Annotated in this window: 56 protein-coding genes (1 of these 56 only partly in view); 31 read left to right on the forward strand and 25 right to left on the reverse strand. The window is 71.5% G+C overall.

The genetic code is table 11. From position 1 onward, the window contains the following. Together OUY22_RS00005 and OUY22_RS00010 are read right to left on the reverse strand one after the other, a co-directional pair. The coding region (locus OUY22_RS00005) for a zf-HC2 domain-containing protein (protein ID WP_270152444.1) at positions 1-1,861 on the reverse strand (1,861 nt) is incomplete at its 3' end. A 274-nt stretch (positions 1,862-2,135) separates the two neighbouring features. Continuing rightward, positions 2,136-3,044: an aldo/keto reductase gene (locus tag OUY22_RS00010; RefSeq protein WP_270152446.1), complete on the reverse strand. Its 909-nt coding sequence runs from the start codon at positions 3,042-3,044 to the stop codon at positions 2,136-2,138. A 136-nt stretch (positions 3,045-3,180) separates the two neighbouring features. Here OUY22_RS00010 and OUY22_RS00015 point away from each other — a divergent pair, with 136 nt between their 5' ends. Further along, positions 3,181-4,110 (forward strand): ArsR/SmtB family transcription factor, encoded by a 930-nt coding sequence (locus tag OUY22_RS00015; protein WP_270152448.1) that lies wholly within the window; start codon positions 3,181-3,183, stop codon positions 4,108-4,110. A 52-nt stretch (positions 4,111-4,162) separates the two neighbouring features. Continuing rightward, positions 4,163-4,696, forward strand: a complete 534-nt coding sequence (pyrE, locus tag OUY22_RS00020; protein WP_270152449.1) for an orotate phosphoribosyltransferase — start codon at positions 4,163-4,165, stop codon at positions 4,694-4,696. On the opposite strand, the gene OUY22_RS00025 is transcribed toward pyrE, so the two are convergent. After that, positions 4,671-5,090, reverse strand: a complete 420-nt coding sequence (locus OUY22_RS00025) for a hypothetical protein (RefSeq protein WP_270152451.1) — start codon at positions 5,088-5,090, stop codon at positions 4,671-4,673. The genes pyrE and OUY22_RS00025 overlap by 26 nt on opposite strands. Positions 5,091-5,244: 154 nt before the next feature. On the opposite strand from OUY22_RS00025, the gene fbaA reads away from it, so the two are divergent. The 3 genes from fbaA to OUY22_RS00040 all read left to right on the forward strand — a co-directional run bounded on the left by fbaA (position 5,245) and on the right by OUY22_RS00040 (position 8,094). Then, on the forward strand, positions 5,245-6,267 hold the full coding sequence (gene fbaA / locus OUY22_RS00030) for a class II fructose-bisphosphate aldolase (protein ID WP_270152453.1): 1,023 nt from the start codon (positions 5,245-5,247) through the stop codon (positions 6,265-6,267). A 34-nt stretch (positions 6,268-6,301) separates the two neighbouring features. Further along, positions 6,302-6,712 carry a DUF3151 domain-containing protein gene (locus OUY22_RS00035; protein ID WP_270152455.1) on the forward strand — a complete coding sequence of 137 codons (411 nt, stop codon included), beginning with the start codon at positions 6,302-6,304 and terminating at the stop codon, positions 6,710-6,712. Between the two features lie 98 nt (positions 6,713-6,810). Next, entirely contained in the window at positions 6,811-8,094 is a 1,284-nt protein-coding gene (locus tag OUY22_RS00040) for an adenylosuccinate synthase (protein WP_270152457.1), read from the forward strand. A 29-nt stretch (positions 8,095-8,123) separates the two neighbouring features. Here OUY22_RS00040 and OUY22_RS00045 read toward each other — a convergent pair whose 3' ends face one another. After that, a complete protein-coding gene (locus OUY22_RS00045; RefSeq protein WP_270152459.1) occupies positions 8,124-9,029 on the reverse strand; it encodes an NADP-dependent oxidoreductase in 906 nt (301 codons plus the stop codon). Between the two features lie 146 nt (positions 9,030-9,175). On the opposite strand from OUY22_RS00045, the gene OUY22_RS00050 reads away from it, so the two are divergent. Then, on the forward strand, positions 9,176-9,547 hold the full coding sequence (locus OUY22_RS00050; RefSeq protein ID WP_270152461.1) for a MerR family transcriptional regulator: 372 nt from the start codon (positions 9,176-9,178) through the stop codon (positions 9,545-9,547). A gap of 4 nt (positions 9,548-9,551) precedes the next feature. Here the strand turns inward: OUY22_RS00050 and OUY22_RS00055 are convergent, their stop codons facing one another. Further along, complete coding sequence (locus OUY22_RS00055) at positions 9,552-10,109, reverse strand: GNAT family N-acetyltransferase (RefSeq protein WP_270152462.1); 558 nt, start codon at positions 10,107-10,109, stop codon at positions 9,552-9,554. Between the two features lie 273 nt (positions 10,110-10,382). Between OUY22_RS00055 and OUY22_RS00060 the strand changes: the two genes are divergently transcribed. Beyond that, the gene (locus OUY22_RS00060) at positions 10,383-11,288 is read left to right on the forward strand and encodes a glycerophosphodiester phosphodiesterase family protein (protein WP_270152463.1); all 906 of its coding nucleotides are present in this window, start codon (positions 10,383-10,385) and stop codon (positions 11,286-11,288) included. Position 11,289: 1 nt separating this feature from the next. On the opposite strand, the gene corA is transcribed toward OUY22_RS00060, so the two are convergent. Then, entirely contained in the window at positions 11,290-12,315 is a 1,026-nt protein-coding gene (gene corA / locus OUY22_RS00065) for a magnesium/cobalt transporter CorA (RefSeq protein ID WP_270152464.1), read from the reverse strand. A 516-nt stretch (positions 12,316-12,831) separates the two neighbouring features. Here corA and purD point away from each other — a divergent pair. The 5 genes from purD (at position 12,832) to OUY22_RS00090 (ending at position 19,032) form a co-directional block, all read left to right on the forward strand. Next, positions 12,832-14,046 carry a phosphoribosylamine--glycine ligase gene (purD, locus tag OUY22_RS00070; RefSeq protein WP_270152466.1) on the forward strand — a complete coding sequence of 405 codons (1,215 nt, stop codon included), beginning with the start codon at positions 12,832-12,834 and terminating at the stop codon, positions 14,044-14,046. After that, complete coding sequence (locus OUY22_RS00075) at positions 14,043-14,879, forward strand: phosphoribosylaminoimidazolesuccinocarboxamide synthase (RefSeq protein WP_270152468.1); 837 nt, start codon at positions 14,043-14,045, stop codon at positions 14,877-14,879. The genes purD and OUY22_RS00075 overlap by 4 nt, the downstream gene beginning before the upstream one ends. 77 nt (positions 14,880-14,956) lie before the next feature. Continuing rightward, a complete protein-coding gene (gene murA, locus OUY22_RS00080; RefSeq protein ID WP_270152470.1) occupies positions 14,957-16,222 on the forward strand; it encodes a UDP-N-acetylglucosamine 1-carboxyvinyltransferase in 1,266 nt (421 codons plus the stop codon). Between the two features lie 201 nt (positions 16,223-16,423). Next, positions 16,424-17,713 (forward strand): GTP cyclohydrolase IIa, encoded by a 1,290-nt coding sequence (locus OUY22_RS00085; RefSeq protein WP_270152472.1) that lies wholly within the window; start codon positions 16,424-16,426, stop codon positions 17,711-17,713. A gap of 374 nt (positions 17,714-18,087) precedes the next feature. Further along, complete coding sequence (locus tag OUY22_RS00090) at positions 18,088-19,032, forward strand: EamA family transporter (RefSeq protein ID WP_270152475.1); 945 nt, start codon at positions 18,088-18,090, stop codon at positions 19,030-19,032. Here the strand turns inward: OUY22_RS00090 and hisC are convergent. The 3 genes from hisC to OUY22_RS00105 all read right to left on the reverse strand — a co-directional run bounded on the left by hisC (position 19,019) and on the right by OUY22_RS00105 (position 22,081). Beyond that, entirely contained in the window at positions 19,019-20,080 is a 1,062-nt protein-coding gene (hisC, locus tag OUY22_RS00095; RefSeq protein ID WP_270152477.1) for a histidinol-phosphate transaminase, read from the reverse strand. The genes OUY22_RS00090 and hisC overlap by 14 nt on opposite strands. A gap of 47 nt (positions 20,081-20,127) precedes the next feature. After that, positions 20,128-20,793, reverse strand: coding sequence for an NUDIX hydrolase (locus OUY22_RS00100; protein WP_270152479.1), 666 nt, complete (start codon positions 20,791-20,793; stop codon positions 20,128-20,130). A gap of 97 nt (positions 20,794-20,890) precedes the next feature. Beyond that, positions 20,891-22,081 carry an MFS transporter gene (locus OUY22_RS00105; RefSeq protein ID WP_270152481.1) on the reverse strand — a complete coding sequence of 397 codons (1,191 nt, stop codon included), beginning with the start codon at positions 22,079-22,081 and terminating at the stop codon, positions 20,891-20,893. 109 nt (positions 22,082-22,190) lie between these two features. Here OUY22_RS00105 and OUY22_RS00110 point away from each other — a divergent pair, with 109 nt between their 5' ends. Further along, complete coding sequence (locus OUY22_RS00110; RefSeq protein WP_270152482.1) at positions 22,191-22,787, forward strand: hypothetical protein; 597 nt, start codon at positions 22,191-22,193, stop codon at positions 22,785-22,787. An 88-nt stretch (positions 22,788-22,875) separates the two neighbouring features. Continuing rightward, the gene (locus OUY22_RS00115) at positions 22,876-23,046 is read left to right on the forward strand and encodes a hypothetical protein (RefSeq protein WP_270152484.1); all 171 of its coding nucleotides are present in this window, start codon (positions 22,876-22,878) and stop codon (positions 23,044-23,046) included. 19 nt (positions 23,047-23,065) lie between these two features. On the opposite strand, the gene OUY22_RS00120 is transcribed toward OUY22_RS00115, so the two are convergent. From OUY22_RS00120 to OUY22_RS00135, 4 genes are all read right to left on the reverse strand, one after another. Further along, complete coding sequence (locus tag OUY22_RS00120) at positions 23,066-24,868, reverse strand: DUF4434 domain-containing protein (RefSeq protein WP_270152485.1); 1,803 nt, start codon at positions 24,866-24,868, stop codon at positions 23,066-23,068. Between the two features lie 18 nt (positions 24,869-24,886). Further along, positions 24,887-25,975, reverse strand: a complete 1,089-nt coding sequence (locus OUY22_RS00125; RefSeq protein WP_270152487.1) for a glycosyltransferase — start codon at positions 25,973-25,975, stop codon at positions 24,887-24,889. A gap of 18 nt (positions 25,976-25,993) precedes the next feature. Continuing rightward, positions 25,994-27,241, reverse strand: coding sequence for a nucleotide sugar dehydrogenase (locus tag OUY22_RS00130; protein ID WP_270152489.1), 1,248 nt, complete (start codon positions 27,239-27,241; stop codon positions 25,994-25,996). A gap of 130 nt (positions 27,242-27,371) precedes the next feature. After that, the gene (locus OUY22_RS00135; protein WP_270152491.1) at positions 27,372-29,009 is read right to left on the reverse strand and encodes a glycosyltransferase family 4 protein; all 1,638 of its coding nucleotides are present in this window, start codon (positions 29,007-29,009) and stop codon (positions 27,372-27,374) included. 104 nt (positions 29,010-29,113) lie between these two features. On the opposite strand from OUY22_RS00135, the gene wecB reads away from it, so the two are divergent. The 3 genes from wecB (at position 29,114) to OUY22_RS00150 (ending at position 32,828) form a co-directional block, all read left to right on the forward strand. Beyond that, entirely contained in the window at positions 29,114-30,244 is a 1,131-nt protein-coding gene (wecB, locus tag OUY22_RS00140) for a non-hydrolyzing UDP-N-acetylglucosamine 2-epimerase (protein ID WP_270152493.1), read from the forward strand. 66 nt (positions 30,245-30,310) lie between these two features. Next, a complete protein-coding gene (locus OUY22_RS00145; RefSeq protein ID WP_270152494.1) occupies positions 30,311-32,347 on the forward strand; it encodes a glycosyltransferase family protein in 2,037 nt (678 codons plus the stop codon). A 73-nt stretch (positions 32,348-32,420) separates the two neighbouring features. After that, positions 32,421-32,828: a DUF302 domain-containing protein gene (locus tag OUY22_RS00150; RefSeq protein ID WP_270152496.1), complete on the forward strand. Its 408-nt coding sequence runs from the start codon at positions 32,421-32,423 to the stop codon at positions 32,826-32,828. 32 nt (positions 32,829-32,860) lie between these two features. Here the strand turns inward: OUY22_RS00150 and OUY22_RS00155 are convergent, their stop codons facing one another. Then, a complete protein-coding gene (locus tag OUY22_RS00155) occupies positions 32,861-33,508 on the reverse strand; it encodes a hypothetical protein (RefSeq protein ID WP_270152497.1) in 648 nt (215 codons plus the stop codon). Positions 33,509-33,813: 305 nt separating this feature from the next. On the opposite strand from OUY22_RS00155, the gene OUY22_RS00160 reads away from it, so the two are divergent. From OUY22_RS00160 to OUY22_RS00180, 5 genes are all read left to right on the forward strand, one after another. Next, complete coding sequence (locus OUY22_RS00160) at positions 33,814-35,535, forward strand: NAD(P)-binding protein (protein ID WP_270152499.1); 1,722 nt, start codon at positions 33,814-33,816, stop codon at positions 35,533-35,535. Positions 35,536-35,750: 215 nt separating this feature from the next. Continuing rightward, on the forward strand, positions 35,751-37,901 hold the full coding sequence (locus tag OUY22_RS00165) for a sensor histidine kinase (RefSeq protein ID WP_270152501.1): 2,151 nt from the start codon (positions 35,751-35,753) through the stop codon (positions 37,899-37,901). Continuing rightward, the gene (locus OUY22_RS00170) at positions 37,898-38,302 is read left to right on the forward strand and encodes a roadblock/LC7 domain-containing protein (protein WP_148036208.1); all 405 of its coding nucleotides are present in this window, start codon (positions 37,898-37,900) and stop codon (positions 38,300-38,302) included. The genes OUY22_RS00165 and OUY22_RS00170 overlap by 4 nt, the downstream gene beginning before the upstream one ends. Further along, a complete protein-coding gene (locus OUY22_RS00175) occupies positions 38,299-38,661 on the forward strand; it encodes a DUF742 domain-containing protein (RefSeq protein ID WP_270152503.1) in 363 nt (120 codons plus the stop codon). Before OUY22_RS00170 ends, OUY22_RS00175 begins: the two co-directional genes overlap by 4 nt. After that, positions 38,642-39,214, forward strand: a complete 573-nt coding sequence (locus tag OUY22_RS00180; RefSeq protein ID WP_270152505.1) for a GTP-binding protein — start codon at positions 38,642-38,644, stop codon at positions 39,212-39,214. Before OUY22_RS00175 ends, OUY22_RS00180 begins: the two co-directional genes overlap by 20 nt. On the opposite strand, the gene OUY22_RS00185 is transcribed toward OUY22_RS00180, so the two are convergent. The 4 genes from OUY22_RS00185 to OUY22_RS00200 all read right to left on the reverse strand — a co-directional run bounded on the left by OUY22_RS00185 (position 39,211) and on the right by OUY22_RS00200 (position 43,387). Beyond that, positions 39,211-39,597, reverse strand: coding sequence for a DUF742 domain-containing protein (locus tag OUY22_RS00185; RefSeq protein ID WP_270152507.1), 387 nt, complete (start codon positions 39,595-39,597; stop codon positions 39,211-39,213). The genes OUY22_RS00180 and OUY22_RS00185 overlap by 4 nt on opposite strands. Next, positions 39,594-41,849 carry a sensor histidine kinase gene (locus OUY22_RS00190; RefSeq protein ID WP_270152508.1) on the reverse strand — a complete coding sequence of 752 codons (2,256 nt, stop codon included), beginning with the start codon at positions 41,847-41,849 and terminating at the stop codon, positions 39,594-39,596. The genes OUY22_RS00185 and OUY22_RS00190 overlap by 4 nt, the downstream gene beginning before the upstream one ends. A 62-nt stretch (positions 41,850-41,911) precedes the next feature. Continuing rightward, entirely contained in the window at positions 41,912-42,625 is a 714-nt protein-coding gene (locus tag OUY22_RS00195; protein WP_270152509.1) for a DUF998 domain-containing protein, read from the reverse strand. Positions 42,626-42,679: 54 nt separating this feature from the next. Further along, the gene (locus OUY22_RS00200) at positions 42,680-43,387 is read right to left on the reverse strand and encodes a TetR/AcrR family transcriptional regulator (RefSeq protein ID WP_270152510.1); all 708 of its coding nucleotides are present in this window, start codon (positions 43,385-43,387) and stop codon (positions 42,680-42,682) included. An 85-nt stretch (positions 43,388-43,472) separates the two neighbouring features. On the opposite strand from OUY22_RS00200, the gene OUY22_RS00205 reads away from it, so the two are divergent. Continuing rightward, a complete protein-coding gene (locus OUY22_RS00205) occupies positions 43,473-44,693 on the forward strand; it encodes a saccharopine dehydrogenase family protein (protein ID WP_270152512.1) in 1,221 nt (406 codons plus the stop codon). A 51-nt stretch (positions 44,694-44,744) separates the two neighbouring features. Here the strand turns inward: OUY22_RS00205 and OUY22_RS00210 are convergent, their stop codons facing one another. Both OUY22_RS00210 and OUY22_RS00215 read right to left on the reverse strand, forming a co-directional pair. Next, positions 44,745-44,930 carry a hypothetical protein gene (locus OUY22_RS00210; protein WP_270152514.1) on the reverse strand — a complete coding sequence of 62 codons (186 nt, stop codon included), beginning with the start codon at positions 44,928-44,930 and terminating at the stop codon, positions 44,745-44,747. Between the two features lie 59 nt (positions 44,931-44,989). After that, positions 44,990-45,439, reverse strand: coding sequence for a MarR family winged helix-turn-helix transcriptional regulator (locus OUY22_RS00215; RefSeq protein ID WP_270152515.1), 450 nt, complete (start codon positions 45,437-45,439; stop codon positions 44,990-44,992). 63 nt (positions 45,440-45,502) lie between these two features. Between OUY22_RS00215 and OUY22_RS00220 the strand changes: the two genes are divergently transcribed. Then, positions 45,503-46,012 carry a VOC family protein gene (locus tag OUY22_RS00220; RefSeq protein ID WP_270152516.1) on the forward strand — a complete coding sequence of 170 codons (510 nt, stop codon included), beginning with the start codon at positions 45,503-45,505 and terminating at the stop codon, positions 46,010-46,012. 60 nt (positions 46,013-46,072) lie between these two features. Next, complete coding sequence (locus OUY22_RS00225; RefSeq protein ID WP_270152517.1) at positions 46,073-46,339, forward strand: hypothetical protein; 267 nt, start codon at positions 46,073-46,075, stop codon at positions 46,337-46,339. On the opposite strand, the gene OUY22_RS00230 is transcribed toward OUY22_RS00225, so the two are convergent. Both OUY22_RS00230 and pip read right to left on the reverse strand, forming a co-directional pair. Continuing rightward, entirely contained in the window at positions 46,336-47,628 is a 1,293-nt protein-coding gene (locus OUY22_RS00230) for a TIGR04013 family B12-binding domain/radical SAM domain-containing protein (protein ID WP_270152518.1), read from the reverse strand. The genes OUY22_RS00225 and OUY22_RS00230 overlap by 4 nt on opposite strands. A gap of 106 nt (positions 47,629-47,734) precedes the next feature. After that, on the reverse strand, positions 47,735-48,649 hold the full coding sequence (gene pip, locus OUY22_RS00235; protein WP_270152519.1) for a prolyl aminopeptidase: 915 nt from the start codon (positions 48,647-48,649) through the stop codon (positions 47,735-47,737). Positions 48,650-48,695: 46 nt separating this feature from the next. Between pip and OUY22_RS00240 the strand changes: the two genes are divergently transcribed. Both OUY22_RS00240 and OUY22_RS00245 read left to right on the forward strand, forming a co-directional pair. Then, on the forward strand, positions 48,696-49,163 hold the full coding sequence (locus tag OUY22_RS00240; protein WP_270152520.1) for a MarR family winged helix-turn-helix transcriptional regulator: 468 nt from the start codon (positions 48,696-48,698) through the stop codon (positions 49,161-49,163). A 31-nt stretch (positions 49,164-49,194) separates the two neighbouring features. Beyond that, entirely contained in the window at positions 49,195-49,386 is a 192-nt protein-coding gene (locus OUY22_RS00245; protein WP_270152521.1) for a hypothetical protein, read from the forward strand. Here OUY22_RS00245 and OUY22_RS00250 read toward each other — a convergent pair. Both OUY22_RS00250 and OUY22_RS00255 read right to left on the reverse strand, forming a co-directional pair. After that, positions 49,383-51,398: a CehA/McbA family metallohydrolase gene (locus tag OUY22_RS00250; RefSeq protein WP_270152522.1), complete on the reverse strand. Its 2,016-nt coding sequence runs from the start codon at positions 51,396-51,398 to the stop codon at positions 49,383-49,385. The genes OUY22_RS00245 and OUY22_RS00250 overlap by 4 nt on opposite strands. Positions 51,399-51,567: 169 nt before the next feature. Then, positions 51,568-52,284, reverse strand: coding sequence for a CPBP family intramembrane glutamic endopeptidase (locus OUY22_RS00255; protein ID WP_270152523.1), 717 nt, complete (start codon positions 52,282-52,284; stop codon positions 51,568-51,570). A gap of 52 nt (positions 52,285-52,336) precedes the next feature. Between OUY22_RS00255 and OUY22_RS00260 the strand changes: the two genes are divergently transcribed. Beyond that, positions 52,337-52,921, forward strand: coding sequence for a TetR/AcrR family transcriptional regulator (locus OUY22_RS00260; protein ID WP_270152524.1), 585 nt, complete (start codon positions 52,337-52,339; stop codon positions 52,919-52,921). A gap of 54 nt (positions 52,922-52,975) precedes the next feature. Continuing rightward, positions 52,976-53,965 carry an LLM class flavin-dependent oxidoreductase gene (locus OUY22_RS00265; RefSeq protein ID WP_270152525.1) on the forward strand — a complete coding sequence of 330 codons (990 nt, stop codon included), beginning with the start codon at positions 52,976-52,978 and terminating at the stop codon, positions 53,963-53,965. Here OUY22_RS00265 and OUY22_RS00270 read toward each other — a convergent pair. Beyond that, a complete protein-coding gene (locus OUY22_RS00270) occupies positions 53,915-54,391 on the reverse strand; it encodes a nitroreductase family deazaflavin-dependent oxidoreductase (RefSeq protein WP_270152526.1) in 477 nt (158 codons plus the stop codon). The genes OUY22_RS00265 and OUY22_RS00270 overlap by 51 nt on opposite strands. A gap of 119 nt (positions 54,392-54,510) precedes the next feature. On the opposite strand from OUY22_RS00270, the gene OUY22_RS00275 reads away from it, so the two are divergent. Together OUY22_RS00275 and OUY22_RS00280 are read left to right on the forward strand one after the other, a co-directional pair. Continuing rightward, on the forward strand, positions 54,511-54,954 hold the full coding sequence (locus OUY22_RS00275; protein WP_270152613.1) for an RNA polymerase sigma factor: 444 nt from the start codon (positions 54,511-54,513) through the stop codon (positions 54,952-54,954). Further along, a protein-coding gene (locus OUY22_RS00280) for a hypothetical protein (RefSeq protein ID WP_270152527.1) crosses the window boundary here: on the forward strand, positions 54,951-55,776 show its 5' portion. The gene runs 104 nt beyond the window's last position; 826 of the gene's 930 nt are visible here — the first part of the coding sequence; its start codon is at positions 54,951-54,953; the stop codon falls past the right edge of the window. The genes OUY22_RS00275 and OUY22_RS00280 overlap by 4 nt, the downstream gene beginning before the upstream one ends.

Raw genomic sequence — 55,776 nt, forward strand, 5'->3', positions numbered from 1 at the left:
GCGTTCCGGGCGCTCGCGTTCCGGGCGTCCGCGTTCCGGGCGTCCGCGTTCCGGGCGCTCGCGTTCGGGGCGCTCGCGGCCGATCCGCGGCTGCGGCGTGCCGGGTTTCGGTGAGGTCCGTGGTCGCCGTGGCCCACCGGATCGGGCCTCGTCTCCTGGGCCAGGGGCTCTCCGCGACCAGGCCGGCCGAAGGGGCGAGGGTGACACCGGGAGGCAGCTCGATGGCGGCGTAGACGTCGCGGGTCGGGGCCTCGCCGGTGTTGCGGGCGCGCAGTGCCACGATGCCCTGTTCGCCCCGTACCAGCGAGCCCATCACGGCGACGGAGGCCCGCAGCCGTGCTTCACCGGCGGCCTTTCCCAGCCCGCGCTCCCTCTCCCCTTCGCCGGGCGCGGACCCGCCGGGCCTTCCCACCGAGGAACCGGCACGCTTGCGCTCGTGCCCCGGCGCATCGGCCCGTTCCCGGTCCGGTGATCCCGTGCGCTCACGCCTCGGCGCGCCGGCGCGCAGCCGGTTCGGTGGGGTGGGGCCTTTCCTCGTGTGCTGATGGTCTGGGGCGGCGGCGCGGTTGTGGGAGGGGGCGGTGTCCTCTTGGGGGGTTCGGCGGGGTGGGACGAGGGCCGGGGGGATGCGTGCCCGCTCGCTGACGGGGTCCGGCCTGCGGTCGGTTTCTGGCCTGTCGTCCGTGTCCTCCGCGGCCGGTGATTGCGGCGCGCCGGAGCGCTGGTCGCGTGGGTCGGAGCCGGGCGGGTCCGAGCCGGGGTCGCCGGACTTCGTCCCGCCCGGGCCGGTGGAGGCCGACCCCGGGGCGGTAGCGCCGCCGGGGTCGGGGACGCCGGAGTTGGGGACGCCGGAGTTGGGGACGCCGGAGTTGGGGACGCCGGAGTTGGGGACGCCGGAGTTGGGGACGCCGGAGTTGGGGACGACGTGGTCGGCGGATCGGTGGGGGTGAGGTGCCGGAGGGCGCGCTCCCAGCTCGCGGCCCGAGGCCACCGCGAAGGCCGCCGCCGCCGTCATCACGGTCAGCGCGCCGCCCGCCACCAGGACCTGCCGTACCGACCGGCGCCGCATCCAGCCGAGCACGCGGCCGGGCACCGCCGCGGGGGCGGGCCGGGACATGGCCGTCAGGTAGCCGTCGGCCGCGGCGCCGAGCACGAGCGGCCCGACGACGGCCCGCAGCCCGCGGGTGACATCGGTCAGCTCCCGCAGGACGGTGTGGCAGTTGGGGCAGTCGTTCACGTGCTCGTCCACCGCGCGGGTGTCGCGCCGGGTCAGCCCGCCCCGCACGTAGGCGCCGAGCGTGCCGATCACCGTCCTGCACTCGGACGGCGGCCCGCCCGTCAGATAGGTCCGCAGGTAGGCCTGACGCAGGCCCTCGCGCGCCCGGTAGGCCAGCGCGGCGACCCCGTTGGCCGACAGCCCGAGCAGCGGCGCCACGTCGGCGGGCCGGGCGTTCTCCACCTCGGTGTGCCAGAGCACCGCCTGCCGGCGTTCCGGCAGCGCCAGGTAGGCCTGCGCGATCAGCGACCCTTCGAGCCGCACCGTCGCCGGGTCGTCGGCCGGGTCGAGCAGGTCGATGCCGGAGGTCGCGCGGGTGCGGTCGGCGACCGTGCGCCGGACCGTGGTGAGGAGGAAGGGGCGGAAGGCCGCCGCCGGCCCGCCACCACGGGTGACCTCGTCGAGGATGCGGGCGAACGATTCGGCGACGACGTCGCCGATCTCCGCCTCGTCCGCCACGAGCTGCGCGGCGAGGGTGCGGGCGGCGGTGACGTGGCGCTCGTGGAGCTGCCCGTATGCCGTGGCATCACCCGTTCTGACGGCATGCAGGAGGTGTGCGTCGCTCTGCGGTGATTCCGCACTCATAGTGACCTCACAGTTACGAACTGTTGCCCGTGGAGTCATTCCGCACTGCCGCCCATGGCTAAACCGGGCACGCCTCTTTGCCGTCGGGTGAGGGCCCTCAGTGGTCGGCTCCGGAAGTCCTTCGGGGATTGATCAGGCTGCCGGGGCGATGGGGGATTCCTGGTGTCGTCGGCGGTTGTGCGCCGGTCGAGCCGCGCAGGCAAGCCGCCGTCGGCGAACCGGCCCCGCCAGGCCGATCAGCAGAAGTGGATCACCATGCGATGGGGGGTCTTGCTCATGTCGGCTCGTGATGGAGGGGGTCCAGGGCGACGAGTTCTTCCTCCGACAGGCGCAGGGAGCCGGCGGTGACGTTCTGGACGAGGTGGTCGAGGTCGCCAGTGCCGGGGATGGCCAGCACGTGGGAACCCTGGTGCAGCGTCCAGGCCAGACGGATCTGGGCTGCGCTCACGCCGTGGGCGCGAGCGATGGTGTGCACCTCCGGGCTGTCGGCGGTGGTCGCACCGGCAGTGCGTCCGGCGCCGGCGATCGCGTAGAACGGCACGAACGCGATGCGCTGTTGACCGCAGAGGTCCAGGACCTCCTTCTCTTCGGACGATGCGCCGATGCCGTACATGTTCTGGACGCAGACCACCGGCGCGATGGCCTGGGCCTCAGCGAGGTGGTGGGGGCGGACGTTGGACAGGCCCAAGTGACGGATGAGTCCGGCCTCGCACAGTTCGGCCAGCGCGCCGAAGCGTTCGGCGATCGAATCGGTCCCGACGATGCGCAGGTTCACCACGTCGAGGTGGTCGCGGCCGAGTTGGCGCACATTCTCCTCGACCTGGCCGCGCAGCTGCTCGGGAGTGGCGTGCGGCAGCCACTGCCCCGAGGGATCGCGGCCCGGTCCGACCTTGGTGGTGATGACGAGGTCGTCCGGGTAGGGGGCCAGCGCCTGGTTGATCAGCTCGTTGGCCGAGCGCAGCGGCGAGAAGTAGAAGGCAGCGGTGTCGATGTGGTTCACGCCGAGCTCAGCCGCGCGGCGCAGCACACGGATCGCCTGGTCACGGTCGCGTGGGACGGCATCGGGTGCGAACGCCTCGCCGTGCTGCGGCAGGCGCATCGCGCCGAAACCGACCCGGTTGACCGTCAGGTCGCCCAGCTTCCAGGTGCCCGATGCCGCTGCGGTGATCGTCTGTGAGGTCATGGCGGGATGATTTCCGCTCGGTAGGCTGGCCCGCCATTGATTCATGCATGCCTGAATCTATTGAGGAGGGGTTGTCCTGGCGGAGCTGGCGTTCTCGACGAGCGATCTGGCGCAGGTGCGGTTCGCCGTCTCACCGATGTGGGAGGTCGCGCCCAGCTTCCGATTGCTGATGTCCGGCACGACGCATTCGGTCCATCGACCCTGGGTCGACCAGGTACGGCCGCGCCTGGTGGCCGCCGGACTGGACCGGGGATGGCTGTACGAGTTGATCCCGCCCAGTGGCGGCTACGTCCCCGACTTCCTCAACCCGGCCCCCACCGGACCGGCCCCCACCCTGGCGGCAGAGCGGGACGCGATCCGGGCAGCGCCCGCCGACCGGGTACGCCATGACCTCAACCATCTGGCCCGCCACCAGGGAACCCTCGGCCCCCGGCTACGGGCCCTGCGCAACGACCCTCAGGGCCTCCTCGCCAAGGTCACAGAGGAAGTCGAAACCTACTGGGGACTGGCACTCGCGCCCTACTGGGCACGAATCAGAGCAGTCCTGGACGCGGACATCCTCTACCGGGCCCGCCTGGCGGCCGAGCACGGCACCGGCCACCTCCTCAACGACCTGCACACGTCGCTGAGCTGGGATGACAACGCGCTGCGGATGGCCCGCCGAAAGCAGCCACTGACTCGCACGACGGCAGGCACGGGACTCCTGCTGATCCCCTCGGCCTTCACCGGAGCAGGGCTGCGCACCCGAACGACGCCGCCGGATCCACCTCAACTCGCCTATCAGGCACGCGGTGTCGGCTCACTCTGGCTTGCACGGCCCGTTACACGAGCCGACACCCTCTCCGCCGTACTGGGGCGCTCACGGACCTTGCTGCTGACCGAGTTGGAGATCCCGGCCTCCACCACGCAGCTGGCCCATCGCACCGGACTCTCCCCGGCCGGGGTATCCCAATACCTCACCGCGCTACGTAACGCGGGCTTGGTCAGCGCCCACCGCGCCGGCCGGTCCGTCCTCTACGCGCGCACCGCCGCAGCCGAAGTCCTTCTCCAAGCCGCTTCCGCCTGACCTCACGTCAACCCCCGAAGGACTTCCGGCGCCGGCCAACTAGGCTGAAGCCATGGGTGACCGCGACAGCCTGCTGGCCGAGATCAAGAAGAAGGCCGTCGTGCACGGCCGGGTGGTGCTCTCCTCCGGGCGGGAGGCCGATTTCTATCTCGACCTGCGCCGCATCACCCTCGACGGCGTGGCTGCCCCGCTGGTCGGCGGCGTGATGCTCGACCTGACGGCCGATCTCGGTTACGACGCCGTGGGCGGGCTCACGCTCGGGGCCGACCCGGTGGCGGCCGCCATGCTGCACGCCGCGGCGGCGCGCGGGCGCTCGCTGGACGCGTTCGTGGTGCGCAAGGCCCAGAAGGCGCACGGGATGCAGCGCCGCATCGAGGGCCCCGACGTGAGGGGCCGCCGGGTGCTCGTGGTCGAGGACACCTCGACGACCGGCTCGTCCCCGCTGACCGCGGTGGAGGCGCTGCGCGAGGAGGGCGCCGAGGTGGTCGCGGTGGCCACGATCGTCGACCGGGGCGCCGCCGCGAGGATGACCGAGGAGGGGCTCGACTACCGCTGCGCGTTCACTCTTCAGGATCTCGGACTGTGAACGCCTCGCGCTCCCCCGGCTCGCCCTGCGGCCGGGGCCGCCCGTTCTCGGTGACGCGTACGGTGGCGGCGTCGGAGAGCACCACGTCGAGCTCGGGCTCGAAGTAGCTGACCTCCTCGCCCCGGGTCATGTCGCGGTGCTGGAGCACGTCGCCGCCGGGGACGCGGACGGTGACGAGCGGGCAGACGTCGGCCACGCACTCGATGCGCACGGTCGCGGCCGGCGCGCTGGTCGTGGGCGTGGACGACGCGCGCACGGGCGCCGCGTCGCCGGTGTCGAGCGAGTCGAACAACGCCAGCCCGCCGATGACCAGCAGCAGCACCAGGGCGCCCACCGCCAGGACGGCGAGCGCCAGGCGGGCGAGGCCCATCGGATCCGACCTGTGGCGTCCCACGCCAGGAGACTATCCAATGGTAAGCGCGCTTTCCCGATCCGATCGGCATCTTCGCGCGGCCGCGGAGCCGGTGGGGGGCGTCGCCTCTACCACCACGGGTACGAGAGCCGGGATACTGAACAGCGCGAAGCCGTTACTTCTAGGGAGATGACTCATGCCCATCGCGACTCCTGAGGTCTACGCCGAGATGCTCGATCGAGCCAAGGCAGGCGGATTCGCCTATCCGGCGATCAACGTGACCTCGTCCCAGACGCTGAACGCCGCGCTGCGCGGGTTCGCCGAAGCGGAGAGCGACGGCATCATCCAGGTCTCCACGGGTGGCGCCGAATACCTCTCCGGCTCGACGGTCAAGGACATGGTGACCGGTGCGACGGCGCTCGCCGAGTACGCCCGGGTGGTGGCCGCCAAGTATCCGGTCACGGTGGCGCTGCACACCGACCACTGCCCCAAGGACAAGCTCGACGGCTTCATGCGCCCGCTCGTCGACATCTCCCTGGAGCGCGTGTCCAGGGGCCTCGACCCGCTCTTCCAGTCCCACATGTGGGACGGCTCCGCCGTACCCCTGGAGGAGAACCTGGAGATCGCCAAGGAGCTCCTCGACAAGTGCGCCCGCGCCCGGATCATCATGGAGATGGAGATCGGCGTCGTCGGCGGCGAGGAGGACGGCGTCGTCGGCGAGATGAACGAGAAGCTCTACACCACGACCGGCGACGCGCTGGCCACCGCCGAGGCGGTCGGCGTGGGCGACCAGGGCCGCTACATGCTCGCCGCCACGTTCGGCAACGTCCACGGCGTCTACAAGCCGGGCCACGTCAAGCTGCGGCCGAGCGTGCTCAAGGAGATCCAGGAGGCGGTCGGCGCCAAGTTCGGCAAGGACAAGCCGTTCGACCTGGTCTTCCACGGCGGCTCCGGCTCGCTGCTCGAGGAGATCCACGAGGCGATCTCGTACGGGGTCGTCAAGATGAACATCGACACCGACACGCAGTACGCCTTCACCCGGCCGGTGGCCGACCACATGTTCCGCAACTACGACGGCGTGCTGAAGGTCGACGGCGACGTGGGCAACAAGAAGACGTACGACCCGCGCTCGTGGGGCAAGTCGGCCGAAGCGGGCATGGCCGCCCGCGTCACCGAGGCCTGCGAGCACCTCAAGAGCAGCGGGACGAAGCTCACCTAGCCACGACGACGGCCCGGCGGGTATGACTTGTCCTATGGATAACCTTCTCGCCGGGCCGCCCCCGATCGAACTGCCGGACACGCCCGAGGCCAGGGAGGCCCTCGAGTCCGGCGCCAAGGTCTCCGACGTCGCCGCCCGCTTTCCCGCCTACCCGGCGGCGTGGGCGGCGCTGGCGGAGGATTCCTTCGCTCAGGGTCACGCCGTCACCTCCTACGCCTTCGCCCGCACGGGCTACCATCGCGGCCTCGACCATCTCCGCCGCAGCGGCTGGAAGGGCCATGGGCCGATCCCGTGGGAGCATGAGCCCAACCGCGGCTTCCTGCGCTGCCTGTACGCGCTGAGCAGGGCCGCGCTGGCCATCGGCGAGAAGGACGAGGCGGAGCGCTGTCTGCAGTTCCTCAAGGACAGCACCGAGACCGGCTATGACGCGCTGACCAAGGGGTAGCTCTTGGGGCGATTAGCCCCACTCGGGTAGTCTCTCTACGCAAGAGCCCCTGTCGCGCTTGCGCCAGGGGTTTCGTTTTGTGTTCGGGAGACTTCACCATGCCGGCTGCCGTTCTCGTGGGTGCCCAGTGGGGCGATGAGGGCAAGGGCAAGGCCACCGACCTGCTCGGTGGCGACGTCGACTACGTCGTCCGTTATCAGGGTGGCAACAACGCGGGCCACACCGTGGTCATCGGCGACCAGAAATACGCGCTTCACCTGCTGCCCACGGGCATCCTGTCGCCACACGTGGTGCCGGTGATCGGCAACGGCGTCGTGATCGACCCGGGGGTGCTGCTGAGCGAGATCGACGGCCTGGCCGCGCGGGGGATCTCCGCCGAGCGGCTGCTCATCTCCGCCAACGCGCACCTGATCATGCCTCACCACAAGGCGCTCGACAAGGTGACCGAGCGCTATCTGGGCAAGGCCAAGATCGGTACGACCGGCCGCGGCATCGGCCCGGCCTACGGCGACAAGATCTACCGGGTCGGCGTGCGGGTGCAGGACCTGCTCGACCCGGGCATCCTGGCCAAGAAGATCGAGGTGGCGCTGGGCGAGAAGAACCAGGTGCTCACCAAGCTCTACAACCGGCGCGGCATCGATGCCGACGCGGTCGTGGAGGAGTATCTCGGCTACGCCGAGCGGCTCAAGCCGCACATCGCCGACACCTCGCTGGTGCTGAGCAAGGCGCTGGACGAGGGCAAGTTCGTGCTGCTGGAGGGCGGGCAGGGCACGCTCCTCGACATCGACCACGGCACCTACCCGTTCGTCACCTCCTCCTCGCCCACCTCGGGCGGCGCGTGCGCCGGCGCCGGCATCCCGCCGAACCGGCTCACCCGTGTGATCGGCATCCTCAAGGCCTACACCACCCGTGTCGGCTCCGGCCCGTTCCCGACGGAGCTGGAGGACGAGATGGGCGAGTGGCTGCGCCAGACGGGCGGCGAGTACGGCGTCACGACCGGCCGCAACCGGCGCTGCGGCTGGTTCGACGCGGTGATCGCCCGCTACGCGACCCGGATCAACGGCGTCACCGACTTCTTCCTCACCAAGCTGGACGTGCTGTCGGGGCTGGAGCGGATCCCGGTGTGCGTGGCGTACGACGTCGACGGGTCGCGGCACGACGAGATCCCGATGACGCAGACGGAGTTCCACCACGCCAAGCCGATCTACGAGGAGCTGCCCGGCTGGCAGGAGGACATCTCGGACGCGAAGACGTTCGAGGACCTGCCGCCGAACGCGCAGGCGTACGTGCGCGCGCTGGAGGAGATGAGCGGCGCGCCCATCTCCGCCATCGGCGTGGGCCCCGGCCGCGACCAGACCCTGGTGATCCGTTCGCTGATCTGATACGGGCTTCCCGCGGCCGGCGGGCGAGCTCAGACGCGGATCACGATCTTGCCCCGCGTGTGTCCGCGCTCGGCGTCCGCGTGCGCTTCCGCGATCTTTTCGAGCGGGTAGGTCCGCTCGACGCGCGGGGTGTAGCGGCCCTGCCGGCCGAGGTCGCCCGCTTCGGCCAGCAGGGCGGAGTCGTTCTCGGCGTTGGCCACCCGCACGCCCAGGCGCTGGGCGTTGGCGTGGTCGGCGACCGTCACCACGCGGCCGGAGTCGCCCACGATCGCGACGAGGTCGGCCAGGGAGCCGGAGGCCGCGGTGTCGAGCACGAGGTCGACACCGCCCGGAGCCAGGGCGGCGAGGCGCTCGGCGAGTCCGGCGCCGTAGGTGGTGGGGATGGCGCCGAGCGAGGCGAGGAACTCGTGGTTGCGCTCGCGGGCCGTCCCGATCACGGTGGCGCCCCGGGCCACCGCGATCTCGACCGCTGCGCTGCCCACGCCTCCGGCGGCGCCCTCGATCAGCAGGGTCCGCCCCCGCAGGGGTCCGAGCGCGTTCAGCCCGCCCGTCGCGGTCACGGACGCCAGCCCGGCGCCGGCCGCTTCCTCGTCGGTCCAGGTGTCGGGCGCGTGGGCCCAGGCCGAGAGCACGGCCAGCTCCGCCGTCGCGCCGGTCACGCCGCCCAGCCCGAAGACGCGGTCGCCGACGCGCACCCCCCGCACGCCCTCCCCGATCTCGTCCACCACGCCGGCGGCGTCGCGTCCGGGAATGGCGGGCAGGTCCACGGGGAGCACCTCGCGCACCGCACCGGAACGCACCTTCCAGTCGACGGGGTTGACGCCGGCCGCCGCGACGCGGACGCGGATCTCGCCGGGCCCGGGATGCGGGTCCGGCACCTGCTCGACCATCAGGGTCTCCACACCGCCGTACTCGTGATAGCGGACTGCGCGCATGTCGTTCATCCTTTCCGCGGGGCCTGGGGCGGCCGTACGCGGGATCTCGTGGGGTGGGTGCCCGGCGGATGCCGGCTCTCCCCACGCTAAAATCTGACGTTGACGTCAGGTGCAAGTCGGGCGGGCCGCCCGATGGAGGAGGACCGGTGCGCATCGGTGAGGTCGCCGAGAAGGCGGGAGTGAGCGTCCGGGCGCTGCGTTACTACGAGGAGCAGGGCCTGCTGCGGGCGGACCGCGGTCCCGGCGGCCAGCGGCATTACCCGGGCACCGCCGTGGACCGGGTCATGCTGATCCAGCAGTTGTACGCCGCGGGCCTCCCGAGCAGAGTGGTCCGCGAGGTGCTGCCGTGTGTGGACTCGGGCGCGGACAAGGCGCCCCCGGCTCTCCTGGACCAGATGGCGGCCGAGCGGGTCCGCATCGACCGGCGGATCACCGACCTGCTGGCCGTGCGCGACCGGCTCGACGACCTGATCGCCGCCGCGCGGGACCCTGGCTCCCCCTGCTCTCACCCGGGGTGAGGGATCACCGCAGCACGGCGGCCGTCATGGGCGAGCAGAGCCGCCAGCCGAGGCTCTCGTACAGGCTCCTGCCCTCCGGGGTGGCCAGCAGGACCCCCGTGGTGGCGCCGCGGGAGACGGCGGTCGCGGCGAGCGTCCTCATGACGACGCTGCCCAGGCCGCGGCGGCGGTGGGCGACGGCGGTCTCCACCTGGTCCACCACGGCCGCCCAGCCCGCGTTGGCGATCTGGCCGCGGGCGGCGATCTCGCCCGCGGCCGTGAGCAGGCGGGCGGCGGTGACGCCGGAACGGGTGGTGACGGCCAGCGTGTAGCCGTCCGGCACGGCCACCGGTTCGGCGGTCAGGGGGCCGGTCATCAGGTACTCGGGAGGGTCGATCGTCCAGCCGGACGGGAGCCAGGGGGCGATCAGCTCGGCCGGGGCGCAGAGCTTGAGCCAGGTGCCCGGCACGGTGATCATGGACGTCAGCCGCTGGACGAGGGCGGGCGTCGGGGCGGGGACGACGTGACGGACGACGTGGTCCGGCAGTCCCACGTCCACCCGGAGCCCCCAGGGCTCGGTCACCGGCGGTGGGGTGCCGCGGGAGACGGCCCACCCGTCCACCCAGGCCCGTACTGTGTCAGCCTGAGTGGTTTCGAGCCTACTTGTCATAGTTGCTGAGTTTATTGCACTATCGTCGCATTTATTGCCAAAGATCGATCAGATGCGGCCGTGCCGGAATAACACCGGATCGTCCACATCTGAGACTTCCATCAAGGGCAGCTTTCCTGCAATCGGTATAAAAAGGACACGGCGTGGCACCCTCTCAGGAGTGCCTGATCCCTGTAGGGTCCCCGTGTGCGCGTTGAGATACATGGTCATCGGGGAGCGCGGGGCCTCTGGCCGGAGAACACGCTGCCCGGCATGAGCCGGACGATGGAGCTCGGCGTCCACGCCCTGGAGCTCGACGTCGCGCTCACCGCCGACCGCCGGATCGTGCTGACGCACGACCTCACGGTCTCCGCCGTCACCAGCGCCGACACGCGCCCGGTCATCCCGGACGACCCGGCTTTCCCGTACGTCGGAAAACCGATCAACTCGCTCACCCTCGCGCAGCTGCGCACGCTCGACGTGGGGGTGCGCTTCCCCCGCCATCCGCAGGACCCGTTCGCGCTGACCCAGGTGGCGATGCCCGACACCCGCATGCCCACGCTCGGAGCCGTGCTGGGGCTGGTCAACGCCTACGAGGCGGGCGGCGTACGGCTGCACGTCGAGCTGAAGTCCGACCCGACCAGGCCCACGCTGTCGGCCGACCCCGGGGAGTTCGCCGAGCTGGTGCTCGACGAGCTCGACCGGCACGGCAGGCTGCACAACGCGGCGATCCTCAGCTTCGACTGGCGGATCATCGCGCGCGTGGCCGAACGCGCGCCCGAGGTCCGGCGCTTCGCGCTGATCGAGCTCGACACCCTCGACTGGAACGGCCCGCTCGGCGACGACCTGCCCGCGGCCGCCCGCGCCGCCGGCGCCACCACGCTCTCGCCCGAGCACGTGATGGTCGACGAGCGGCTCATGTCCCAGGCCGCCGCGGCGGGGCTCGACGTCGCCGTCTGGACCGTCAACGACACCGCGCTCGGCGCCCGCCTGCTCGACCTCGGCGTCTCCGGGATCGTCACCGACTATCCCGACCGGATGCGCGAGCTGTGGCGCGAGCGCGGGCTGGAGCTGCCCGAGCCCGTCGGCCCGCTCAGGCCGGTCGGCGTCTGACTCAGAGCCAGCCGTTGCGGCGGAAGCCGCGGTGCAGCAGCACGCACACCGTGACCATCACGGCCAGCACGGCCGGGTAGCCCCACGCCATCCGGGTCTCCGGCATGAAGTCGAAGTTCATGCCGTAGATCCCGGCGATCATCGTGGGCACCGCCATGATGGCGACCCAGGACGAGATCTTGCGCATGTCCTCGTTGGCCAGCGCGTTCGAGCGGGCCAACGCCGCCTGGAGGATCGAGCTGCACAGCTCGTTGGACGACTCCACCTGCTCGCACACCCGCGACAGGTGGTCGCCGACGTCGCGGAAGTACTCGCGCATCTCCGAGGGGACGACCCGCCGCTGCGGCAGCGCGGCCAGCGGCGCCTGGAGCGGGGTGACCGCCCGCTTCAGGTCGAGCATCTCGCGCTTGAGCTGGTAGATCCGGTTGATGTCGCGGGAGCTGACGTCGGCGAACACCGTGGCCTCGACGTCCTCCAGCTCCAGCTGCATGAGGTCGGCGACCTGGAGGTAACGGTCGACGACGTGGTCGGCGATCGCGTGCAGCACACCCGCCGGTCCGCGCGCCAGCAGCTCACGGCTGTCCTCGATGCGCTCGCGCACCTCCGACAGCGGGCAGTGCTCGCCGTGGCGCACGGTGACCACGAAGTCCGGGCCGAGGAAGATCATGATCTCGCCGGTGGCGATGATCTCTCCCGTCGGCTCGGCGTGGTCCAGGTACGCGATCGTCTTGAGCACCATGAACAGCGAGTCGCCGTAACGCTCCACCTTGGGGCGCTGGTGGGCCTTGACGGCGTCCTCGACGGCGAGCGGATGGAGTCCGAAGACCTCGGCCAGCCACTCGACCTCCGGCGCGGCCGGCTCGTGCAGGCCCACCCAGACGAACGCCTTCGCGCCCTCGGTGTGCCTGTTGTGCCGGCGGACCAGCTCCAGTGACTCGACGATGCCCGCGGCCCGGGTCTTCTCGCCCTCGACGTACGCGGCGTGGTCCACGAGGGAGTCGACGGGCGGCACGCGCGCCTCACTCACCGGCTGGTGACGCGGGCGCGGGTGGTGCGGCTGAACGGGGTGACGGTTGATGCGACGGAAAAGCGTGGACGAGCGCATGGCAGTCCCTTTCCGCCCGACCTCGCACGCTCCACGCGTGATGCCGCATCACCTCTGAATCAAGAAGGAATGCGTGGAGGCATGATCAGGCTGCCGGATTGGAGTGGTCAGGGGAATACGGCAGGTACGTGATCGAGCACGTACTGCTGGGATCACCAGGATTCATCCCGGACCACCTCCAATCACACGAGACGCCATAAAGCCGCCCCAATTTACCACGGGCGGGGGAACCAACCTGACTGTACTCGTCGAGCGGTCACCGGGACCGCCGGTCGTCACCAAAGAATCCAGAACCGTTCCGGCATTTCCCGGCAGCGGGCTCCTGCCCTCCCCCGCGGCTTCCAATCTCTTCTCGTCTCCTCGTCTCCTCTCGTCTCCTCACGGGCGCGGGCCGGGGTCCTGGAGGTGGACGGGAGCGGGGGCTGCGAGAATGGGCGGGTGCGCGTACTCGTTATTGGTTCCGGAGGGCGGGAGCACGCCCTCTGCCGTTCGCTCGGGCTCGATCCGCAGGTCGTCGAGGTGCACGGCGCGCCGGGCAACCCGGGGATCGGGCAAGTCGCCCAGCTGCACGCCGTCGATCCGGCCGACCCTCAGGCCGTCGCCGGGCTGGCCAAGCGGCTGGGGGTGGATCTCGTGGTCGTGGGGCCGGAGGCGCCCCTGGTCGCCGGGGTGGCCGACGCGGTGCGGGAGGCCGGCATCGCCTGCTTCGGCCCGTCCAGGCAGGCGGCGATGATCGAGGGGTCCAAGGCGTTCGCCAAGGAGATCATGCGGGCCGCCGGGGTGCCGACGGCCGAGGCGCGGGTGTGCGAGAGCGCCGAGGAGGCCGCGGCCGCGTGCGCCGAGTTCGGCGCCCCGTACGTGGTCAAGGACGACGGGCTGGCCGCCGGCAAGGGCGTCGTGGTCACCGACGACCTGGAGGAGGCGCTGCGCCACGCGCGGGCGTGCGGCCGGGTGGTGATCGAGGAGTTCCTCGACGGGCCCGAGGTGTCGCTGTTCGCGCTCTGCGACGGGAGCACGGCGGTGCCGCTCCAGCCGGCCCAGGACTTCAAGCGGGCCTACGACGGCGACGCGGGCCCCAACACCGGCGGGATGGGCGCCTACACCCCGCTCCCGTGGATCCCCGAAGGGCTGACCGAGCAGGTGATGCGCGAGGTCGTCCACCCGACGATCGCGGAGCTGGCCCGGCGCGGGCTGCCCTACCAGGGAGTGCTCTACGTGGGGCTGGCGCTGACCGCCAAGGGGCCGAAGGTGGTGGAGTTCAACGCCCGGTTCGGCGACCCGGAGACGCAGGTGCTGCTCGACCGGCTGGAGACGCCGCTGGGCGGGCTGCTGATGGCCTGCGCGACCGGCGAGCTGGGGCTGGACCCGGTGTTCCGGCCGGGGTCGGCGGTGTGCGTGGTCGTCGCGGCCGAGGGCTACCCCGCCGCCCCGGTCAAGGGCGACGCGATCACCGGGCTGGAGCCCGCCGCCGACGCGTATGTGCTCCACGCCGGGACGACGCTGCGCGACGGCGAACTGGTCTCCGCCGGCGGCCGCGTGCTGAACGTCGTCGGCGCCGGCCCCGACCAGGAGAGCGCGCGCGCTCGCGCGTACGAGCTGGCCGGGCGGATCCGGATGCGCGGCGCCCACTACCGGACGGACATCGCCCGATGAGACACCTGCACTCCGGCAAGGTCCGCGAGCTGTACGAGACGGACGAGGGGGCGCTGCTCATGGTCGCCTCCGACCGGATCTCGGCCTTCGACCACGTGCTGGAGCCCGAGATCCCCGACAAGGGGGCGGTTCTCACCCAGCTCTCGCTGTGGTGGTTCGACCAGTTGCGCGACGTGGTGCCCAACCACGTGCTGGCCCCGGGGCCCGACGCGCGCAGCGTGCTGGTGAAGCCGCTGACCATGGTGCCCATCGAGTGCGTGGCCAGGGGCTACCTGACCGGGGGCGGGCTGGCCGAGTACCGGGCGACCGGCGCGGTGTCGGGCATCGAGCTGCCGCCGGGACTCCAGGACGGGTCGCGGCTGCCCGAGCCGATTTTCACGCCGTCCACGAAGGCGCCGGCGGGCCTGCACGACGAGCCGATCCCGTACGAGCGGGTGGTCGACGAGGTGGGTGAGGAGACGGCGGCGGAGCTGCGCCGCGTCACGCTCGCCGTCTACGCGCGGGGCGCGGAGATCGCCCGAGAGCGCGGCATCATCGTCGCCGACACCAAGATCGAGCTGGGCCGGGACGCCGACGGCGTGCTGACGCTGGGGGACGAGGTGCTCACGCCCGACTCGTCGCGGTTCTGGCCGGCGGACCAGTGGCAGCCGGGCCGTTCGCAGCCGTCTTATGACAAGCAATTTGTCCGTGATTGGCTAAATTCGCCGGAATCCGGATGGGACAAAGACTCCGGCACTCCTCCGCCTGTTTTGCCCGACGCCGTGGTCGAGCGCACCCGTCAGCGATACCGGGAAGCATATGAGCGGCTCACCGGAGTCGCCTTTACCGGATGATTCGGCAGGGTCAAGTGGTGTAACCGGCTACTGTTGGCCGGGCCGAGCCTCACGTTGAACCACAAGGAGCCGCCCGAATGGTCCGTTACCGCGTGCGCGGTGGCAACCCCCTGCGTGGAACCGCCTTCATCCAGGGCGCCAAGAACGCCGTACTCCCGATGATCGGCGCGGCGCTGCTCACGGCCCAGGGCCGCACCGTCCTGCGCAACGTGCCGATCATCGAGGACGTGCGCCGCGCCGTCGAGCTGGCCACGGCCGTGGGCGCCGGCGTCGAGCTGCACGAGTCCGAGCGCACCCTCGTCATCGACGCCTCCCGGCTGCACAGCCCCGTGCTGCCCGCCCAGATCGCCCGCCGGTTCCGGGGCTCGGTGCTGTTCACCCCCGCCCTGCTCCACCGGCTGGGCGAGGCGATCGTGGAAGGGGTGGGCGGCTGCAACCTCGGCAGCCGCAACCTCGACTTCCACTATCTCGGCTACAAGCGCCTCGGCGCGGTGGTCGACGAGGGCGAGACCGTCATCCACGTCAAGGCCTCGGGCCTGACCGGCGCCACCCTCTACCTCGACACCCCCTCCCACACCGGCACCGAGAACCTCATCATGGCCGCCGCCCTGGCCAAGGGCACCACCGTCATCGAGAACGCGGCGCTGGAGCCCGAGGTCCTCGACGTCATCGACATGCTGACCAAGATGGGCGCGCGCATCAGCGGCGGCGGCACCGGCTTCATCACCGTCGAAGGCGTGGAGGAGCTGCACGCCGTCGAGCACACCGTGATGCCCGACCGGCTCGACGCGGGCGTGTTCGCCATGGCCGCCGCCATCACGCAGGGTGAGGTGAGCCTCGTCGGCACCGGCCTCGACCTCGGGGTGGTGCGCTACAAGCTGGAGCAGATGGGGGTCGACTTCGCCCGGCAGGGCGCGGTGCTGCAGGTGCGCTGCGACCGGCCGCTGCGGCCGATCAACATCATCACCGACACCTACCCCGGGTTCGCCACCGACCTGCAGTCGCCGATGATGACGGTGGCCGCGCTGGCGGACGGCACGAGCTACATCCACGAACGGATCTTCGACGGCCGCTTCGCGCTGGCCGCCGAGCTCAACAAGATGGGCGCCAACGTGGAGGTCGCGGGCAGCCGGGCCATCGTGCGCGGCGCGACGCCGCTGACCGGAGCTCACGTAACCGCTCACGATCTGCGTTCGGGTATAGCGCTGGTGCTCGCCGGACTGGCGGCCAAAGGCGAGACCGTCATCGACTCGGGATACCTCATCGATCGCGGACACGCACATCTCGCGCCGCGAATGCGCGCGCTCGGCGCGGACATTACACAGGAGATTTCTGAACCCTGAAAATCCTTGAGAATCCTGCGCTGAGCTGCTGATATACCTTCTCGGGCGGTCAACCAGAACAGCTTTCCGGAAAAGTCGGGCGTGACATTATGGCCCTCGCGAGCGATCGTTCCAAAAGAGAGCACTGCAACGGATCGCAGGATGGGACGAACATTGGCCGAGAGGGCGGAAGAAACTTCCCGGGTGTCACGGGCGGGCGCTATGACACCGGATCTCACCATTGGCGTGGTCGGACCTCATGACCTGGTCGAGCGGGTCATGTTGATGGGGCACGCAGCAGCGCCGCTTCCGTGCCGCCTGGTGGCCGCCGCCTATCGTGACGAGCAGGAGGCGCCCGACAAGGTGACACGGCTGGGGCCCGGCGTGGACGCCTGTCTGTTCGCCAGCCCGGTGCCCTACGACCTGGCCAGGCGTTCCGGCGTGCTGACCATGCCGGCCACCTATGTCCAGGTCGGCGGGGCGGCGATGATGGCGGCGCTGGCCAAGGCGGCGCTCGACCCGCGGTTCGACCCGCAACGGGTCAGCGTGGACGTGGTGAGCCGGGCCGACGTCGAGGAGGCGTACACCGACCTCGGCATCCCCGCGGCGGACGTGCACAGCCGCGACGAGCCGGGCGCGACCGGCACGATCGCCGCCTACCACGAGCGGCTCACCCGCCAGGGCACGACGACGGGGGCGCTGACCTGCCTGCCCGCCGTGGCCGAGCGCCTGCAGGCGGCCGGCGTGCCGGTCATCAGGGTCCGGCCGACGTCGGCGGCCATCCGCACGGCCCTGCACACCGCGGCGCTGCTCGGCGCGCACCACCGGCTGGAGGAGTCACAGCTCACGGTCGTGCTGGTGGAGGTGCCGACGCTGCGCGAGCCGGTGCGGCGGGCGGCGCCCCGCTACTGGCGCGACGAGCTGCGGCTGTCGCTGCACCGGCTGCTCGTCCAGGAGTCGAACCGGATCAGCGCCACGGTCTGGCCGATCGACGACCACAGCTATCTGGTGACCGCCACCAGGGGCTCGATCGCGGCGGCCACCGACGGGTTCAGGGTGCTGCCCTTCGCCGCCAGGATCCGCGACGAGCTGGGGCTGGCGGTCGAGGTGGGCGTGGGCATGGGACGCACCACGCACGACGCCGAGTCGCACGCACGGGCCGCGCTGGCGCGCACGCAGGCCGGCAAGCAGGCCCAGGGGTTCGCGGTGGACCGCGAGGGCCGGGCGCTCATCCCCGCGCCGCGGATGCCGCCGGCGGGCGCGGCCGCGCTCAAGCCGAAGGGCGTGGAGGTGCTGTCGCGGCTGGCGGCCAAGCTGGAGGGCGGCGACACGGTGGTCGACGCCGAGGGCGCGGGGAAGATGCTGGGGGTGACGCCGCGGACGGCGCGGCGGCTGCTGCGCACGCTGGTTGACGAGGGACTCGCGTGGCCGTTGCCGCCTAACCGCACACCGCAGCCGGGCCGCCCGCGCCAGCTGTACCGCCTGATCGTGGAGAAACTGGGGCCCCGCTGAGCACGCCCCCGCGCCCGCGCCACGCGCCCGGGTGGTCGCGGTTCCCCGCCGCGTTCCCCGGGTGGTCGCGGGCCGCCGCCCTCGCCGTCCTCCCCGGGCGGCGTTCGTGGGCGGGGGTTTGGGCTTCGCGGCGGGTCGTACCCCCGGTTGTGGACACGGATTTAGGGACTCTGGGTTGACTTCCGGTGAATTCACGGTTGGCGGCGTCCCGAGACGGGTATGAAGTCCGTCGCCCCCGATCGATGGTATTCGGACGGGGGCGCCAACCGTTTCAGGGCCTCTTCCCGCAGCGCCCGCTCCCCCCGCACCCCCCGCATCTCAACGTCTGATACCGGCGAGCGTTCTGTCGGTCCCGGGCACTATTGTCATGAGTCATGACAGCTGACACGCCTGACAGGCGGGTTTCCGTCCTCGTCTGGGTGGCGCTGGGCATCGTCTACGTGGTCTGGGGCTCCACCTACCTGGGCATCGCCATCGCCATCGAGACCCTGCCGCCCATGCTCAGCGGCGCCCTCCGCTTCCTCACCGCCGCGCTGCTGCTCGGCGCGTTCCTGCTGATCAGGAAGGGCCCCGAGGTCTTCCGGATGACGCGCCGCCAGTTCGTCGGCGCGGCGGTCGTCGGGCTCCTGCTGCTGACCGGCGGCAACGGCATGGTGGCCGTCGCCGAGCAGCACATCTCCACCGGCCTGGCCGCGCTGCTCGTCGCGTCCGTGCCGCTCTGGCTGGTGATGTTCAGGATCGCGGTACGGGACCGGCCCCAGGTTCTCACGCTGGCCGGGGTGCTGGTCGGGTTCGCCGGCGTGGCGGCCGTGTCGCTCAGCGGCGGCGCCGAAGGCAGCGTGACCGGGATCGTGGTCATCCTGATCGCCTCCGCGTCCTGGTCCGTCGGCTCGTTCCTGTCGAGCCGGATCGCGATGCCGGCCGACACGTTCGCCGCCAGCACCGTCGAGATGGCCGTGGGCGGCCTCGGCATGATCGCCGTCGGCGCCGTGTCGGGCGAGAGCTTCGACCCCGCGCTCGTCTCCGGCCGATCGTGGGCCGCGCTCGCGTATCTCATCCTGATCGGCTCGCTCGTCGGCTTCACCGCCTACACCTGGCTCCTGGGCAACGCGCCGATCTCGCTCGTGTCGACGTACGCGTACGTGAACCCGGTCGTGGCGGTGATCCTGGGCGTGCTCGTGCTGCAGGAGCAGGTGACCGTGCAGCTCCTGCTGGGCGGCCTGGTGATCCTGGTGGGCGTCGCCCTGGTCGTGTCGACCGAGCGGAAGCGACGCCCCAAGATCCCCGAGCCCGTCGGGACGGTGACTACGCCTTCCTGAAGTCGGCCGCGGCGGCCAGGAAGGCGTCGTTGGCCTCCGGGTCGCCGATGGAGACCCGGGCGCCCTCGCCCGCGAACGGCCGCACGGCCACGCCCTCCACCGCGCAGGCCGCGGCGAAGTCCATGGTGTCCTCACCGAGCCGCAGCCAGACGAAGTTGGCCTCCGTCGGCGGCACCTCCCAGCCCTGGGCGATCAGCGCCTCGCGGACCCGGGTGCGCTCCTTGACCACCCGCTCGACCCGCTCCAGCAGCTCGTCCTCCGCCGCCAGCGACGCCACCGCGGCCACCTGGGCGAGCTGGTTGACCGCGAATGGGATGATCGTCTTGCGTACGGCGGCGGCCACCGGCTCGTGGCCGACCAGATAGCCGACGCGCAGGCCCGCGAGCCCGTACGCCTTGGAGAACGTGCGCAGCACGCAGACGTTCGGCCGGTCGCGGTAGAGGGTGAGGCCGTCGGGCACCGACTCGTCGCGGACGTACTCGCGGTAGGCCTCGTCCAGCACCACCAGCACGTCGCGCGGCACCCGGTCCAGGAACGCCACCAGCTCCCGCTCGCGGATCGCGGTGCCCGTCGGGTTGTTCGGGTTGCACACGAACACCATGCGGGTCCTGTCGGTGATCGCCTCGGCCATGGCGTCGAGGTCGTGGTCCTCCCCCGCCAGCGGCACCCGTACGGACGTCACGCCGGCCAGGTCGGCGAGGAGAGGGTACGCCTCGAACGACCGCCACGCGTAGACCACCTCGACGCCCGGGTCGCCGACGGTCTCGAACAGCTGCTGCGCCACCGTCACCGAGCCCGCCCCGAGCGCGATGTGCTCCGCCGGCACCCCGAACCGGCCGGCGATCGCCTCGGTCAGCTCGACCGCACCCGGATCGGGGTAGCGGTTGACGAGCCGCGCACCCTCGGCGATGGCCGCCACGACGGACGGCAGCGGCTCGTAGGGCGACTCGTTGGACGACAGCTTGTACGACCGGCCGTCGGAGGTCATGACGGCCTTGCCCGGCCTGTAGGCGGGCATGGTGTCGAGGATCGGGCGGAAACGAGGCATGCCCATACGATAGGCCAGCCCTGCCGGGAACCGTCGCCAGCCCCTGGTCACTCCTTGAGCGAGCGGAGCATCGGAGGGTGCAGGAGCTCGGCCGGGCCGCGGCGGTAGAGCTTGGCGGGGCGGCCGCCGTCGCGGGTCGTGGTGGCGCCGGTCTCGACCAGGAACCCTTCCGCCTTGGTCACCTTGCGGTGGAAGTTGCGCGGGTCGAGGGCGCGGCCCCAGACGAGCTCGTACACCCTCCGCAGGTCCGCCACCGTGAACTCCGGCGGGCAGAAGGCGGCGCCCAGCGGGGTGTACTCCAGCTTGGCCCTGGCCCGCTCGACCCCGTCGAGCATGATGCGGCGGTGGTCGAAGGCCATGACGGCGAGGGATCCGACGGGCTGCCAGCTCATGTGGGCCTTCTCCGAGGCGGGCAGGTCGGGGGCCAGGCCGAGGTAGGCGACGCTGAGCACGCGCTGGCGCGGGTCGCGGTCGGGGTAGCCGTAGGTCTGGAGCTGCTCCAGGTGGACGGGCGCGCCGGGGAGTCCGGCGCGCTCGGCCAGGATGCGCTGGGCGGCCGCGGGCAGGTCCTCGTCGAGCTGGATGAACCCGCCCGACAGCGACCAGCGGCGCAGGAAGGGCGGGTTGTCGCGGCGCCACACCAGCGCGCTGAGCGCCCCGTTACGGACCGTGAGCACGACCAGGTCGACGCTGACCGGAATGCGCGGGACCATGCAGGCACGTTACACGCTGCCACACCACTGGTGGCGGGACAGGCGAGTCCGGGTCGCGTCGACCACCTGCGATCCGCTGACCGGCGGGACCTCGATGTCATGATCGAGAAAGGCCGGCCGGAGCCACCGCGCCGGCGAACGCGGCCATCGCGAACGCCAGAGCAACGGGGATCGCGAGGGCGGAAGGCAGGCCGGTCGCCGTCGCGACCGCACCGATCAGGACGGGACCGCTGAGATTGCCGACAGAGCTCAGGGCGCTGACCTTCGCGATGTTCCGCCCCGAACGTGCCGCTTGCGCGTTGCCCGCCGCGGTTATGACCTGGGGTACGAGACACGACAGCCCGGCACCGGCCGCGGCGATGCCGACGAGGGCGCCGGCCGGATGCGCGCTGACAAGGCCCAGACCCAGACCGGCGGCCGCCAGCAGACCACTGCCGCGGACCAGCCGCACGGGACCGTATCGCGCGGCCATGCGGTCACCGACCACGCGTCCCGCCGCGATGAAGACGGAGAACACCGCGAAGCCGCTCGCCGCGAAGCCCGCGGATGTGCCCAGGCTGTCCTGAAGGTAGACCCCGCTCCAGTCGGCGATCGCCCCCTCGGCCAAGGACCCGCACAGAGCGAGCAGGCCGAGCAGCGTCGTGGACCTGGAAAGTCTGGAAGGCGGCCCATGCGTGCGAGAGGTTCCCTCGTCAGCGGCCGGTGCACCGGGATCACCTATCGGGCCACGGGCGATCCCCGTGATCCCGGCGACGCAGACGGCGGCCAGGACGAAGGTCAGGCCGGGTGGCGCGCCCAAGCCTGCGCATATGCCGCCGAACGCCGCCCCGACGCCGCCACCAATGCTGTACGCGGCGTGAAAGGAGGCCATGATCGGGCGACCGTAGTCTCGCTCCACGTGCACCGCGGCGGCGTTGATCGCGATGTTGAGCACGCACAGCGACGCGCCGAACAGGAGGAGCACGGCGCAGAGAGCGGGGAGGCCGGGCGCCCATCCCGGCGGGATCAGGAGGGTGCCCGCGGCCATGACACCGATGCGCATGAGGCGTCCGCTGCCGAATCGGTCCACCAGAGCGCCGGCGAACACCATCATCGTGATGCTTCCCACCGGGATGGCGAACAGTGCGGCGCCCAGGGCCGCGTCATTCAGCGCCAGCTGATCTTTGATGGCCGGGATGCGCGCCAGCCATACGCCGCTCGTCGCCCCCATGAGCACGAAGTGCGTGAGAACGCGAATCCTGGCCATGCGCAGACGAGGATCGGGAACGTCTCGCTGCTCGCCAAGCATACGTCCTGCCTATCACGTCTCGACGCGCACCTGATTGCGGGCGAAGACGATTATGGCGGCCGACATACGCGCACGGAAGATAACTGTCAAGACGGATGAACGAGCCTTCTTGACGATTCGCCTTGAGCCTCCACAATCAGGCTACGAAGACAAAGGGGGCATGGTGGGCAATCAGATATTCACCCTCCTCGGGGTCGCATTGGGCGCGGGCACCTCGTTCCTGGTCTCTTCGCTGAACGAACGGATGCGATACCGGCGCGAGCTGAGGATTCGCTGGGACACGCACAAGTTCGAGGCGTACGGCGAATATCTGATGGCAGTCGTCGGCATGGCCCGCATCGCCGGCCAGATAGTCGGCCTGCGCGGACTGGACGACGCGGCGGCCAAGATCGCCGATGAACGGCAGGCGCTGTCGGCCCTGGACGAGGCCGAAGGCCGCCGGACAACGGCCTACGAGCGCGTCTACCTGCTGGGCGAGCAGCACTGCGTCGAGGCCGCGAATCAGCTCAACCGCAGCATCTGGAAAATGGAATGGATCGCCCGGAAGGCGCCCGGGAACGGGGATGCGACGCCGGAAAAATGGCAGGATTGCCTGGACGATTACCGGAGAGCGCTCAACTCCTTCCACCAGCAGGCCCGAAATGGCCTGCAGGTGTCCGGCGGGTCATTGACGGAGCGCGTCATCGCCAAGCCGATAGAGCGTTGATCATCCCGCCGATTCGCGGCGCCCTGTCACGATGCCGGAGCGCACACCTCTCACGGAGAACAAGATGGGAATTAAATTCATATTCTTCATGATGGTGGAGCTGCCCAGCATGATCGCGATGACGATCCACAAGGCGATCGGTTCCATCGGCGGGCAATCCGTGGAGCCGCTCCCCATCTGGGTATACCGGCTCCTGGGCCTGACGGGACTCGTGGTGGCGTTCTTCCTCTTCGCGATCGTCTTCTCGATCGTCGCTTGAGGGTGCGACGCACTGAGGATCAGGTCTCGACGCGGACGTGCAGGGGTTCGGTGGTCGACTGGCCGGAGGGGAGCTTGACGCTGATGCGGACCCACTCCCCGTCGGGCACCTTGCCCCAGTCGAAGGGCACCCAGGCCGTCTGCATGTGCTCGGGCAGCTCGTCCAGGGGGTCCTCGTCCAGCCAGCCCGCCTCGGAGACGACCAGGTCGGTCGTGCCGCCCGACCAGGTGACGGTGACGGTGCCGTCCTTGAGGTTGTAGCCGCGCACCTCGACCCCGTCCTCGGGGGCGCGGGCGCGGCGGATGGCGTCGACCGCGATCGGCCGCTGCCAGTCGCGCATGATCTCCGACTCCACCGACGGCGAGCCGCAGGTCATGAAGTCGCTCCACATGTACGAGACGATCTTCTGGACGTACCGGCCCGCCATGGCGACCGCCTGGTCGAGCCGCTTCTTGTCGGTCTTGCCGCGGGTCCCGTGGGTCGCGCAGGGCTCGTCGCCCGACGGCTCGAAGGCTTCGACGTTGGCCCAGAGCTGCACGTCGCGGCCGCCTTCGATCATCTCCTCGCGCGCCTCCGCCATCTCGCGGTAGTAGTCGCGGGTGGAGCCGTGGTAGGCGGTCCCGTAGGTGCTCTCGCCGACGACGGGGCGCAGCCGCTCGTCCACCTCCTCGCCGCGCTCGTCGGGCCAGTAGAGGCCGACCTTGCCGGTGCCGCGGCTGTCCTGCGGGGCGATGATGCCGACGCCGGTGCGCGCCAGCGCCTTGAACCCCTCGGCGACCTGCGCGGGGGTCTGGCCGAAGGGGACGCGCTTGCGGGCGTCGAGGTAGGGGCTGATCAGGATGGGCTTGCCGGGCAGTTCCTGGGCGACGATGCGGTGCTGGTCGGCGTACACCTCAAGGGTGGGGTTGCCGGCCAGGGTGTCGGACATCTGCACCTCGAACGGCTGGTAGACGCCGCCGAGCGACTGCCGGTCGGCGAAGCGCGCGCCGTAGTCCTGCAGGATGCGGCGGGTGACCGTGGTGAGCGTGCCGATGTGCTTGCGGTTGGCCCTGATCGGGGTGTCGGGGTCGCGCGGCGCCAGCGGCAGCGCGGGGAAGACCTGCACGCCGAACTGGTCGCCGAGGTCGAGCAGCTTGGTCAGGCTGTCCTCGGGTGAGCCGGCGATGAGGATCAGGTCGTACGTGGCGCCCTTGGAGAAGTCGCAGGTCGGGTCGTCGGAGCCGTCCGGCGGGGCGATGAGGCGGAAGTAGGTGCGCTTGCCGCCGTCGATCCTGCGTTCCATGGGCTGACACCGGAACAGGCCGTCGCCGAACGACTCGTCGGTGCGGTAGACGTACACGCGCCCGATGCGGTTGTCGGGGTGCGCCTCCTTCAGGTCGCGCTCGGCGGACTCGTGGCAGGTGACCCCGTCCTCCTCGCACGCCTCGTAGAGGGAGTCGACCTCACCGTCGCGGGTCTTGACGCGCCCCTTGCCGTCGACCGTGCGGTACTGCAGGCCGTAGCCGATCCTGATGACGGTGTCGCCGCCGACGCGGTGGATCTGCTGGAGCTGGCCGCGCCAGGTGCACGGGTTGGACGTGGGGGTGATCCAGTAGCCCGTGACGGCGTACGGGGCCTTCTCCTGGGTCTCGAACGTTCCACAGGGGTCGGTGAACTCGCTCACCATCGGCGTCGGCTGCGTCCGGGTCGGAGTCGGGGTCGGGGTGGGCCTGGCCCGTTCGCTGGTGTTGACGGGTTCGGCGTCGTCGATGGGCAGGACGACGACCACGGCCGCGACGGCGGCCAGGACCGCCGCGCCCAGGAGGACGAGGAGCCAGCGCATGTTCAGGAGCCCACCGCTCTACCGCTTCACCCCGGCCCAGGCTTCGAGCTGGGCGACGAATCGCTTGGCCGAATTGGGCCAGTGGTGGTTGGCGCGGGCGGCGGCGTAGCCGCGGGCGCCCTGGGCGCGTCGTTCGCGTACCTCGTCCCTGAGGGTCAGCACGGCCTGCGCCACCGCCTTCGGGTCCTGCCACGGCACCACGACGCCGCTCTCGTAGCGTTCGACCAGCTCGACGGCGCGGGGGGACGGGGTGGTGATGACGGGGATGCCGTGCGCCATGTACTCGATGATCTTGGTGGGCATGGAGTGGCGGTAGTTCGGCTCGTCGTGCAGCAGCGACAGCCCGGCCAGCGCGCCGTCGAGCCGTTTGAGCGCCTCGTCGTTCGGCATGAAGTCGCGCCACTCCAGCAGGCCCTCGGCGACGGCCTGGTTGAGCAGCGGCCGGCTCTGCGGGTCGGCGTAGCCGATCAGCTCGACGGCCACCCGGTAGGGCTGGAGCAGCCGCGCCACCTCGATCGCCTCCAGCACGCCCCTGGCCCTGGACAGCCAGCCCAGGTAGACGACCCTGTCGTCGCCCGGGGGCGTCACCGAGTCGGGCACCCACGTCTCGTTGGGCACGATGAGGTGGGCGTGCTTGAACCGGCCCGCGTACGCGGTCTCGGCCAGCAGCAGGTGGAGGTTGCTCTCGGCGGTGCTCTCCAGCATCCGGGCGAGGAACCGTACGGGCGGGCGCAGCAGGGACGGCAGCCACGGCTTGAGCGAGAGCGTGGCCGGGGTGTCCTCGTGCACATCCCACACCACCGGCGGCCGGTTGCGCACCCCCCACACCGCGAACAGCAGCTCGGGGTCGTGGATGAGGACCAGGTCGACCTGCCGGCGCATGCGCTTGAACAGCCGGCGCGCGGCCCAGACGGCGGAGATCCGTTTACGCTGCACGGCCCTGGGCAGATCGACGCCCGTCACCCAGGGACGCGGGACGACCCCGTGCCCGGTGTAGGAGGCGGCGTACGTGACCTCATGACCGGCATCCACGAGGGCGCGGATCTGCCGGTGCAGGATCCTCGCGTCCTCGGGGTTATGCACCACCGTCATGACGAGCACGTGCACGCGCGTTGCCTCCGGTCGCTACAGCCGCTCGACGCGTTCACCCTCGGTGAGCACACCGCGGGTGTCGAGCACGAGCCTGGCCTTGGCCTCGACCATCCCCAGGTCGAACGCGGCGTGCTGTTGCAGCAGCACCGTCACGTCGGCGGCGGCGACGGCCTCGGCCAGATCTTCCTCACGCCGCACGGGCGTGCCATCCACTGACCACTCCTTGACATGGGGGTCCGCGAACGAGAGATCGGCGCCCAGCTCCAGCAGCGCGCGCGCCACGGGCAGGGCCGGGGTCTCGCGTTCGTCGGCGATGTCCGGTTTGTAGGTGACGCCGAGCATAACGACTCTGGCGCCGTTCACCGCCTTTTTCTCTCTGTTGAGCAGACGTTGCACCCGGGCCACCACGTAGGACGGCATCCGCTCGTTGATCTCCTGGGCCAGCTCCACGAACCTGAACGGGTAGCCGAGCTTGCGCACGGTGTAGGACAGGTACGAGGGATCGACCGGGATGCAGTGGCCGCCGACGCCGGGTCCCGGCAGGAACTTGTGGAACCCGAACGGCTTGGTGGCGGCCGCCTCGATGGCCTCCCACAGGTCGATGCCGAGCTCGTCGCAGAAGATGGCCATCTCGTTGACCAGCGCGATGTTGACGTGCCGGTAGGTGTTCTCCAGCAGCTTGGCCATCTCCGCCTCGCGGGTGCTGCTGACCGGGACGACCTGCTCGATGAAGCGGCCGTAGAAGGCGGTGGCCCGGTCGCGGCAGGTGGGCGTGTAGCCGCCGACGACCTTGGGGGTGTTGCGCAGGCCGTACTTGGGGTTGCCGGGGTCGATGCGCTCGGGCGAGAAGGCCAGGTGGAACGCGTCGCCGGCGGTGAGCCCCGAGGTTTCGAGCAGCGGCCGGACCAGTTCGTCGGTGGTGCCGGGCCAGGTTGTGGACTCCAGCACGACGAGCGTGCCCTCGCGCAGGTTGCGGGCCACGGCCTTGCTGGCGCTCTCCACCGCGGACAGGTCCGGCCGGTGGTCCTCGTCCAGGGGCGTGGGCACGCAGATGACGATCGTGCTGCTCTCGGCCAGGATCGCCTCGTCGAGCGTGGCGCTGAACCCGTTGGCCAGCATGTGCTCGAGGTCGGCGTCGGTCAGGTCATCGATGTAGGACTGCCCGGCCTTCAGGGCGTCGACCTTCCGGGGGTCGACGTCGAGGCCCACGACCTTCAGCCCGGCGGCCACCGCCTCCTTGGCGAGGGGCATGCCGACGTAGCCGAGACCGATGACAGCCAAGTCGATTTCTGTCACAGCGGTGCCTTTGGGAGCCGGAAACAACACTTCATGGTCGCAAAGGTTATCTCAAGTCCACCTAGCTCACGCCTAATGCGAAGGAACCCGTCAGAACAGACAGCCCAAGCGAAGGTCATCGTTCGGCAAGGGTCCGGTACAGAGCTTGGTAGGTCTCGGCCACGCGGCTCCAGGTCCGCTTGGCGGCGACCTCGGCGCGGCCGGCCTCGCCCATCGCGGCCCGCCTGGCGGGGTCCTGCGCGAGCCCGTCGAGCGCCTTGGCCAGCTCGGCCGGATCCCCCGGCGGCACCAGCAGGCCGGCGCCGTCGGTGCCGACCAGCTCCGACAGGGCCGGCAGGTCGCTCAGCACGACCGGTTTGCCCAGCGCCATCGCCTCCACGGGCTTGAGCGGCGTGACGAGCCTGGTCACCCGCAGGTCCTCGCGGGGGCAGACGAAGATGTCGATGGCGTCCTGGGCCTGCAGGGCCTCCTCGGGCCCGACCCTGCCGGGCAGGATCGCGCTCGACAGCCCCAGCTCGGCGACCAGCTCCAGCAGGGCGTCGCGCTCGGTGCCGTCGCCGACGATGAGCACCCGCACCGGCCTGCCCTCGTCGCGCAGCAGCGCCGCGGCCCGCAGCAGGGTGGCGAAGCCCTCGTAGGCCACGATGCTGGACACCGAGCCGACCACGATCTCGCGCTCCTCGATGCCCATGGCCCGGCGGAACGAGGCGCCGTCGTAGTGGGCGGTGAGCAGCGAGTCGTCGACGGCGTTGGGCGCGAGGTGGATCCGCTCGCGCGGGACGCCCCGCTCGACGATCTCGGTGGCCATGGTCTCGGCCAGCGTGACGACCGCGTCGGCCTCGCGCATCAGGAACGCCTCGCGCTCGCGCTGCAGCACGTGGCGCTGGCTGCCCACCCGCTTGGGGTCGCGGGAGGCCCAGGTCTCCTCCAGGAACCCGCGTACCTCGTACACGAACGGGGTGCCGGTGCGCTCGCGCACGGCGTGCGCGACCGAGCCGTTGCGGTGGTCGGTGGCGGCGTGCAGGATCTGCGGGCGCAGCTCGGCGACGAGCCGGGTGACCGCGTCGGCGCCCTTGACCATGCGGCCGTGCATCTCGAACGGCACCTCGCCGCGCCCGTCGGGCAGCAGGCGGTAGTAGGGGATGCCGTCCAGCTCCTCGTACGGGGGCGCGTCCGCGTGACCCTGGAGCATGGGGTAGCCCCAGCTCGTGACCACGTGCGGGTCGAGCCCCGCGGCCTTCTGCGCGGTGACGATGCGGTGGGTCCTGACCGTGTAGCCGGCCTGGGTGTACGGGAGCGAGTTCGTGATGAGATGGAGCACGCGCCCGGCGACCCGGTCCAGGACGGCCACCTTGGCGCCGGGCGGGATCGGGTCGGGGCTGATCGCGGCCAGCTCGCCGCGGTAGTAGGCGGCCCGGCGCTTGACGAACGGGTATTTGGTGAAGGGCTCCAGCACGTCGGCGGCCATGCTGACCCGGCCGGAGTCCCAGTGCTCCTTGGCCTCGTTCCACGGCGCCCTGATCATGCGCATGCCGAGCTTGCGCACGACGTGGCGGGCGCGGCGGGCGGCGGGCCAGGCGACCTTGCCGATGACCGGGCGCAGCCGCGGCGGCATGGCGTCGGCGGCGGCCTGGGCGACCCGGACCGGGTCGGCCCTGACCTTGGTCACGACCACGCGGGAGACGATGATCGGATGCTGGATGAAGCCCTTCAGAAGTCCACCGACGCCGGCACGGGCGGACTTCGCGGACACCCCAGCGGAACGTGGAGAGGAGTCTCGGGGACTGGCGTCGGATGCCACGCGGTGACCGTACCATAGGCAACGTTTTTTCCCTTCCGCTATGAAAGGCGAGGTCAATGAGGGAGAACCCCCTGGTCCTGCACGTTCTGGGCGCGCGTCCCAATTTCGTGAAAGCGGCCCCGGTGGTGCGTGCACTCGGCGAGCTCGGCGTGCGGCAGGGCATCATCCACACGGGCCAGCACTACGACACGCTGATGTCCGACGTGTTCTTCGCCGACCTCGGCCTGCCCGACCCGGTGGCGAACCTGGGGGTGGGCTCGGGCAGTCACGCCAAGCAGACGGCGACCCTGCTCGTGGGCCTGGAGGAGACCTTCCAGGAGCACCACCCCGACCTGGTGGTCGTCTACGGCGACGTGAACTCGACGCTGGCCGCGATCCTCGTCTGCGCCAAGCTCGGCATCAGGACCGCGCACGTCGAGGCGGGGCTGCGCTCGTTCGACCGGAGCATGCCGGAAGAGGTCAACCGGATCGTCACCGACGCGCTCTCCGACCTGCTCTTCGCCACCTCCCCCGACGCGCTGTCCCACCTGGCGGCCGAGGGCGTGCCCGCCTCGAAGGTGCACCTGGTGGGCAACCCGATGATCGACAGCCTGTTCTCGGCGCTGCCGTCGCTCGACCCGGCCCCGGTGGTCGCCCGGCTGGGCCTGCCGGAGCGGTACGCGGTCGCGACGCTGCACCGCCCGGCCAACGTCGACACCCCGGAGGCCGCCCGGGAGCTGGTCTCGGCGGTGCTCGGCGTGGCCGCGCACCTGCCGGTCGTGGTGCCGGTCCACCCGCGTGGCCGCACCCGCCTGGCCGAGGCCGGGCTCGTGGACGGCCCGTCGGTGCGCGTGGTCGACCCGCTGGGCTATGTGGACTTCCTCTCACTCGTCCGGGGCGCCGCGCTGGTCGTCACCGACTCCGGCGGCGTGCAGGAGGAGACGACCATGCTGGGCGTGCCCTGCCTGACCGTGCGCCCCAACACCGAGCGCCCGATCACGATCACGCACGGCACGAACCGGCTGGTCACCCCCGCCCTGCTGCCGGCGGCCGCGGAGAAGGCGCTGGCCGACGGCGCGGTCACGCCGTCGGGCGAGCTGCCTCCGCTGTGGGACGGCGCCGCGGGGCCGCGCATCGCCCGGGTGATCTCCGCGTGGCTGAAGGGGGACAACCTCTCGCCCGCGGCCCAGGGGACCCGTTCCGAGTAATCCCCAGATTCGGTACGGATCTCGCCGTACTATGACATACCTCCGCACCAGCGATAGGCGATAGTCATGGCCGAAACCCCTGAAGAGCCCGCGTTCCAGCGCCTGGGACCGGTGAACTGGCTGCCCGAGGAGCGCAAGGTCGTCGAGCGCTACGAGGCGGAGGTCCGGGAGCTGCGCCGCCGGCTGGAGATCGCGGAGGCCAAGGCCGCCTACGCCACCTGGAAGCTGGAGGCGACCCAGGCCAAGCGGACCTTCAAGCTCGGCGAAGCCATCGGCTCGAAGAGCCCCGGCAAGGTGCTGGAGGCCGTCCGCTCCAGGCAGCGCGCGCCCAAGCCGCCCGTCCCGGTCAGCGAGGCCGTCGAGCTGGCCGGCAAGCGTCCGCCCGAGGTCAAGGTGCCCGCGGTCAAGTGGCCGGCCGGCCCGGTGAACCGCCCGGACCTGAAGGTCGCGGTGATCCTGGACGACTTCTCCAGGATGGCCTTCCGCTATGAGTGGGACCAGATCGAGTTCGGGCTCAAGGACTGGCCGGAGATCTTCGCCGAGAAGCGGCCCGACCTGCTGTTCTGCGAGTCGGCCTGGCACGGCAACCAGGGCCGCTGGCGCTACCAGATGACCGGCACCAACGCGCCCAAGGAGCCGCTGCGCGAGCTGGTCGCCTGGTGCCGGCAGGAGGGCATCCCGACGGTCTTCTGGAACAAGGAGGACCCGCCGAACTTCGACTTCTTCATCGACACGGCCAAGCTGTTCGACTACGTGTTCACGTGCGACGGCGACATGCTGCCGAAATATCGCGAAATTTTGGGACATGATCGGGTGGACGTGCTCCAGTTCGCCGCCCAGCCGCGCGTGCACAACCCGGTCCAGCAGCGCGAGGGCCGGCTGCACGACGTGGTCTTCGCCGGCATGTACTTCCGCGACAAGCACCCCGAGCGGCGCGAGCAGATGGAGACGGTGCTCGACCCGGTGCGCGAGCTCGGCCTGCACATCTTCGCCCGCAACGGCGAGGTGGACGAGAAGTACGCCTGGCCGGAGAAGTACCGCCCGCACATCGTGGGCGAGCTGCCCTACGACCAGATGCTCGCCGCGTACCGGATGTACAAGGTCTTCCTGAACGTCAACTCGGTGCTCGACTCGCCGACCATGTGCGCGCGCCGCGTGTTCGAGCTGTCGGCCTGCGCGACCCCGGTGGTGACGGGCTGGTCGCGGGCCGTCGAGGAGACCTTCGGCGAGCTGATCCCGATCGCCCGCGAACCCATCGAGTCGTACAACCAGGTGCTGCACCTGATCAACAGCCCCGAGCTGCGCGCCCGGATGGGTCACCTGGCGATGCGCGAGGTGTTCGACAAGCACCTGTTCACCCACCGGGTGGACCAGGTACTCCAGCTGCTCGGCCGGCCGGCGACGCCGCGGTCGCGGTCGATCTCGGTGGTGCTGCCGACCAACCGCGCCTCCCAGATCGAGCACGCGATCTCGTCGGTGGCCAAGCAGATCCACCGGCCGCTCCAGCTCGTCATGGTGCTGCACGGCCTCGACATCGACCCGGTCGTGGTGGCCGACAAGGCCCGCATGGCGGGCGTCACGGACGTGACCGTGCTCCCGGCCGACCCGGGGCTGTCCCTGGGCGCCTGCATGAACCTGGGCATCGAGGCCGCTGAGGGCGAGCTGATCGCCAAGATGGACGACGACAACCTCTACGGCGAGCACTACCTGTCGGACCTGGTGCGGGCCTTCGACTACACCGAGGCGGAGCTCGTCGGCAAGGGCGCACACTACGCGTACTTCGAGGGCTCCAACACCACCATGCTCCGCCTGCCGGGCCTGGAGCACCGCTACTCGTTCCTGGTGCAGGGCGGGACGTTCCTCGGCACGGCGGACATGTTCCGCTCCTACCGCTTCCCCGACCTGACCCGGGGCGAGGACACCCACCTGGTCCGCCGCCTCAAGGAGGACGGGGTCAAGATCTACTCGGCGGACCGGTTCAACTTCGTCTACTGGCGCAGCGCCGACGCCGCCATGCACACCTGGCAGGCCGACCACATCAAGCTGACCAGGAACGCCCAGTTCTCCTTCGTCGGCCGCCCCGACGACCACGTGCTGATCTAGGCGCTGAACGGGTCGACGTGCCACGGCGTGTTGCGCACGCCGTGCCGTGCGTGCCCGTGCCTATGGTGGCCGGATGAGTGACGACTCCGGCCTGGTGACGATCACCGGTCACCAGGACTTCGGCAAGACGGTGGACGACGTGTGCGCGGCGGTGGCCGCGATGGGATATCACGTGTTCGCGCAGGTGGACCACACGGACAACGCGGTGCGGGCGGGCAGGGAGCTGCCGCCGACCACTCTGGTGCTCTTCGGCGAGCCCACCGTCGGGACCGACCTGATCGCCGAACGCCGCACCGAGGCCATCGACCTGCCGTCCAAGATCCTGGTGTGGCAGGACGCGGACGCCGTGCGGCTGACGTACAACACGGCGGACTGGCTGGTGCGCCGCCACGGTGTGGAGCGGGAGGGGGCCGCCGCCGCGCAGGTCCTGGAGGAGACGACCGAGAAGATCTGCCGGCAGGCGGCCTCCGCGCGACCGTAGGGAGGCTCGCCCGCCGGCTGGATCTTCGCGGTTCAGACGGCGGCCTTGGAGAGGTTCTGGTCGGCGAGCCGGCTGAGCTCCAGCAGACCGGCGCGCTTCACCTCCTGGCCGACGACCATGAGGCTCATGACGAAGCCGCCGCGCCTGATCGTGACCGTCCCGATCTGGGCCTGCCGTTCGCCGCCGGAGGCGGTGGTGAGGTAGGCGCGCGACTCGTCGCCCTGACGCGGCAGGGCCAGGTCGCGGGTACGGTAGACGACCTCCATGCCGCGTACCTGGGCGCTGTAGGCGTCGCACTGGTCGGGCAGCGGGCCGGGGAAGGCCTCAGGGGGGAGGGCCATCACGGACTGGGTGATCACGCCCCGGGCCGAGGTGAACTTGACCACGGCCGCCGGGGCTTTGGCGATCTCCGGCCGGGCGGCGTCGAGCTGGGTGGCGCCGGCGCACTCGGGGTGCTCCAGCTTGGACTCGCGGATGGCGTCCAGGCTCTGCTTGGTGAACCGGAGCGTTCCGTAGGTGCCGATCTCGGGGCCGTACGCGACCTCCATGCCCTTGGGCACCGGGAGGAGCGCGGAGCGGAGCTTGGCCGCCTCGGCGGGCGCGGGCTGTGACGGCTGGGCGGACGCGGCGGGCGCCTGCGGGGCGGTCTTCTCGGAAGCGCAGCCCGCTATGACCGTCATGCTGAGAAAAGCCGCGGAAAATGCCTTTAGCATGAATTCTCCATTTCACTTCTACGGCATCGGGTAGACGTTAAGGGAAACGCGGCTCTCAGACGGCGGCAACGGCGTTATCCATAGGTTCGACAGGTTCGGCGGGAAACCCTCACAACCCCCGCCGAGCAGCGGTTACATCCTGGTACGCGCCCACACGCGAAGGTTAGTCGGCTTTTCTCCCACGGCATTCCCCGTAACAGGGGAGCGCAAAGTCTCGCCCACCCGCCGCGCGCCTCGCACGGCCTTTTCCGGCGAGTACTGATGATCGCCGCATGGGGGACATCGGCCGTTCGGCGGCGGGACGCGAACTGGGCATGCGGCGCGCCATCTCGCGCCGCGACTTCTTCGACGGGGTGGCGGTGACGGCGGGGGTCGCGGCCGTGGGCGTCCCGGAAGCGGCCGGGACCGCCTACGCGGCCGCGTCGGCCCCGGCGCCGGCCGGGTTCCACGGCGGCACCTCCCAGGCGCTCAGCGTGCTCCACGCGCTGCGGGACGGCCGCTTCTGGCAGCACGCGGACCCGCCCGTGCCGACCGGGGAGTCCTACGACCTGGTGGTGGTCGGCGCCGGGCTGAGCGGGGTGAGCGCGGCCCACGAGTGGCTGCGCCGCCACCCGCGCGCGCGGGTGCTGATCCTCGACAACCACGAGGTCGCCGGCGGCCACGCGCAGCGCCCCGGCTCCGGCTGGACGGCGGCGCCCGCGAGCTGGACCCCGGAGTTCGGCGAGCTGCTCGACCGGCTGGGCCTCGCGGCGACCCCGTGCCAGGAGTGCGGCGCCGACGACAGCGTGATGTGCGACCGCGAGACCTTCCCCGTCGAGACCCTGGTGAGCACCGGCGCGCCCGTGGACGGGTGGATCGGCCGGCTGCCCGTCGCCGACGACGCCAGGGCGGATCTGCTCCGCCTGTACGCGGGCGGGCCCGACCCGTTCCCCGGGCTCTCGCCCGAGGACAAGCAGGAGCGCCTGGCCGGGCTCACCTACTCCCGCTACCTGCTGGAGACGCTGGGGGTGCACCCGGACGCGGAGCGGTTCTGCCGGACCATGCCCAGCGCCGCCTGGGGGTACGACGCCCGGGCCCTGGGGGCGGTGGACGCCTGGGGGCTCGGCTATCCCGGCTTCGCCGGGCTCGGCCTGGACGCGGGCAAGCCCTCACCGTTCAACGCGCCCACGGTCGCCAAGGAGTGGGGCACGGCCGGCCGGGTCGCGCACCTGCCGGGCGGGCTGCACGGGCTGCTCCGGGCGATGCTGGACGGGCTGGGACGCAAGGTCCGGCTGCGGCTGTCCAGCCCGGTCGTCTCGGTGCGCAACGACGGCCCGGCCGAGACCGCGGCCTCCGCCACCGTCGGCTACTTCGACGGCCACGAGGTCAGGTCCGTCGGCGCCGGGGCGGTGATCCTGGCCTGCTGGCACGCGGTCGTCCCGCACCTCGTCCCCGACCTGCCCGGCGACCAGCGCGAGGCGCTGCGCGCGGCGGTCAAGACGCCGCTGGTGGAGGCCGTGGTGCGGCTGCGGAGCGGGGACGCCTGGCGGCGGCTCGGCGTCGCCCGCACCCGCTGGACCGGGGCGTACTGGAGCCTGAGCGAGCTGGTGCGCCACTCCGGCGACGGCGTCACGGCGCGCCTGGTGGCCGCGCCCTGCCGGTCGGAGCTGGGCCCGGCCGAAGGATCGGCCGCCGGGCGTCAGGCGCTGCTGCGCACCCCGTACGAGACGCTGGAGTTCTCGGCGCGTGACCAGCTCGCGCGGCTGCTCGGGCCTGCCGGGTTCGATCCCGGCAGGGACGTCGAGGCGGTCGCGGTCTACCGCTGGGGCCATGGGTACTCGCCCGAATACTGCCGTCCCTGGCACGCGTTCCACCCCGACGGGCCGTCACCGGCCGAGACGGCGCGCAGGCGGTTCGGCAGGATCGCCCTGGCCGGGTCGGACTCGGCGCCCGCCGCCAGGGCGGACGCGGCCGTCACCGCCGCCTGCCGGGCCGTGCGGGAACTGGCGGGCTGAGGCGGGCGGTCATACCCGCGCGCCCTTCTTGGGGCTTACATCAGTAATCGCGTTGAACATCCCTGTTGCTCCCACTGCGGTGGATGCTTAATCGGTGCTAGTCTCCTGTGCGATCTTCCGGAGGTGTATTCACACAGAGGTTGTGGAAATGCCCTCGACTCCGAGGTTGGGACATGGGCTCGCAAAACCGGTCAATTCGGTTCAAGATCTTCTTATTGCTGCTGTTACCCCTCCTGTCCTTGAGCGCGCTCTGGGGCTTCGTGCTCAACCTCACCGTGAGCGACGGCTGGTCGTTGCTGCGCGGCGACACCCTCTACCGGACGGTCGGCGTCACCTCCACCGACCTGGGCGTCGAACTCCAGGCCGAGCGGGAGCGCACGCTGATCAAGCTCACCGACGGTAGGCCCAGCGCCGAGCTCGGCGAGCAGCGCGGGCGCACCGACGCCGCGCTCAACGCCTTCCGCGCGGCCATCGCCGAGGCCGACGTCGACCTCGCCGACGGCCTGCGCACCCCGCTGAGCACCCTGCAGGCCGAACTGTCCCGGCTCCCCGCCATCCGCACCGGCGTCGACGGCGGCTTCAGCACCAGGATGCTCGGCCTCAACGAGTACAACCGGGTGCTCGACGCCATGTACCGGTTCTACGACCACCTCGCCCCCGCCCCCGAACTGGCCGTCTACCAGCAGGTCGCCGCGCTGCAGACGATGAGCAACGCGCACGAGTTCCTGCTCAGGGAGCACGCCCTCATCCGCGCCGCCCAGCTCGACGGCCGGATCACCGAGCCCGAGGCGGCCGCGTTCACCGAGTACGCCTCCTCCAGGAAGTTCCTGCACGCGCGCGGTCAGGCGAGCCTCGACGTCGAGCTGCGCCGGCCGTACGAGGAGCTCTTCAAGAGCGAGGCGTTCCTGACCTTCGCCACCATGGAGGCCAGGATCATCAGGAGCGGCGCGCCGCCCCCCGCCGCCACGAGCTGGAACGACGCCACCGGCGAGGTGATCGCCCAGCTCGACGCGATCAGCGCCAGGACGGCCGCCCAGCTGGGCGGCAGGGCCGCCGACGCGGCCACCGCCACCCAGATCCAGATCGGCGTCGCCGGCGGCGTCGGCCTCGTCGCCGTGCTCGCCTCCATCATCATCTCGGTGCGCTTCGGACGCCGGCTCGGCGCCGAGCTGGCCGGGCTGCGCTCGGCCGCCGTCGAGCTGTCCGAGCGGCGCCTGCCCGAGCTGGTCAGGCGGCTCAGCCGGGGCGAGGAGGTCGACGTCGCCGAGGAGGCCAAGCCGATCCAGGTCAGCGGCTCCGCGGAGATCAGCGACGTCGCGGGCGCGTTCGGCGCGGTCCAGGCCACGGCGGTGCGCGCCGCCGTCGGCCAGGCGGCGCTGCGCCGCGGGCTCGGCCAGGTCTTCCTCAACCTCGCCAGGCGCAAGCAGGGCCTGCTGCACCGCCAGCTGTCGGTGCTCGACGGCATGCAGCGGCGCACCCACGACCCGGACCAGCTGGAGGAGCTCTTCCGGCTCGACCACCTCACCACCCGCATGCGACGGCACGCGGAGAGCCTGATCATCCTGTCCGGCTCGGCTCCCGGCCGGGCCTGGCGCAAGCCGGTGCCGGCGATCGACATCGTCCGGGCGGCCATCGCCGAGGTGGAGGACTACACCCGGGTCGACGTGGCCAACATGCCCGGCAGCGCGATCGACGGCCTGGCCGCCGCCGACCTCACCCACCTGATCGCCGAGCTGGTGGAGAACGCCACGATCTACTCGCCGCCCGACACCGCGGTCCAGGTCCGCGGCGACCGCGTCAGCAACGGCTACTCCGTCGAGGTGGAGGACCGCGGGCTCGGGCTGCAGCAGGAGGAGTACGACGCCTACAACCGCATGCTGGCGGACCCTCCGGAGTTCGACCTGGCCGACAGCGACAGGCTCGGCCTGTTCGTCGTCGCCAAGCTGGCGCAGCGGCACTCCATCAAGGTGCTGCTGCGGCGATCACCGTTCGGCGGCACCACCGCCATCGTGTTCGTGCCGGACAAGCTCGTCTCCGACCAGCGGGAACTGCCCCCCGCCGCGGACGACGGGCTGCCATCACTGCCGAGCCGGACCAGAAGGAAGGCCCTGGCGGTCGTGAGCGGCACGCACGCGGGCTTGCCAAGGCGGGTCCGGCAGGCCACATTGTCATCCCAAAAGTCATCCCGACAGTCATCCCGACAGTCATCCCTAGAGTCACCCCGGCTCGATCACGGCCAGCCGTCCGAGCCGGAGCCAGAGCGGAAGAACGAACGCTCTCCCGACGAGGTGCGCAACCTGTTCTCCGCGTTCCAGCGGGGAACCCAGCGCGCCCGAGAAGAAGCTGATGAGGAGGGGGAGGCATGAGCGTGCCGACGACCAACACCGGTGAGCTGAACTGGCTCCTTGACGACCTGACGACCCGGGTGGGCGCCGTCAGGCAGGCGGTCATCCTGTCGACCGACGGCCTGGCCGTCGGCTACTCCAAGGGACTGACCCGCGAGGACGCCGAGCACCTGTCCGCCGTGGCCGCCGGTTTCCAGAGCCTGGCCCGGGGCACCGGCCGCCACTTCGGCGGCGGTGACGTACGCCAGACCATCGTGGAGATGGAATCGGCGTTCCTGTTCGTCACGGCCGCCGGCCAGGGCACGTGCCTGGCCGTGCTCGCCGACGCCAACGTCGACGTGGGCCACATCGCCTACGAGATGGCGATGCTGGTCAAGCGGGTCGGCCAGCACATCACGACCAATCCCCGAGCGATGCCATGAGCGATACCCCGCAGTGGCTGGACGAGGACGCGGGGCCGATCGTGCGGCCCTACGCCCTCATCCGAGGTCGTACGAGGTCGTCGGGGGACAGTCTCGACCTCGTCGCGACCGTCCGCGCCGTGGGGGACGCTCCGGATGACCTCTCCCCCGAGCAGTCGCTCATCCTGAGGGCGGCTCGCGCCCCGATCTCGGTGGCCGACGTGGCCGTCGAGGTCGACCTGCCTGTCGGCGTCGTCCGGGTGCTCCTGGGCGACATGCGTGACCAAGGGCTCATCTCGGTATCGGCCCCCTCCGCGGCCGGATCGCGCCCGAGTGAGGGCATTCTCAAGGAAGTGATCAATGGACTCCGTGCTCTCTGAGGACCCCGTCGCGCTCAAGATCCTCATCGCGGGCGGCTTCGGCGTGGGCAAGACCACCCTGGTGGGATCGATCAGCGAGATCAGGCCGCTGCGCACGGAAGAGGTGCTGTCCGACCGCGGGGTCGGCGTCGACGATCTCGACGGCGTCGAGGCCAAGACCACCACGACCGTGGCGATGGACTTCGGCCGCATCACGATCCGCGAAGGGCTGGTCGTCTACCTGTTCGGCACGCCCGGTCAGGAGCGGTTCTGGTTCATGTGGGACGAGCTGTCCTACGGCGCGCTGGGCGCGGTGGTGATCGCCGACACCCGGCGGCTGACCGACTGCTTCCCCTCGGTCGACTACTTCGAGCAGCGCGGCACGCCGTTCGTGGTGGCGGTCAACTGCTTCGACGGCGCCGACCGGCACAGCGTGGACGACGTGCGCATCGCCCTCGACCTGGACGACGACGTGCCCGTGATGCTGTGCGACGTGCGGCGGCGCACCTCGGCCAAGGAAGTCATGATCACGCTCGTGGAGCACTCGCTCCGCACGCTGACCACGACCGGCTAGAGCGCGCGCAGGCCGTTGATCACTTCACGCAGCAGGCTCTCCGAAGGCGTCGCGGCCTTGGACCGCGGCGCCTTCACCGCCACCAGGCCGTAGTCGAGCAGGTCGCCGAGCAGCACCCTGACCACCGCCACCGGCAGGTCGAGCTCGGCCGCGACCTCGGCGACCGGCCTGGCGTGCTGGACCAGGCAGCCCAGCAGCCGGCGGTGCTGGACGCCCAGCTCCGCCTTCGGCGGCGCCGGCCGGCCGGTGAGCGACACGGTGGCCAGCAGGTCGAGCCCGGTGGACAGCGCCTTGGCAGCGGGCCTGGTGCGTCCGCGGGTCACCGCGTACGGGCGCACGACCGGCCCGGCCTCCTCGTCGACCCACTCGTGCTCGCGGCTCACGATGGCGTCCCCCCGTCCTGGTCACTGTCCTGACGTCCGCGCTGCCAGCCCGACTGGAGCGAGGAGAGCAGCGCCCTGGTCTCCTCCGGCGAGCGTTCCCGCGCCTGCTCCCCGGCGGCCGGCGGGCCGACCTGAGGCGCCTGATCCGGGACGCGCTTGCTGGTCCGCACCCGGCGCGGCAGACCGGAGTCCTGGGCCTGCTCGGGAGCGCGCTTGCTGGTCCGGACCCGGCGCGGCAGCCCGCCGGGTCCGGAGCTGCGGGCGAGCCGGACGTCCGCGGGCGCGCCGCCCTCCGGCGGCGCCTCCCTGCCGGCGGCCGACGCCGCGACGGACTCCAGCTCGGGCGGCTCGGGGGGCCGGATCGCGGGCATCGGCTGGATCAGGTGCGCGGGCACCAGCACGATCACCGTGGTCCCCCCGTACGGCGACGGCTTGAGCGTGACGCTCACCCCGTGCCTGGCCGCCAGCATGCCGACCACCGCGAAGCCGAGCTGCTCGGTCCGCGCCGGGTCGAACTCGGGCGGGCCGGCCAGCCGCCGGTTGACGGCGTCCCTGGCCTCGTCCGTCATGCCCAGCCCGCGGTCCTCGATCTCGACGGCGAAGCCCCTGCCGACCAGATCGCCGCGGACCGACACCTCGCTGCCGGGCGCGGAGAAGGCGGCCGCGTTCTCGATCAGCTCGGCGAACAGGTGCATGAGGTCGGCCACCGCCTCGCCTCCGACGCCGGACTCCGGCATCGGGTAGACGCGCACCCGGGTGTACTCCTCGACCTGGGCGGCGGCCCCGCTCAGCACCTCCTCCACGCCGATCACGCCGCGCCAGCGCCGGCCGACCGTGCCGCCGGACAGCAGCACCAGGCCCTCGGCGTGCCGACGCATCCGGGTGGTCAGGTGGTCGAGCCTGAACAGCCGCTCCAGCGCCTCCGGCTCCTCGGTCTCCCGCTGCATCTCGTCCAGCAGCTTGAGCTGGCGCTGGACCAGCGACTGGCTGCGCCTGGCCAGGTTGCGCAGCGCCTGGGCCACCCCTTCGCGCAGCCGGGCCTGTTCCACGGCGGCGTCGACGGCGGTGGCCCGCACGCTGTCGAACGCGGCCGCCAGGTCGGCCACCTCGCCGGTGGCGCCCGCGTCCACCCGGATCGGGGGCACCTCGGCGGCGGGGTCCACCGGCTCGCCGCGGCGCAGCTTGCCGACCACGCACGGCAGGCGCTCCTCGGCCAGCTCCCCGGCGGAGCCGCGCAGCGCCGCCAGCTCGCGGGAGATCCGCCTGCCGACCCGTACCGAGACCACGACGGAGAGGATGACGGCGACCAGGCCGAGCGCGCCCGCGACGGCGGCGCGCACGATGATGGCCATGCCGGCGGGCTCCATCCGGGCCAGCAGGACGTCACCGGACCGGTAGAGGCCCTGGGTGAAGTCCTCCAGCACCGGTTCGACCGCGCCCCGCCACTGCCGCAGGTCGACCGGCTGGCCGCCGACGTAGGACTGCAGCGCCCGCTCCATGGACCCGTAGGCGCCACTGGCGGCCATGCTCTCGAGCGGGGCGCGCATCTCGGCGTCCAGGTTGGCCAGGGCCTTGGGGAAGAGGTACGTGCGCGCGCCGTCGATGCCGGCCAGCAGGTGGACCTCGGTCATGGTCCAGCCGTCGCCGTCCACGGCGGAGTTGCCCGCGACGATCAGGGCGTGCTCGCGGCTGAGCAGCTCGCGCACCTGCGCGGCCATGATCAGGCCCTGGGCCTGGCGGGCCAGCTCGACGTCGGTGCTGACGGTCATGGCGGAGTAGAGCCGGTCGATGGTGTCCGGGATGGTGGCGTACTCGCTGATCAGGGTGTGCGGGGCGAGCTGCCGGCCGTCGACCTTGCTCCGGATCTCGGGCAGCCGGTCGAGGACCTTGAGTACCTCGGCGAGCCGCGCCTTCATGGCGTCGTCGAGCGAGGCCTGGGTGTCCTCGGCCGTCGCGCCGCGCACCAGCCGCTGCTTGACCTCGTCCACCTTGGCGCGGGCCTCGGCCAGCTTCTTGGCGTCGGTCGAGGTGCCGGCCAGCAGCTCGGCGGAGGCCAGGCGCTCGGCCTGGAGGTTGACCACCAGGAAGTCGGCGTGATCGACGATCCCCGTCCAGAAGGTCTCGACCTTGAGAAGGTTGAGCGCCTCCCGTGTCGTCGTGCTCGCGGCGAACCCCCAGAGCGCGACCAGGGAGACCAGGGGGATGACGAGCAGCGCCGAGATCTTGAATCGGATGGATCTGCCCGATGCCATGACACCTGCTCCCGGATAGAAGATCGCGGGAGAGAATAGCACTCAATGAGGCCGAGAAAAGATCAACTAGCGATAAATCTGTGATATGTCGGAAATTTAAGGACGCTACCCATCCAGACCACGCGAAGCAGCCAGATCGCCAGCACAGCCAGCAAAGCCACCTCCGCGCTCAACAGCGCCCGCTCCACCAGTCCGATCATGACCCGCTCCCCCGGCAGCGCCACGTACGTGATCGCCAGCAGCCCGATCCCGCCCGCCAGGGCCACCCACTCGACGGTCCTGGCCACCGGCCGCCACACCCGGTCGCGGGCCAGCCGGGGCACCAGCAGCGCCCCCGCCGCCGGCAGGCTGACGAACGCCGCGATCGACGCGTACCGGTGGATCTGGGCCGCGACCGTCAGGTCGTCGCCGAACGGTGTGGTCGGGACCGCCGCCGCCACCAGCAGCGCCCCCGACCACACCATGAGCAGCCCCTCCGGCATCCCTCTGACCGGAGCCCCCACCGACCGCAGCCCCGCCAGCAGCGCCAGCGAGCCGAGAGCGACCGCCGCCATCGCGAACTCCGTGACGCCCCCGCGGCTCGCCACGGCATACTCGCTCACGGTCGCGTTCAGCGGGTCCAGGTATGGACCGGAGCCGAACTGCGCGGCCACCACGCCGGACACACCGGTCGTCAGCGCGACGAGCGCGACGATCGGATAGGCCCTCGGGCCCGGGGAGAACCGGCCGCCTCCGGTGAGAGCCGGCGCGGAGGTTCCCTCGGTCGCTGTGGTCATGGCACCGAGTCTTCCCCCGCGACGGCCCGCGGACATCCGGCGTCGTCCCCTACCTCACCCTGATCGATCCCTGAGTTGCCGGGCCGCGCTGTCGAGGAGCATGTCCAGGGCCGCCGGGTAGCCGCTGTCGTTCATCCTGGCCACCAGGAGCGGCGCCGTGGCGGCGATGTGCGGGTGGGTGACGGCCGGGAGCCGGGCGTAGGTCTCCTGCCAGACCTGCTCGTCGGCCCTCCTCGTCGCCTCGGGCAGCGCGAGCGAGGCGGCGTCGAGGACGGCGAAGGCCAGGCTCTGGTCGATGAACGCGTGGTAGACCCGCACCGCGTCGGCATCGGGGAACCCGGCGGCGCGCAAGATGCCGAGGATCGTCTCGTCCACCGCGACCTCGTGCGGGCGGCCCGCCACCCGGCTCGCGGTCAGCACGGCCGCCTGCGGGTGCGCCAGATAGGCCCGGTAGATGCTCAGCCCCAGGGCCCGCAGGTCGGCCAGCCAGTCGCCGGTCGCCCGCCAGCCCTCCAGCGCGGCGGCGAACAGCGCGTCGGCGATGGCCAGGGTCAGGTCGTCCATGCCGCGGAAGTAGCGGTAGACGGTGCTGGCGTCGGCGCCCAGCGCCAGCCCCAGCCGCCTGGCCGTCAGACCGGCCGCGCCGTGCTCCCTGAGCATGCGCAGCGCGGTGTCGATGATCAGGTCGTGGCTCAGCACCTGGCCCTGGCGGGTGGGCCGGCGTCGCCGCCGCGCCGCGTCGGGCACCACGCGCTTCGGCATGCCCCTCCTTATGCCAACACCATTGACGTTAACCAGCTTAATGGCATTTCCTGGACCCGCACCCCCCGTGTCACCAGGAGTCATCATGCGTATTCTGCTCGTGGGCGCCGGCGGTGTGGGCACCGCCGTCACCCGCATCGCCACCCGCCGCGCGTTCTTCGACCATATGGTGGTCGCTGACTACGACCTGTCCAGGGCGCAAGCGGCCGTCGCCGCGCTCGACCCCCGCGAGACCCGTTTCACCGCGGTCCAGGTCGACGCCTCCGACCGGTCGGCGGTCATCGACCTGCTTCTCGACCACCGGTGCGACGTGCTGCTCAACGCCACCGACCCCCGCTTCGTGATGCCGCTGTTCGAGGCGGCGCTCGCGGGCGGGGCGCACTACCTCGACATGGCGATGTCCATGTCGAAGCCGCACCCCGAGCTCCCGTACGAGAAGGTCGGCGTCAAGCTCGGCGACGAGCAGTTCGCCCGCGACGACGACTGGCGGCGGGCCGGGCGGCTCGCGCTCGTCGGCATGGGCGTCGAGCCCGGCCTGTCGGACGTGTTCGCCCGCTACGCCGCCGACGAGCTGTTCGACGAGATCGAGGAGATCGGCGTACGCGACGGCGCCAACCTCACCGTCGACGGCTACGAGTTCGCCCCGTCGTTCTCCATCTGGACCACGATCGAGGAGTGCCTCAACCCGCCGCTCGTCTACGAGCGCGACCGCGGCTGGTTCACCACCGAGCCGTTCAGCGAGCCGGAGGTGTTCGACTTCCCCGAGGGCATCGGCCCGATCGAGTGCGTGAACGTCGAGCACGAGGAGGTGCTGCTGGTGCCCCGCTGGGTGGACGCCGGCCGGGTCACCTTCAAGTACGGGCTGGGCGAGGACTTCATCTCCCGGCTCAAGACCCTGCACGAGCTGGGCCTCGACCGCACCCGGCCGGTCACGGTGCTGACCGACCGCGGCCCCGCCCGCGTCTCGCCGCGCGACGTGGTGGCCGCCGTGCTGCCCGACCCGGGCGAGCTGGGCGACCGGATGCACGGCAAGACCTGCGCCGGCACCTGGGTGAAGGGCGTCAAGGACGGCCGGCCGCGCGAGGTGTACCTCTACCACGTGGTGGACAACCAGTGGTCGATGCGGGAGTACGGCTCGCAGGCCGTGGTCTGGCAGACCGCCGTCAACCCCGTCGTCGCCCTGGAGCTGATGGCCACCGGCGCCTGGCAGGGCGAGGGCGTGCTCGGCCCCGAGGCGTTCGCCCCGCGCCCCTTCCTGGACCTGCTCGTGGAGTACGGATCCCCCTGGGGCCTGCGCGAGCAGTGATCGGCACACCGCGGACGACGCGCTCCCCCGCGCCGGGGAGCGCGTCCCGCGTCACAGGCCCGACGGGTCGCGCCCCACGCTGATCTCCTCGGCGATGCGTCTGATGTCGTCGCCGGTGATGCCGGGGGCCGGGGGAAGCTGCCGCACCAGCGCGTCGATCACCACGGGCACCGGCCGGCCCGCCAACCGGCCCGCGATGCCGTGGACCGTGCGGAACAGCGCGTCTTCTTCGGACATCCCCATCTCCTCATCCGGCTACCGAGGCCACGCTACGACCGGGCGCCGACAGTTTCCGGCTACCGCTCCAGCGTGTCCCGTACCGTGGCGCAGATCTCGTGCAGGTCGCGGACCTGCTGGGGCGTGAGCACGTCGAACAGGACGCGGCGCACCTCCGCCACGTGGCCCGGCGCGGCCTCCTCCAGCGCCGCGAAGCCCGCGTCGGTGAGCACCGCGACGTTGCCGCGCCGGTCCTCGGGGCAGCGGTCGCGGCGGACCCAGCCGCGCTCCTCCAGCCGGGCCACCGCGTGCGAGAGCCGGCTCTGCGAACTCTGCGCCTTGGCGGCCAGCTCGCTCATCCGCAGCGCCCGCCCCGGCGCCTCGGACAGGGCCACCAGGATCATGTAGTAGGCGTGCGGCATCCCGGCGTCGCGCTGCAACTGCCGGTCGAGCGCCTCGTGCACGCGCTGGGTCGCCACCAGGAAACTCCGCCAGGTGCGCTGCTCGTCGTCGTCCAGCCATCGGGTCACATCTGACAATTTACTTGAACTCTCATATACTTGGGGTGAATCCACCCCAAAAAGGAGATCACCATGCCCGTCCAGCGGCTCAACCACGCGGTCCTGTACGTGCGCGACGTCGCGCGCAGCGTCGCCTTCTACCGCGAGGCCCTCGGCTTCGAGCCGGTCATGGAGCTGCCCGGCGCCGCGTTCCTCCAGGCCGAAGGCTCGACCAACGACCACGACCTCGGGCTGTTCCAGATCGGCGCGGCCGCCGGGCCCTCACCCGCCGGCCACACCGCCGTCGGGCTCTACCACCTGGCCTGGGAGGTCGACACGCTCGACGAGCTGGAGCGCGTCGCGGCCAAGCTGACCGAGCTCGGCGCGCTGGTCGGCGCCTCCGACCACGCCACCACCAAGGCCCTGTACGCGCGCGACCCCGACGGGCTGGAGTTCGAGGTCTCCTGGCTGGTCCCCGCCGACATGATCGACGACGAGCTGCTCGCCGCCCGCACCCGCATCCTGCCGCTCGACCTGGCCGCCGCCAAGGAACGGTTCGGCGCCCGGACGCGCGGCGGCGTCGGCGTGTCCATCCCGGTCTGACCGGACCGGGCTCCACCGGGTTACCGTGGTCAGTGACCGGTTCCTCTCCTGGAGAACGTCATGCCGAGGGATCCTGACCACGTGCTCGACGCCATCGACGGCGTCGTCGACGAATGGGAGACGCTGAGCGCCGACGCCATGCGCTGGTCGCCTCCCGAAGACAAGAGCGACGACCTGCTGCGCGAGGTGACCGACATCCTCGGGCCGCTGGCGAACGCCCTCACCGAGGCGTTCCGCCCGCTGGGCGAGGCCGTGAACCGCGTCCTGGAGGAGCTGATCCCCGACGACCAGGGGCCCGCCTACGACCCGGACGACGACGAGCGCTAACCCGTCCTGCGCCGGCGGGCCCTGCGCGGGTAGGCCTTGGCGGTCTCGGCCAGCCTGGCCGCGTGCTCGGCCTGCTTGCGCCAGTGGCCGTAGGCGTCGCCGCGCTGGGCCAGCCGGTCCAGCTCGCGCACCGTCGCCAGCGGCACGAACGCGGGCTCGGCGTCCCGCCACGGGGTGCCCGGCAGCGGCATGAACGTGTGGGTGTGGATGCGCGCCCCCAGCTCGGCCAGGTCGGCGGCCAGCTTCAGCGAAGCCTCCTGGTCCTCGGCCCGCTCGCCCGGCATGCCGAAGATGAAGTCGACGTTCGGCCGGAAGCCGTGCTCCACCGCGATCCGCACCGCGTCCCGTACCGGGGAGGTGTCGTGACCGCGCCCCGAGGCCGCCAGCACCCGGTCGGAGCCCGACTGCGCGCCGATGATCAGGTTGTCGTTCGCCACGTTGCGCTTGAGCAGCCGCATCGCCTCGGGCGTGACGTGCTCCGGCCGCACCTCGGAGGGGAAGCTGCCGAAGAACACCCGGCCGTGCGGCGGCAGCTCCTCCTTGACCCCGGCCAGCAGCTCCTCCACCGCGTCCAGATCGGGATCGGGGCCGGGCGACCCGTACGAGAGCGAGGTCGGCGTGATGAACCGGACGTCGCGCAGCCCGTGACCGGCCATCGCCCGCACGTGCTCGCGCACGCTCGCCACCGACCGATGGCGGAACTGGCCGCCGAACATGAACGGTGTTTGACAGAAGCGGCAGGTATAGCGACATCCGCGGGTGATCTCGATCGGCCCGAACCGGCCGCGCCGCGCCGGGAACGACGGGAACGCGTCCAGCGGGAGCTGTGGCGCCGGCCGGGTGCGCAGCGCCACCCCGTCGGCGTCCCTGAGCGCGAGCCCGGGGACGTCCGTGAGCGGGTCGTCGCGGCGCAGCGCGGTGACCAGCGAGACGATCGTCGACTCGCCCTCGCCGATGCCCGCCAGGTCCCACCCGGCGTCGATGACCTGCTGCGGCTCGGCGGTGGCGTGCACCCCGCCGGCGATGTGCAGGACGCCGTCCCGGCCGGCCAGCGCCCGCACGGCGGCCAGTTCGGCGGCCATCGCGTCGGCGTCGGGCGAGTAGAACGACCACAGCACCAGCACCCGATCGGCCCGGCTGCCGGCGATGTGCGCCGCCGTCTCCTCGACGGTGGTGCCGAGGCTCAGGCCGTGCTCGACCCCGGCGCTCTCCAGCGCGGCGAGCAGCGCGTGCACGCCGTAGGTCACGGCTTTGCGATATCGGACCACCACGTCAACAGCGAGCGCCACGCCGTGCAGCGTAGCCGACGACGTCCCACCCGCACGCCGGCCGGACGCCCTCGGGACGCCGGCCGGTCTCCCCGCCGTGCTCCAAGGCCCCCGCTCACGGGTGGGTTCAGGGGGCGAAGCGCCGGGTCTGCGCCGCGAGGACGTCGCCCATGCCGCGGCCGGTGCCGTGACCGGCCTCCTCCACGATCACCAGCTCGCAGCCCGGCCAGGCCTTCGACAGCTCCCAGGCGGTCCGCAGCGGGGTGCTCAGGTCGATCCGGCCGTGGACCAGCACGCCCGGCACGTGACCCAGCCCTGCCACCCCGGCCAGGAGCTCGCCGTCCTCCAGCCACGCGTGGTGGCGCCAGTAGTGGGTGACCAGCCGCGCGAACCGCATCCGGAACACCGGGTCGGCATAGCGCGGGTCGGGCCGGTGATCGGCGTGGGACCGTACGTGCGAGTCCTCCCAGTCGCACCAGTCGCGGGCGGCCTGCTCGCGGACGGCCGGGTCGGGGTCGGCGAGGAGCCGGGCGTAGGCGTCGACGAGCCGCTCGCCGGGCAGGTCCGCGGGGACCGCGTCGCGGAACCGTTCCCACTCCCGGGGGAAGTAGCGCCCCACGCCCTCGGTGATCCACTCGACCTCGGACCGGCGGGTGGTCGCCACGCCCGCCATGACGATCTCGCTGACCCGGCCGGGGTGGCGGATCGCGTAGGCCAGCCCGAGCGTGGTGCCCCACGAGCCGCCGAACAGCATCCACCGCTCGACGCCCAGGTGCTCGCGGAGCAGTTCCATGTCGGCGATCAGGTGGTGGGTGGTGTTGGCGGACAGGTCGGCGCCGGGGTCGGCCGCGTCGGGCGTGCTCCGGCCGCAGCCGCGCTGGTCGAACAGGACGACCCGGTAGGTCTCCAGGTCGAAGAAGCGCAGCCAGCCCGTCCCCGCCCCGGACCCCGGTCCGCCGTGCACCACCACCGCGGGCTTCCCGCCGGGTGCGCCGTGGACCTCCCAGTGCACGCGGTTGCCGTCGCCCACGTCGAGCATCATCGCGTTCTCCTCAATATCTGACAGTGCTGTTATATTAGGAGATGTCATGACAGAGAACCCCACGCTGGGCACCATGCTCCGCCACCTGAGCGAAGTGATGGACGGCGCCATCGCCGGGCACTACGCCGACCTGGGCCTGCCCGACTACCGGCCGCGTTTCTCCCCCGTCGTCCGGCTCCTGGCCGCGCGGGGTCCGATGGCCATCCACGACCTGGCCGCGGCCATCGGCGTCACCCACTCCGCCGCCAGCCAGACCGTGGCCCAGATGCGCCGGTCGGGCTGGGTGTCCCTGGAAAAAGGCGCCGACGCCCGCCGCCGCATCGTCCACCTGACCGACAGGGCACGCGGGGCGCTGCCGGACATCCAGGCCGAGTGGGACGCCACCGAGCGGGCCGTCGCGGACCTCGACGCCGAGCTGCCCGTGCCGCTGGCCGAGATGGTCCGCGCCGCGCTGGACGCGCTCGCCCGCCGGCCCTTCAGGGAGCGGATCGAGGACGGGCTGAAAACGACCTGATCTTGTCGGTGGCGCCTGCGATAGTGAGGGAGTGTTCCACACCTCCCCGATCTCCCACGTCCCCTGCCACGTCCGTCACCTGCCGGACGGCGCGATCGAGCTGATGCCGATCGTGCTGCCCATGACCCTCACGGCCGCCCAGCGCCGCAGCCTGGCCGCCATCCTGCTGGAGGGCCTCGACGACGACACGGCCCCCGCCACCGCCGAGCTCTGCCTCAGCTAGCCCAGCCTGGCCCGATAGACCTGGCGGGCGCGGTCGTAGAGCGCCACGTGGTCGTCGTACTGGCCCTGGTCGGCGAAGACGCCCGACTCGCGCAGCACCGCCTCCAGCCGGTCCAGCCAGTCGAGACACCACAGCACGTCCTCCTGCCGCGCCACGTGCGTGCCCGCCACGTTCAGGTAGACCGGGCTCGTGTGCGCGTACGCCCCGCCGGTGTGGAAGCTGCGCGGGTGCGGCCCTCCGGTGGCGACCGCGACCACGTACGTGGGCTCGCCCGCCTCCAGCACGGTCGTCAGGCGGCCGGGCGGCCCTTGGGCCAGCACGCCGTCGGCGGTGCGGATCTCCAGGTTCTCGACCTCGGGGCCGACCGACGTGACCGTGACCTCCACCCGCTCACCCGGCGCCAGGTCCAGCGTGTCGCCGGGGGCGTGGCCGTTGACGCTCAGCCCCAGCCACGGGCCGGTGGTGGCGAAGGTGCGGCCCATGAGGATCGCCTCGGCGAACGACTCGGCGGTCAGCGGGCCGTCCACCCGGGCGTACACCCGCTCCCATCCGGGCGGGCCGGACGAGGTGCCGCGGTGGCAGAACGACAGCACAGCGTCGGTGCCGGCGGTCACGGTCAGCCGGTTGCCCGCGCCGATCAGGCGGCGGTAGACCGTGGCCGTCGCGGTGATCGAGGAGTGGTTGAGCACGTCCAGCGTGTCGATCAGGCCGAGCGCGGCGTCCGCGACGATCTCCCTGGCCGAGCAGTTGCGCCCGCGCGCCACCGCCTTCTCCGGCGGGTCGGTGTCGGAGACCGGCAGGTGGAACGGGTGGCCGTAGCCGAGCACGGCGCCCAGCCGGTGCAGTTCCTCGCAGGCGACCGCGTTGGGGGGCCAGTCGACGTCGCCGGCGAAGCCGGTGTGGAAGCGCTCCGGCAGTCCTCGCAGCCCGAACGCGCCGACGTGGCCCACCAGGTCGTTGCGGTACTCGACGCCGATCCTGGCCAGGTGGCGCTCGTCCGACCACGGCAGGTCGCGGCCCACCCAGTGGTCGAGCGCCTCGCGGTCGTAGACCCGCGCGCTCGCCACGTTCCCCGCGACCAGGTTGAGCACGTGCAGGTCCTCGCCGTGCTGGGCGAGCGCGGCCAGCTCGGGCGCGGCGGGCTCCTCCCCCATCCAGTTGAGGTGGACGTGCATGTCGCCGCCGTACCAGCCGTGGGCCGCCGCGTCGTACAGCCGCTCGGGGGTCAGCTCGACCACGGTCTCCGCGCCGGCCGCCGGGGTCAGCTCGGCCTCGGCGGTGGTGTACTCCATGCCGCGGGTCACCGTCACCCTGATGGGCTCGGCCGGCACCGCCACCACGAGGTCGTCTCCGTGGAAGTAGGGGGCGCCGTGCCCGTCGGCCTTGGGCGGGCGGCCCTGGGGGTACCAGCCCTGCCCGCCGGCCGACGTCACGCTCCACCGGCACGGGAACCCGGCGCGCAGCCGCACCGCGGCCGCCGGCGCCCGCCTGGTCAGCGGCGCCAGGTCGACCGGGACCCCGTCGGCGACGACCTCACGGCACACGCCGACGATCTTCGCGCCGCGGGGCGGGACCTCGTACGGCTCCCCGTCGACGACCACCGTGGCCGGCTCGTCCCGGCTGGAGTCCAGCAGCAGCCACGTACGGACCGGCGCGTCGCCGAGCACCACCCGGGCGCGGGCCTCCAGCGCGGCGCCGCCGGGCCGCAGCCGCAGCGCGGGCAGGGCGGCGATCAGTTCGCCGCCGAGCGCGTCGCGGACCACCAGGTCGGGGTCCACCTCGCCCATCCGGTCGTCGATCTCGTCCTGCGACGCCCCGGGCAGGCGTTCGGCGAGCTGCCGCGTGCCGGTGCCCCAGTAGTCGTGGTGCTGTTCGAGGAAGACGGTGGCCCGCGCCTGGACCACGTACGACAGCGACTCCTCGCCCCAGAGGACGCCGTGCCTTTCACGAAGGGCTCGATAGTCGGCCAGCGCGCGGGAGACGGTCTCGGGAAGCAGCGGATCGTCACACATCGGGCACTCCTCGAAGTCACCGACATCGTGTCACGATTCGCAGACCCCGTCAGGGCCTTACCACCCACCGCCCGACTGCACGGCCGACACGACCACGGCCAGCCCGCTCATTCCGATCATCCCGATGATGACGAGCAGGGCGACGATGCGACGGTTCACAAGGCGGATGCTACCCGGCCGACAGGAGGAAGATGGCCAGGCCGTGGGCCAGGGCGGCGGCGGCCACGCCGTGTCGGAGCCGGAGGAAGGCGCAGATCAGGCCCTCGTAGAGGGTGAAGACCAGCAATGGCCAGCCGAGGTCGGTCACCGTCGAGGCGAGGTAGGCGTGGCAGGCGGCGAACATGACCGCCGACAGCAGGGCGGCGCGCACCGGGCCGGAGCGTTCCAGGTGGCCTTGCAGGAAGCCTCGGAAGAGCACCTCTTCGGCGAGGTTCCCGGCCAGGGCGAAGAGCAGCAGCGCGGGCAGCAGGCTCGCGGCGACCGGCCCGCCGCGTTCGGTCAGCGGGGTGGAGAGCGACAGGAGGAGCACCGGGGCCGCGATCAGCGCGCCGCCCGCCAGGCCGGGGATCGCGGTGACCGGACGGCCCCAGCGCACGAGGGCCCGCAGGTCGTCGTCCAGGCGCAGCACGGTGACGGTCAGCGCCAGCGTGGCGGCGCCGAACACCAGCAGGGTCCCGGCGTCGTCGGTGAAGCGCAGCCACGGCACCGGCCCGGCGGTGCCGACGCGCCAGAAGCCGAGCGGCGTCATGGCGTCGCGGATCAGCACGAAGCCGAGCATCAGCGCCGCGATGCGCAGCAGCGGCTCGCGGGCCAGGGCGAAGCAGGCACCGATGAGGAGGAGGCCCGGCAGGACGCGGGCGGTGTAGGCAAGCAGGTCGGGGAGCACCAGGCCATAATGCGAGTAAACTTCAGCTTTTGGTACTCGCATCGGAGCACCCGTGGTCACCCCCCGCAAAAGCCCCCGCCAGCAGCGCTCACGCGAGACGGTGGAGGCGATCCTGGAGGCCGCTGCTCAGCTTTTCCAGCGGCACGGCTACGCCACCACGACCACGAACAAGATCGCCGATCGGGCGGGCGTGTCCGTCGGCTCGCTCTACCAGTACTTCCCGAACAAGGACGCGCTCCTGCTCGCCCTGGCCGACCGGCACCTCAACGCGGCCGCCCGCGAGGTCATGCGGGTGTTCGAACGGGCCGCCGGGCAGCCGCCCGACCTGACCCGGCTGGTGACCGACCTGGTGGCCTGCGTGGCCGCGCTGCACGAGGACCGGCCACAGCTGCACCGGCTCCTGTTCGACCAGGCCCCCCGCACTCCCGAACTCGTCGCCCTCTTCCGGGAGACCGAGCGGGTCCTGGCCGCCGCCCTGGCGGGCGAACTGCGCAGGCTCGGCGCCGACGACCCCGACGTCACCGCGCTGCTCGCGGTGCAGGGCGTCGAGGCGCAGGTCCATGGCGCCCTGCTCGACGATCCGGGACGCCGGGAGGCCATCGTGCGCCTCTGGGTCAACGCTCTGGGCCGGAAATAACGGGATACCGGCCACGGTTACCTTTCGTGCGCCCTCGAACGAAAGGTATGTCCCATGGCTCTGCCTCTCTCCATTCTCGATCTCGCGTACATCGGCAAAGGAGAGACCGCGGCCGACAGCTTCGCGGGCAGCGTGGAGCTGGCGCGGCGGGCGGAGCAGTGGGGCTACAGCCGCATCTGGTACGCCGAGCACCACAACATGCCGTCGATCGCGTCCTCGGCCACCAGCGTGCTGATCGCGCACGTGGCCGCGCACACGAGCACGATCCGGCTGGGCGCGGGCGGCGTCATGCTGCCGAACCACTCCCCGCTCACCATCGCCGAACAGTACGGCACACTCGCCACGCTGCACCCCGGCCGGATCGACCTGGGGCTAGGGCGGGCGCCCGGCAGCGACCAGGTGACCATGCGGGCACTGCGCCGCACCCCCGCCTCGGCCGACAGCTTCCCGCAGGACGTGCTGGAGCTCCAGGGCTACCTGACCGGCGACTCCCGCATCCCCGGCGTGGACGCGACCCCTGGCAAGGGCACCGACGTGCCGCTGTACATCCTCGGGTCGTCGCTGTTCGGCGCCCAGCTCGCCGCCATGCTCGGGCTGCCGTACGCGTTCGCCTCGCACTTCGCGCCCGCGGCGCTGGAGGAGGCGGTCGCGCTCTACCGGCGCGAGTTCAAGCCGTCCGCGCAGCTCGCCGAGCCGTACGTGATCGCCGGCGTGAACGTGATCACCGCCGACACCCGGGAGAAGGCTGAGGAGCAGTTCCTGGCCGCCAAGCGCAACCGGGTGAGCCTGCTCCTGGGCCGCGACCGCGAGTTCACCCCCGAGGAGGCGGACGCCATCCTGGAGTCGCCGGCCGGGCAGCAGATCCTCCAGATGACCACCTACTCGGCCGTCGGCACGCCCGGCGAGGTCAAGGAGTACCTGGACCGGTTCGCCCGGCATGCCCGCGCCGACGAGCTCATCGCGGTGTCGGCCGCGCCCGACCGCGAGGCGTGGCTACGCTCCTTCGAGCTGCTCGCCGACGTCCAGGGCCTCGTCCCCGCCTGACGGCACCCGCTCCAGGATCACCAGCGGGATGTCCCGGTCCGTCCTGGACTGGTACGTGTCGTACGTCGGGAACACCGCGACCATGCCCGGCCACAGCTCCTTCTTCTCCTCCTCGGTGGCGGTGCGGGCGCGGGCGGCGAACCTGTCGGCCCGCACCTGTACGGCGACCTCCGGGTCGGCGGCCAGGTTGAGATACCAGGAAGGGTGCCCAGCGGAGCCGCCGTTGGAGGCGACGAGCAGATAGCGGTCGCCGTCCCGCCCGTAGATCAGCGCCGTGCGGCGCAGCCGCCCCGACCTCCTGCCCCGGGTGGTGAGCAGCAGCGTGGGCAACCCCTGGTACAGGTGCCCGCTCTCCCCGTCGGTCTCCACGTAGCGGCGGATATGCTCGGCCACCCAGCCCGTCGGGCTGTCGATCACGTCGTCCATGCGGGCAAGTGTGGAACATCGACCAGGGCTGAGGTCAAGCGTGTGACCATTCCCTCCCCGGCGACGTCTGCCTTTGACGTGACCATCGAAACCGTTCGGGGGGCGACATCATCGAGGAGCTGTACCGCGAGCACTGGCCGCTCGTGTGCGGGTTCCTCCTGCGCAGGACCCGTGACCCGCATCTCGCCGAGGACCTGGCGCAGGAGACTTTCATCAAGGCGACCAGGGCGCTGCTCGGCTGGCGGGGGCAGAACGCGGCGGCGTGGCTGCTCACGATCGCGCGCAACACCCTGGTGGACCACTTACGCAGGAACCGCCGCGAACTGGCCCTCCCCGACGTCGGCGAACTGGGCGTGCCGCCCCTGCACGTGGCGGCGCTGGACGTGCGCGACGCGCTCGACCGGCTGCCCGAGCAGCAGCGCCGGCTTCTCGCGCTGGTCTACCTCGAGGGCTTCTCGATGGTGGAGGTGGCCGCGATGACCGGCAGGACGCACAGCTCGATCAAGACCGCGGTGTGGCGCGCGAGAGCCGCCTTCGCCGATCTCTACCGGGAGACCCCATGAACATGCCCGAGATTCCAGATCTGCCGGACTTCGACCCCGGTCGCACCCGTCGCGCGGTCCGGCGAGGACTGGCCAGGACGGTCGCCATCGTCCTGGCCGTGCTGGCGCTGCTCGCGGTGACCGCCACCGTGGGCTCGTCCCTGGCCCAGACCCGCGGCGACCGCGAGATCCGCATGGGGGCCGTGCTCGGCACCGCCTTCAAGATGTACAGCCCGGCCTACAGCGTGACGATCGGCTCCTGCTGCCAGACCACGCCCGTGTCGATGTCGTTCGAGGTGGCCGCCCGCCCCCTCGGGCCTGTCGGGGCCTGGCCGGCCGGGACCGCGTCGTACACGATCAGTCAGGACTTCTTCGGCCGCGTGGGACGCCTGCCGCTAGGGGTGAGCGCCAACACCAGGCTTTCGCAGGCCCTGTTCGACGTCGGCACCACGCTGGCGCCCAAGGACGACGTGCGGGAGGTGCTCGCCCGGCTGCCCGCCGACCTCAGCACGCTGTCGGTGGTGGAGTTCGAGCGGCCGCTCGGCGAGGCCGAGCTCCGGGCGTTCCTGAAGCGGCACCGCTCCTGCGCCGACAGGGTCGTGTACGAGCGCAGGCCCGGCGCTCTCCCGATCACCTGGGGCCACGACTACTGGCTCGACGGGCGCGGTCCCGGCCGGAGCGGCGACATGACCGAGGAGATGTGCGGCGGCGGCCTGCCGGAGTTCCGTGACTGGGTCGGCCTGCTGCGCGACCATGACGACGCCAACCTGCGCTCCTTCGACCTGTCGCTGGACCGGCTGCGCAAGGCGTCCGAGGCCGGGCTCGCCTACGGCTATGTCGATC

It is taken from the genome of Nonomuraea corallina (genome assembly GCF_027620315.1).
GTDB classification, from domain to species: Bacteria; Actinomycetota; Actinomycetes; order Streptosporangiales; family Streptosporangiaceae; genus Nonomuraea; species Nonomuraea corallina.

Bases quoted from the DNA above. Each gene is read 5' to 3' on its own strand.
- OUY22_RS00220 (WP_270152516.1), top strand. From the start codon at position 45,503: ATGCCCGTCCAGCGGCTCAACCACGCGGTCCTGTACGTGCGCGACGTC.
- OUY22_RS00200 (WP_270152510.1), bottom strand. From the start codon at position 43,387: ATGCCGAAGCGCGTGGTGCCCGACGCGGCGCGGCGGCGACGCCGGCCC.
- OUY22_RS00160 (WP_270152499.1), top strand. From the start codon at position 33,814: ATGGGGGACATCGGCCGTTCGGCGGCGGGACGCGAACTGGGCATGCGG.
- OUY22_RS00190 (WP_270152508.1), bottom strand. From the start codon at position 41,849: ATGGCATCGGGCAGATCCATCCGATTCAAGATCTCGGCGCTGCTCGTC.
- OUY22_RS00195 (WP_270152509.1), bottom strand. From the start codon at position 42,625: ATGACCACAGCGACCGAGGGAACCTCCGCGCCGGCTCTCACCGGAGGC.
- fbaA (WP_270152453.1), top strand. From the start codon at position 5,245: ATGCCCATCGCGACTCCTGAGGTCTACGCCGAGATGCTCGATCGAGCC.
- OUY22_RS00035 (WP_270152455.1), top strand. From the start codon at position 6,302: ATGGATAACCTTCTCGCCGGGCCGCCCCCGATCGAACTGCCGGACACG.
- OUY22_RS00210 (WP_270152514.1), bottom strand. From the start codon at position 44,930: ATGTCCGAAGAAGACGCGCTGTTCCGCACGGTCCACGGCATCGCGGGC.
- OUY22_RS00105 (WP_270152481.1), bottom strand. From the start codon at position 22,081: ATGCTTGGCGAGCAGCGAGACGTTCCCGATCCTCGTCTGCGCATGGCC.
- OUY22_RS00205 (WP_270152512.1), top strand. From the start codon at position 43,473: ATGCGTATTCTGCTCGTGGGCGCCGGCGGTGTGGGCACCGCCGTCACC.
- OUY22_RS00150 (WP_270152496.1), top strand. From the start codon at position 32,421: ATGAGTGACGACTCCGGCCTGGTGACGATCACCGGTCACCAGGACTTC.
- OUY22_RS00170 (WP_148036208.1), top strand. From the start codon at position 37,898: ATGAGCGTGCCGACGACCAACACCGGTGAGCTGAACTGGCTCCTTGAC.
- OUY22_RS00015 (WP_270152448.1), top strand. From the start codon at position 3,181: ATGTGGGAGGTCGCGCCCAGCTTCCGATTGCTGATGTCCGGCACGACG.
- OUY22_RS00270 (WP_270152526.1), bottom strand. From the start codon at position 54,391: ATGGACGACGTGATCGACAGCCCGACGGGCTGGGTGGCCGAGCATATC.
- murA (WP_270152470.1), top strand. From the start codon at position 14,957: ATGGTCCGTTACCGCGTGCGCGGTGGCAACCCCCTGCGTGGAACCGCC.
- OUY22_RS00155 (WP_270152497.1), bottom strand. From the start codon at position 33,508: ATGACGGTCATAGCGGGCTGCGCTTCCGAGAAGACCGCCCCGCAGGCG.
- OUY22_RS00040 (WP_270152457.1), top strand. From the start codon at position 6,811: ATGCCGGCTGCCGTTCTCGTGGGTGCCCAGTGGGGCGATGAGGGCAAG.
- OUY22_RS00265 (WP_270152525.1), top strand. From the start codon at position 52,976: ATGGCTCTGCCTCTCTCCATTCTCGATCTCGCGTACATCGGCAAAGGA.
- OUY22_RS00085 (WP_270152472.1), top strand. From the start codon at position 16,424: ATGACACCGGATCTCACCATTGGCGTGGTCGGACCTCATGACCTGGTC.
- OUY22_RS00115 (WP_270152484.1), top strand. From the start codon at position 22,876: ATGATGGTGGAGCTGCCCAGCATGATCGCGATGACGATCCACAAGGCG.
- OUY22_RS00045 (WP_270152459.1), bottom strand. From the start codon at position 9,029: ATGCGCGCAGTCCGCTATCACGAGTACGGCGGTGTGGAGACCCTGATG.
- OUY22_RS00145 (WP_270152494.1), top strand. From the start codon at position 30,311: ATGGCCGAAACCCCTGAAGAGCCCGCGTTCCAGCGCCTGGGACCGGTG.
- OUY22_RS00100 (WP_270152479.1), bottom strand. From the start codon at position 20,793: ATGGTCCCGCGCATTCCGGTCAGCGTCGACCTGGTCGTGCTCACGGTC.
- OUY22_RS00010 (WP_270152446.1), bottom strand. From the start codon at position 3,044: ATGACCTCACAGACGATCACCGCAGCGGCATCGGGCACCTGGAAGCTG.
- OUY22_RS00090 (WP_270152475.1), top strand. From the start codon at position 18,088: ATGACAGCTGACACGCCTGACAGGCGGGTTTCCGTCCTCGTCTGGGTG.
- hisC (WP_270152477.1), bottom strand. From the start codon at position 20,080: ATGCCTCGTTTCCGCCCGATCCTCGACACCATGCCCGCCTACAGGCCG.
- OUY22_RS00180 (WP_270152505.1), top strand. From the start codon at position 38,642: ATGGACTCCGTGCTCTCTGAGGACCCCGTCGCGCTCAAGATCCTCATC.
- OUY22_RS00075 (WP_270152468.1), top strand. From the start codon at position 14,043: ATGAGACACCTGCACTCCGGCAAGGTCCGCGAGCTGTACGAGACGGAC.
- OUY22_RS00175 (WP_270152503.1), top strand. From the start codon at position 38,299: ATGAGCGATACCCCGCAGTGGCTGGACGAGGACGCGGGGCCGATCGTG.
- OUY22_RS00250 (WP_270152522.1), bottom strand. From the start codon at position 51,398: ATGTGTGACGATCCGCTGCTTCCCGAGACCGTCTCCCGCGCGCTGGCC.
- OUY22_RS00225 (WP_270152517.1), top strand. From the start codon at position 46,073: ATGCCGAGGGATCCTGACCACGTGCTCGACGCCATCGACGGCGTCGTC.
- pyrE (WP_270152449.1), top strand. From the start codon at position 4,163: ATGGGTGACCGCGACAGCCTGCTGGCCGAGATCAAGAAGAAGGCCGTC.
- wecB (WP_270152493.1), top strand. From the start codon at position 29,114: ATGAGGGAGAACCCCCTGGTCCTGCACGTTCTGGGCGCGCGTCCCAAT.
- pip (WP_270152519.1), bottom strand. From the start codon at position 48,649: ATGATGCTCGACGTGGGCGACGGCAACCGCGTGCACTGGGAGGTCCAC.
- OUY22_RS00240 (WP_270152520.1), top strand. From the start codon at position 48,696: ATGACAGAGAACCCCACGCTGGGCACCATGCTCCGCCACCTGAGCGAA.
- OUY22_RS00120 (WP_270152485.1), bottom strand. From the start codon at position 24,868: ATGCGCTGGCTCCTCGTCCTCCTGGGCGCGGCGGTCCTGGCCGCCGTC.